We start from the raw sequence: 56,724 nt of genomic DNA, 5'->3' as shown, positions 1-56,724 counted from the left end.
AGCAAACCTGCCAAAGCTTAATTCAGCCCAATTCACATCCCAAGCAAATCATTATTGACTTTCACCAAACTACTTTTATGGATAGTAGTGGTTTAGGCGCCCTGGTTAGTAATTTTAAATACGCCCAAACTCAAGGGATTACATTAACACTGCGGAATGTAACACCTCAAATAATGGCAGTCCTAAAACTCACAGGATTGGATCAGGTTTTTCCCTTAGAACTTGTAGATGATGCGCCGCTAATCAAACAGGAAGACTTAGTAGATAATCGCAAGACAACTTCCCGTAAAGTAGAGCAGTTACCCACTACTCACCCTTCTGTGGCATCTTGGATGAAACGGTTGTTAGACATTGTGGGGTCTGTAGTCGGTTTATTAATTACTGGAGTTTTATTTATTCCGATTGCGATCGCTATTCAAATTAATGATCCCGGACCCATTTTCTTCAGTCAAATTCGTTGTGGTTGGATGGGGAAACGCTTTAAGATTTGGAAATTCCGCTCTATGTGTGTGGATGCGGAAGCGAAGAAATCCCAAATTCAAAACCAAGTGCAAGGTGCTTTTTTCAAGAATGAGAATGACCCCAGAATTACTAAAATAGGGCGCTTTTTACGGCGAACTAGTCTTGATGAATTACCCCAATTTTGGAACGTCCTCAAAGGAGAAATGAGTTTAGTAGGCACTCGACCACCTACACCCGATGAAGTGGAACGCTACGAAGTACCGGAGTGGCAACGTTTAGATGTTAAACCCGGTATGACTGGCGAATGGCAAGTGAATGGACGGTCTACAGTTCGTAGTTTTGAAGATGTAATTCGCTTAGATTTGCAGTATCAAAAAAATTGGAGTCTGGTGTACGATTTAAAGCTAATTTTCAAAACTATAGCTATTCTGTTTAATAGAAACAGTGGTGCTGTTTAGCTAACTACCCTTATTCACAATTTTTTGCTAACTCCTAATCACAATGATTGTTAGATACACCCAAGTCTACTTCAGGCTTGGGTGTATTTTAGGTTTTCCTACAGCACCAGGCAAGTGTCAGCCAATTTTTTATTTTAGATTGACCACAGGGATAATTTATCTTTCTTGAAGTAAAGATACTTATTTTTTATCTAAGATTAAAATTGAGAACTTGAAAACAAGTTTCAATTTTGGATTTTGGATCATTCAATCCAAAATCCAAAATCTAAAATTTGGTAATCCTGGTATGAGATTATCCTACTGCCTTCTGAACACCAACTATTTCTACCTGCTGCACTTCTGGCAACAAACGCTTCACGCTTTGCTTAACAAACCCTTGCAAAAAACCAATTTGCTGATTTTGCTGAAATACCTTTTGCAAGGTTTGCCGCAAATTCTCCAAATTTAAACCAGTACCAGAATCTATCGCTATTTCTTGCTGTTGGAAATATTCAACTAGACTTAACCCTGCTACTCTAGTTAGATAAGCTGCACTTACTCCCTGCACTACACCGCCAGCGACAAAGGTAACGGCATTACTTTTCAGAACAGTACTAATAGCATTCGTAGAAAGTTCAACTAAACCGAGTTTAAGCATCAAACTTCCCATCGATCCAGCTACAGTTTGTCCTTGTTCTAGAGAAAATTTCTGCTGATAAATATTACCCAAATCCATTACCATCTGAGCATTAATTGCCGCAGTTGCTAAAATATCAAGGGCTGGGACTGGGTTAGCAAAGGCAGCAGCAGCAGCTATCCATTGATATTGTTCAATAATTGGGGTAGCGCGATCACGCCTAGTTCCATTCAACCAGTTTTTCGCCTCAGCTTTTAACAACCCAGTTTTTCTCATGGTTGTTACCCAAACTAGCCGTTGTCCCTGCTGTACCAAAACTTCACCTAACTGCTGCGTCAACTGCTGGATATTTGGCGCTGGTTGTTCCATCCACTCTCGCACAGAACCATCAGCCTCATGCTTTCGGACTTTTATGCAAATGGGAGAGGCCGCAGTTGCAACTACATTTCCCTGCGTTCGCTGTTTTAATTGACTAAAGACGCTGGCGCTTTCATCAGCTAAATACTGGTCTTGTTTGTTGAAAACTAGGATTATAGGCTGATTTGCTGCTTTTAGCTGCTGTAAGGCTTGAAATTCTGAGTCTGTCAAATCACCGTTTGTCAAGAATAGAACAAAATCAGATTTTGCTACTTCTGTTAAAATAGCCGCATCTGAATTGTCAGCCGCTTCTCTAAACAAAGGTGCTGTCTCTTCTAAAGACACGAAATTTCGTGTCTCAAGATTTTGCTTTAGCACTTGAATTAAAGTGCTTTTACCTACGGATTTACCGCCAGTTACAGCAACTTTAATTTCTTGTCTGTCTAACTCCAATAACAATTGGGCAACTTGTTCTGTGAGTGTCTGTAACGCCGGATGGTTTTTTGCTTCTTGTGCTAGTTGGTTAATTACAGTTTCAGTTTTAGTGATCGCACTTTCCACAGTCGCCCGATCTACCACCATACCATCTAGCTGCTCTAAACTGTTTTTTGTGCGATTTTTTTGGAATAACCACAAACCACCGCCTATAGCTAAGGCACTCAATAAACCAAACTCACCTACCTGCACTACAGAATCGTGCCAACTGTCCAACATCCACAGAGAAAAGGACAGTCCCAATCCTCCGACTAAAATTGGTCGCTGCAACTTCACAACCATGATTCTTTGCGCCTTTTAGATGGCCATTTCTTCCAGAATAGATCAAAATAAAACAAAAAACCTGCAATCTTGACTGATTGCAGGTTTTTGTTTTATCTTTTATTTGGTGGCGGGAAGTGGATTTGAACCACTGACCTTCGGGTTATGAGCCCGACGAGCTACCAGGCTGCTCTATCCCGCGTCGCTCTTAACTTTTATAGTATAACTTATAGTCAAGAGTTTGGCAACTACAAAAATGATAATTCTCCAATTACTTCTAAACGCTTGTATTTTTCCAAGGTGACAAACTTTTCACTGAGGCTTTCGGCGGCGCTAGGACTAATCCAACCCATTTGCTGGAGTAAATGAATAGCCACAGCATATTTTGCTCGTTTTGCCCCATCCATGACTTTAATTGCCAATCCCAAGCCTTCACCGAGTCTACCAATGCACTGCACTCCTTCAGCACCAGTTTTACTAACCAGTTCTCCTGGAGTTAAGCGCATCAGTTCGGTATCAAATTCTCCATCTCCTGCTACCATAGAGGGGTGATGAGTCATCGCACGGACAATGCGCTCCATATCCAAGTTAGTACTAGAGGCTAACAGTGCATATAAAGATGCCATCTGACCGAGTTGCATCAGATAAGTTGGAGCGCCACAATCGTCATGAGCGCTGATAAATTCTTCAGCTGGCATTCGGAGCAATTCTGCTACTTTGCCCAAAATTAACTGCTGTATTGGGTGCTTGCGATCCAAGTAGTTATTTAAGGGCCAATGGCGTTGCTGACAAACAGTTAACATTCCCGCATGTTTACCAGAGCAATTGTATTCCAGAGGACTGTGCTTACCTTCAGGAATTGGACACTGGAGTACAGTCGGGTCAATATCAGCCCGCCAAAGAATGTTAAATACTTGTCGGACTTGATCTATTTTTCCTTTATGGGAACTTGTAATAATTGCTAAGTCGCGATCGCTGAGGTTATAGCGTTCGAGTGTACCTGTGGTGGTGACTGCGAGTGCCTGAAATGGTTTGAGTGCTGAACGGATAAATGCAGCAGTTTCAGAATTTCCGGCAACAGTTAGAACCCGTCCTCGTTCGTCGCATACAACAGCCTGGGCTATATGCCTGGATTCAATAATACCTTCCCGCAGCAACCGGACTTCCAGTGCTGTGGCTTGAGTTCGTTTTCCCATTGTCATGGGTTTATATTTATTACCTTTTTTAATTAATTAGTCATTAGTCATTAGTCATTAGTCCTTAGCTAATGACTAATGACCAATAACTTTTTAAAACAAATGCCAAACTATAGTACCAATAACGTAGATTCCCGCCAACCCAGCAAAGGTAAATTGTAACCGCCGCAAAATAGGTTTGATTTCGTATGCCACAATTAAGCGATCACGGTTGAGGACTTCCTGTGGTTTTGTCCAAGTTTGACCGTCGTACCAGCCGGACTCTTCATAAAATACTGTAGGGCTGGAAAGGCGATCGCACACGTAGAACCAGCCTAAGTACAACCTTACCAGTGCCAGCACTACCCCAACACTCGCTGCTGCAGCACCACAGAGCATAAAATGTGCAATATACTTGTCAGGGGGAAAACTTGCTGCTGCCACAGGTCCTGCAACCAGCCAAGATAAACCCCAAATCCAAGCTATTTTCGTGATATACTCGCGCAAATCTAAAGTGCTATCACGAAACAGCCAGGAATTTTTTAACTCTTCGTACTCATTAAGCGGTTGTTGGTCTGTAGGAACTGGGCAATTTGAAACCGAAGACCTAATCATGTTGGCTTACCCTCACCCTGATCAGATTCTGGAAGGGAAATACGCTCTGCATGAATCCAGAACGCTTCTAAATTATAAAACTCCCGTTCCTTGGGCATCATGATGTGAACGATCACATCACCATAGTCTTGTAGTATCCAACTCCCCTCAACTTTTCCTTCTGTCCTTATGGGACGCCGTTGCAACTCAGTTTCGACTTTTCCTTCAATTGCTTGAGCGATCGCCCTTACTTGTACCCTAGAATAGCCAGTCATCATCACAAAGTAATCAGCCAGGTAAGATACTTCTGCTACTTTGAGCAATATAATCTCACCTGCTTTGCGGTCTGATCCAGCTTCTGCGATCATTGCAGCTAATTTTCCGCTTGCCTCTTCGGTTTGGGCGTGGCTCTTTGCCACACTCTTCATCAGTGGGGCAGATTGTAATGGGAAATTTCCTTGGAAATAATCAGTCATTAAACCTCAGGTGCTTTTTTTTGAAACAATTGTTTACATTTACTTACAAATCACAAACAATTGATCTGAAAATGTGTCAATAGGTTTTTTTGAATACTAACAAAAAAACGGGTGTCTATGGGGGCTAGTACCGCAAGGCGGAAGTTACGCATTCAAAAGGAGCCAATGCGTTGCGCGGGTTAAGAGCGTTGTTCATTATTGTACTGATAAATTAAACATTAGCTTTTAAGCAAGAATTTCTGGTAAAAATAGTGTTTACTCCAGTGTGGATTAATTGAGTAATTAGGGTAAACTTAAGCTATTTATAGCCAAAAACATTGATTTTTAAGGTTTTATCGCTATTATCCTCGGTTTATTCGATCTGAGTTTGAGTAAACCGCAATTCCTCATCATTAGTTGTTATGGGTGCTTGTAATTCAAAAGGGTGCAGCTCTTTTAGGAAGACAAACAGCTGCACCTAAATTAATCATAATGTGGCGCGGTCGCAATTAATACTCGCAGACTGCCTAAGATAATATTTAGGGATTTCCAAAGAATAAATTGTTCCAAAGAATTAATCTCTGGCCAGTTAATCAATAATGATAATCATTATTAAAGGTGAATAAAATTAGGCTGCAATAGTCAGAGTAATTGGAGCAGAATCGTTGGGATTTTGAACTTAGCACTTTGTGTAATCTGTAAATTAAACTTCTTGTTTAGTAACTCTTGTGGACTGAATTGCTCCAGGTTCTACCATCAATGAGTAACACAACGACTCATACTGATTTAAAGCTTGCTCAAAAGCATAGTTTTCAACCGCATATTGGCGACTTTTATAACCCAAAGTTTTGACTTTTTCAGGGTTTTGGTACAAATCTAAAATTGCCATTGCTAAAGCTTGGGGATCTTCTGGAGGCACGATAACTCCGCCGCCACTTTGCTTGATAGCTTTTGCTGCCGTACCATTATCGGGGACAGAAGCAACCAAAGCTCGTCCACTGGCAAGTAGCACTTGAATTTTGGACGGCATATTAAAGGATACAACATTTTTCTTTTGCACCACTAAACCAACATTGGCAGCTGCCAACATTTGTGGCAAAGATTTGCGGGGTTGAAATGGCAGTAGCAAAACATTATCTGCGCCGCAGTCTAGACATTCCTGTTGCAATCGCTCTAACCCTTTTGCCTCTCCAACGATGACAAAAACAATATCTGGGATATGGCGTAACACAGAAGCAGCTTTAATAACGCTTTCTAAGCCTTGGGTTAGAGCAATGTTGCCAGAATAAAGTACAACAAATTTGCCATTCAGGTTATGTGCGGCGCAAAAAGGATTATTTTCTTTAGGCAAAGGGCGGATAAAATTGACATCAACCCAGTTGGGAATTTGCACAATTTTGTCAGCTTCTACGCCCTTAGCTCGCAAATTGTCCACAAACCCATCGGCGATAACGCTAATTTTACTGGCAGTGTGGTAAGCAAATTTTTCCAACTCTGTAAATAACTTTATCAGCAATTTATTTTTCAGTAGACCAACGTGGACTGCTGCTTCTGGTAATATATCTTGTAGATTTAAGATCACAGGGCAAGCACGTAACCATCCTAAAAGAGCAACTGGTACACAGCTTGGCAAGGATGGCGATGTTGAGAGAATAACATCTGGACGCCAACCGACGAGGGCGGGCACAAAACTAGTGATAACGAAACTAGCATCTAGTAACACCCGATCTAATAAATTGGGTTGAGGACGAATCCAAACGTAACTGCGTTGAATTTGAACGCCATTTTTATATTCGTTGAGATACCACTTGCCCCGATATTCCTGGTAAATTTGACGCTCAGGGTAGTTGGGCATAGCGGTGATTACGCGCACTTGATGCCCACGCTTCACTAGTCCCTCTGCTAATTCAGTCATTAGTGGGGCAATACCAATTGGCTCTGGATAGTAGTTGTAGGAGTAAATTAAAATTCGCATAAAAATTAGTCCGAAGTACTCGGGTTTTTTATTTAATGACAAATATTTGTCTTAAACATGATTTGGAGTTTGAAAACTCCTATATTTATTAATTGTGACTTCAGACTCTTTTTCTGTCAGGTGTTTTCCTTAAAGATTGAGTAAACTTTGATCTTAAACACTTAGAGAAACTGTGAATTTTTTTACTATTGAACCAATCTGAAAATTGTTCATCTTTGATTGGTACGTAAGTAAAAATCCTATGTCTTTCTATATGAATTAAGACTGTTTGACGGCAGTAGTTATTAAATGAGCGATCGCCCTTGTATTTTCTCCTTTTTTGCTGGTTCAGGTTTCCTAGATTTAGGTTTTGAAACCAGTAGTTTTAAGGTTGTTTACGTCAATGAAATCTTTCCTCCATTCATGACTGCATACCGTTATTCACGACAGGTTCTCAATCTACCGTTGCCAGAATATGGGTATCATGACGGAGAAGTAGGAGATGTAACCCAACTTCTCGAAGGTTTACAAACACAACACCTCCGGGAGTTAGTACAAGACTGCCGTAAATCTAACAATATTGTTGGCTTCATTGGCGGGCCTCCTTGCCCTGATTTTTCTATTGGCGGTAAAAATAGAGGACGTTTAGGAGATAATGGTAAGCTTTCCGCTTCTTACGTTGAATTAATTTGCCGCCATCTTCCAGATTTCTTTTTATTTGAGAACGTTAAGGGGTTGTGGAAAACGACAAAGCACCGTTTATTTTTTGAATCGCTCAAGCAACAATTAATCGAAGCAGGCTATATATTAACAGAGCGGTTAATTAATACTATTGAATATGGTGTACCTCAAGATAGAGAAAGAATTATTCTCATTGGTTTCCGAAATAATTTTCTCATAGATATAGGAATAAACGTTGGTAATAAAAAGTTACTAACTGAAGAGACTTTTCCTTGGAATAATCACATTTTATATCCTCAAACAAAGGTTTTTACTTATCCTTGGCGTCAATGCGAACCATTCCAAGAAAATTCCATAATGCCTTGTCCTGACGGCATCCCTCAAGAATTAACAGTTGAATACTGGTTTAGAAAAAATAGTGTGCTGAAGCATCCCAATGCTGAGAACTGTTTTCAACCAAGGGCAGGTATCACACGATTTGCTGTTATTGATGAAGGAGATGATTCTAAAAAATCTTTCAAGCGTCTGCATAGATGGCGTTACTCTCCGACAGCTTGCTATGGAAATAATGAAGTACATTTACATCCCTATAAAATCCGGCGAATATCTGTGGCGGAAGCTTTAGCCATACAATCTATGCCTGCAAGTTTTGTACTTCCAGAGAATATGTCACTGACGAATATATTTAAAACTATTGGTAATGGCGTCCCCTATTTGGCATCAGAAGCTTTAGCTAAAACTATTTTTGACTTCTTAGCAACTGGTGTGAAAAATGCTGTTGACATTTCTAAGCTTACTACTGCCTAATGTCAACTTAAACACTTACAATAATTCTGCAACATCTACAAAGGTGACATCATATAAAAGTCAACAGCTTGTTTTTAGGATAAACTTGTAAGAAATATGGTTTAATATATATATAAGAAAGGTTTTAATTTTTTATAAAGTTTAATAATCAATCACTGGCAGAAGACACGATGGCAGCAGACTATCCAAACATTGATATTGCGCCATTTATCGATCACGCCCTCTTAACGCCAACTGCTACACCTGAGCAGGTTAAGCAGTGGTGTGAAGAAGCATACAGATTCAACTTTGCGGCGGTTTGTCTATTTCCCGCCTATGTCAAACAAGCAGTCGAGCTCCTGCACGGCAAGAACCCGAAAGTCTGTACGGTGATTGGCTTTCCTGCTGGTGCGACGACTTCGGCAGTCAAATTGTATGAAGCTCAAGAAGCTGTGGATAATGGGGCTACTGAGTTGGATGTGGTAATAAACTTGGCCTGGTTGAAAGCTGGTAAAACTGAAGAAGTCCACCGAGAAATTGCTGAAATTTGTGAAGAGACTGGGCAAACTGTCAAGGTAATTTTGGAAACTAACCTGTTGACAGATGCAGAAAAAATAATAGCTGCTGAAATAGCTATGGAAGCGGGAGCGGCATTCTTAAAAACTAGTACAGGTTGGAATGGTGGTGCAACAGTGGCAGATGTACGACTTTTGCAGGAATTTGCCAAAGAAAAAGTAGGAATTAAAGCTTCAGGTGGTATCCGTACTATCAATCAAGCTCTAGACTTAATCGTAGCGGGTGCTACTAGATTAGGCACATCTCGCGGTATCGATTTGATCCGCCAGCGCGATAATCTGGGAAAGGGTGAATAGTCATTTGTCTTTTGTCTTTTGTCATTTGTCCAAAGCTAATGACCCTTGACTAATGACCAATAACCAATGACTAATGACTAAATAACTAATGAGTAGAACCTACAAAGCAACGGGAATTAATCTTAAAACCCAAGTGCTGGGGGAATCGGATAAAATAGTGACGATTTTGACACCAGAATTCGGTCTGATTCGAGCAGTGGCTCCAGGGGCACGCAAGCACAACTCCAGCCTGAGGGGCAGGAGTGGTATGTTTGTGGTGAATGAACTATTGATTGCAAAAGGGCGATCGCTCGATAAAATTACTCAAGCACAGACGTTAAAAACTTATCCTGGTTTAGCTAAAGATTTAGGAAAATTGGCTGCTAGCCAGTATTTAGCAGAAATCGTCTTGTGTCAAGCTTTGAGCGAACAACCCCAAGAAGAACTTTATGAGTTGTTCAATGAACATCTCCATCGGTTGGAGACGTTATCTAGTGCAAATGCATCTGGGGTTTTGGCTCATCTGGTTCATGGGGTGTTTCACCTTTTAGCGTTAGCAGGAGTAACGCCGCAAGTGCAAATCTGTTGCCTATCTGGACACCTCCTCAAGCCAAACTTTACAGATCCAAACTGGCAGGTAGGATTTAGTATTCCTGCAGGTGGAACAGTTTCCTTAGAAGCTTGGGAACATTTAAGAAGAGAGAGTGAGAAGGAAATGAGGGAAATGAGGACAGACCAATACCCAATACCCAATACTTCGGCTTCACCCAACTCTTGGAGAGGCTGTGCCAACGGCTACCAAGAGGACAAGCTCACTACAAGTGCTGCATTGCCAATGCCCAATGCCTCATCCCCCATGGCCCATGCCCAAACAGTTGTTGTGCATCGGCAAGAAATACCTGTGATTTCTAGTCGTCCGGGTGCTATGGAACTAGCTTTGCTTCAACATCTGTCACAACCAGAGATAATACAAATTGATGGTGCTAGAGATCATGACTGGTTATCTGTTGAACAGATTTTGCGCCAGTATGCTCAGTATCAATTAGGTCGCCCTATTCGCTCTGCTACCTTAATCGACTCTTATTTTGCTGCCAACCATGATGCAACCGTCTGATTTGGATAAAAAAATCCTGCCTTTGTCACCAAGCCTTGCCAAAAAACAGAATAGGGTATCAGATTCTACAGTTAGGAATCACTTGAGTGCTGCTTCTAAGTGTACACCTAGTCAAATAAATGGACAAGAAATGTCCCCAAAAGACGTTTCTAATAACGATCAAAATTGGACAGACCAAATCCCAAAAACTGATATTCCAAGTCAATCAGAAACACAATCTGAGGACGAATTAACCACTGCTCAAGGAAATAGCAACGGGCAGATGCCAGTAGTTACTATCCCAGAAAAAGAACCACTAATATTAAATGGATCTGGTTCTGGTGGAGAAGCTGTTTCGGGAAATATCAAACAGCAAGGGTTTTTGCCTGTATTAAAAAACCCTAATTTCCTGGCTCTTTGGGGCGGTCAAGTTTTCTCACAACTAGCAGATAAAGTTTATTTGGTGCTGATGATTGCTTTGATTAATACTCAGTTTCAGGCTAGTAATCAAAGTATTAGTGGTTGGGTGTCAGCCTTGATGATGGCTTTTACGATTCCAGCCGTGTTGTTTGGCTCCGTTGCTGGTGTGTTTGTTGATCGCTGGTCGAAAAAGGCTGTGCTGGTGGCAACGAATATTTGGCGCGGCATCTTGGTTTTGTCAATTCCCTTTCTGATCTGGTTGACTCATGATTGGAAAGCCATAGGAGTTTTGCCAGTTGGTTTTTTGATCATTCTGGGTGTGACTTTTTTAGTTTCTACGCTGACGCAGTTTTTTGCACCCGCAGAACAGGCGGCAATTCCCTTAATAGTAGAAGAACAGGACTTACTCTCGGCAAATTCGCTTTATACAACAACGATGATGGCATCGGTGATTGTTGGGTTTGCTGTCGGGGAACCATTGTTAGCGATCGCCGATGGACTTTGGCTGCAAATTGGTGGTAGTGGTAGTTTGGGCAAAGAATTTTTAGTAGGTGGTAGTTATGCGATCGCTGGAGTAATTTTATTCCTCCTAGCAACAAAGGAAAAACACTACCACCCCGATACAGAATTTCCTCACGTATTCTCTGATTTGCGAGATGGTTTTGCCTACCTCAAAGCAAATCATCGCGTTCGCAATGCTTTGCTTCAGCTAATTATCTTGTTTTCTGTTTTTGCAGCTTTAACTGTTCTAGCCGTTCGCATGGCAGAAATCATTCCCAATATGAAAGCCTCACAGTTCGGCTTTTTACTAGCAGCAGGTGGTGTTGGTATCGCTGCGGGAGCAACACTTCTTGGTCAATTTGGTCAACGTTTCTCCTACACCCAACTAAGTCTGTACGGTTGTATGGGTATGGCAGCATCCCTGATTGGTCTGTCAGTATTTACAACTCAACTTTGGCTAATCTTGTTACTAGTGGCGCTATTAGGTATCTTTGGGGCACTAGTGGGAATTCCCATGCAAACCGCAATTCAAACAGAAACACCTCCAGAAATGCGTGGTAAAGTTTTTGGTTTACAAAACAATGTAATTAACATTGCTCTCTCCTTACCTTTAGCATTAGCAGGTGTAGCAGAAACCTTTGTAGGATTACAGGCAGTTTTTTTGGGATTAGCTGCAATTGTCTTTTTAGGAGGTATATTAACTTGGTATAACTCACATAAATAGTTATCAGCTAACAGGAGCTATAGGACTAATATTTGATTTCTGAAAAAGCTCGGTACAACTCGAAAAGCCTAATTCACTATTCCCTACTCCCCACTCCTCGTCTATCGCGCTTGCGCTGCGCTTGGCACACCACGTAGATAATTTCAAAAATCAAATACGATTCCTATATTATTCATTAATTTTAAGTAATTAATATTTACTTAAAGCTTTTCAGTTCATGGTAAACTGTGGTCAGTGGAAATTTATCAGATACTTGCGGGATATCAATCTGAGATTAGTCAAAATAAGTTGTTTAAAAATCATAAATTAACAACTTATAAGTAAAATAAATAAAGTAATAAATTTACTGGTTTAATTAGCTTAAAATAGGCTTTTTAAACAAGATTTTATTGGAAATTTGTAATAAAAAACCAGCAAGTATAACTAGATAAAATAAAAATCACCAAGGACACACAAGTAATAGATCAAACCTGCTTTTCTTACAGCTAAATAAAGAATGCGTATAGCCTGGATTGGAAAAAAATCACCCTTTTGCGGCAATGTCACTTACAGTCGAGAAATTACAAATGCCTTGCTAGATAGGGGACATCAAGTTAGCTTTCTTCACTTCGCCCAGGAAGAGTCCGAACCTGACAATTGGCCAAATCTTCGAGAGGTTTCTCTGCCTTTTATTTACAAGTCCCAGGTTTACACAATTCCGACTTTTAAAGCGACCAAAGTTTTAACGGAGTCATTGCGGAAAATCAAGCCAGATATAGTCCATGCTTCCTTGACGCTATCTCCTCTAGACTTTTTTCTACCAGAAATTTGTGAGGAACTGAGGTTGCCCCTAATTGCCACTTTTCACACACCGTTTGCGGGAAAGGGGGCAAAGCTTATATCGGGAACACAACTTTTAGCTTATCAACTCTATGCACCTTTTTTAGTTAATTATGATCGCGTGATTGTATTTTCCCAAATCCAGCGAGAATTATTAGCAGGGATGGGTGTGAGGAAAGAAAATATAGCCGTAATTCCCAACGGTGTTGATACCGTTAAGTATTCTCCAGGATTCTCTCAAGTCAAAACAGAATTTAAAACCGAACGTTTGTTTGTCTATCAGGGTCGAATAGCGCCAGAGAAAAACGTCGAAGCCCTCCTCCGGGCTTGGAAGCAGTCAGCAATGGGACCTGGTACTAAGTTGCTAATTGTTGGCGACGGCCCTTTAAAGTCTTCCTTAGAGCCGTTTTATGGTTCAGAATACGGCATTATCTGGTTGGGATTTGTCGCTGATGAAGACCGACGCATTGAGATTTTGCGGGGCGCAGATGTATTTGTTTTGCCTTCATTGGTAGAGGGTTTATCCTTATCTTTGTTAGAAGGAATGTCATGTGGGTTGGCTTGTTTAGCAACAGACGTGGGTGCAGATGGAGAAGTATTAGAAAAAGGCGCAGGTATAGTTATTAATACTAAAACAGCGCGATCGCAATTAAGAACCCTTTTGTCAGTGTTGCAAGACCATCCAGAGTTAACAACTTTACTAGGGCAAAAAGCTAGACAGCGTGTGTTAGACCGCTATACCCTGAGTAAAAATATTACTTTGCTAGAAGAACTTTATAAAGAAGTTTTAGCACAACGACCTTTACCGCTAAGTCGTAGAGCTTAGGGAACGCTAGTTATTACAACGGATAGCGCAGCGTTAACGAGTCAGACCTACGTAAAGTCGCTAACGCTTCCCTATGAGACATTAAGCAAATGCTATCGAGTGTCGGAAACACCTATCGATCAATCAATTTTTGAATTATCCAATAAAGACCATCCTAAACTGGTTGGTTGTTCATAAACCCGCTTTAAAGTATTTACATCTCTAGAAGAAATGCGCGGCGGTTGACTAACTTGGGAAAAATATAGGGCATCAGTTTGTAGCGGACTATGACCCCAAATTCCTAGTGCATGACCAAATTCGTGGCGAGCTGCTGCAATGAGATACTCACCTGCTTGACTGGGGCTTAACAAGATGGTGAAGCGGTGGCATAAAACTTTGTTGCTGGTGTATAACTCGTAAGTAGTTTGTGCTGATCGCGCCCGGGGTATATTACTACCAGGGGAAATTTGTAGAGGTGGCGTTTTTCGCACAATCGTAATATCAGCAATTTCTGGCTGTTCGACTACTGTTAAAGGTAAATAAGTACTCCATTCCTGGACACCCTGTAAGACACTGTTAACCCATGCTTGAGCTTGTTTTTCGCTGATAGCTCTTGGTGGTTCTACATAAACTAGAACAGGAAATTGCGACCAAACTAAATAACCTACTTGAGTTGTTGTGATTTGGGAAAAGTAGTCACCACTGTTAGTGTTATCTTGCCACTGTGCGAGTGTGGGCGGTAAGGGATGGGATTTTAGGGGAGATGATGGAGGGAGAGAGATTATTAAGTCTGAATATGCATATTTTGGTGTTATTGTAAACCCATTATTCGACTGAAGATTAATAAAAACGATTAACAGCCCTGTGCCAATAAAAAAGGCAAGAGCTGTAATTAACCGTCGTGAAATTAAATTTATTAGGGTGTTAAATATCGGGTGTTGGGTTCTTTTCCCCATTTACCTATCCTTATTTAGGCAGCCAACCAGCACTTAAAACTACTGTCAAACCGAGAAAAATTACTGTCAATGCCCAAGTAATTCGGTTTAAGGTGTTTTCTGCACTTTTGGTACTGCTAAATAGCTGGGCTTGTCCGCCAATCGCCCCAACACCATCACCTTTAGGGCTATGCAGCAAAACTAAAACAATCAAACCAATGGCAGAAAATGCCCAAATGCCTTGCACGATATTAGTAACTGTCATGGTAGGAATCTCATTTATAACAAGTTTTAAAAAACAGAATTCAGAATTTAGAAGTTAGGAGTTTTAGTAAACTCCTAACTCAGTACTCAGTAATCTTTTACAGCCCTACTTGCACAGGAGTGCGAGTACGTTGTAACTCGTATTCTGCTGTTTTTAGTAGTGATCGCCCAGTCATTTCTGGTGGCTGAGGCAGGTGTAAAATCTCTAAAATTGTCGGGGCAATGTCGGATAGCTTGCCATCGCTTCGCAGTTCGACATTTGTACCGTATCCAGGGATTTTGACTTTCTCTCCTTCCACCAAGATGAAGGGGACTGGGTTAGTGGTATGAGCCGTCCAAGGATTACCCCCTTCATCTAGCATATACTCAGCGTTGCCATGATCGGCAGTAATAATTGTTGTACCGCCGGCTTTGATAACGCTTTCTAACAAGCGTCCCAAACAGCGATCAACTGTTTCAATTGCTGTAATGGTAGCGTCGATTTGACCAGTATGCCCTACCATGTCTGGGTTGGCATAGTTAATCACAACTAGAGAATATGTACCCTTTTGAATCGCAGCGATCGCTACATTTGTAACTGCTGCTGCTGACATTGCTGGGGCGTGGTCGTAAGTCGCCACCATCGGGCTACTTACTAGTTCCCGATCTTCTCCGGGAAAAGGTTCTTCTAGACCCCCATTAAAGAAATAGGTGACGTGGGCGTATTTCTCTGTTTCGGAGGTGCGGAACTGATTCAAACTATGATTGGCTATAACTTCTCCCAGAATGTTACTGAGATTCTGAGGCTCAAAGGCTACAGCCACGGGTAAGTCTGGATCATACTGCGTAAAGGTGACAAAGGACAACGGTGTGATTTGCTGTCTTTCAAAACCGTGAAATGTGGGACTGACCAAAGCCTGAGTCAGTTGTCTGGCGCGATCGGGGCGGAAGTTGAAAAATATCACCCCATCCCCTGGTTGTATTGCGCCGGGAGCAATTCGGATTGGGTTGACAAATTCATCTTTTATCCCTAGATCGTAAGATGCTTGCAAGACTTCTACAGCCTTGAGACCATTACCAACACTATCTTGTATCATCATGTCGTAGGCACATTTGACCCGATCCCAGCGGTGATCGCGATCCATCGCGTAGTAGCGACCGCTGAGGGTGACTATGCGCCCAATTCCTACACGGTCTATATAATCTTGTAGCAGCGCGATCGCTCTTATACCGTCAGTTGGGGCGGTGTCACGACCATCGGTGATAGCGTGAATACAAACTTCTGGAATTCGCTGGTTTTTGGCTAAGTCAAGTAGTCCGAATAGATGGGTAATATGCGAATGTACCCCTCCCTCAGAACAAAGCCCGACTAGATGTAGCTTGCTATTCCGAGAACGAACTTCCTGGCAAATTTTGACAAGTGCTGGGTTTGAGGCAATAGAACCGTCTTCGACTGCATCGGAGATGCGTACAAGTTCTTGCGGTACCACTCGCCCAGCACCAATGTTCAAATGACCAACTTCCGAGTTGCCCATTTGACCCTCTGGCAACCCTACGGCTTTTCCTGATGTGTGGATGAGGGTATGCGGGTAAGCTGCCCATAAACTGTCCACGATGGGAGTTTTAGCAGCAATAATAGCGTTTCCTCGCGTTTGGTCGCAGTAGCCCCATCCGTCTAAAATGACTAGCACCACAGGAGCAACAGGTGCTTTGGTCATAGTAAAATTGCCCTTTACTTTTTGTAATATCCGAATGATACCACTGCTAATCCACGCTGCAAGAAGAGATATACTTATTAAATTCTTTTATTAATTACTTTATAGTTTTCTTAGATTTTTCTTAAGCTTGTTAAATCTTGTGTATTTTATGATTTTAAATTATTGATTAGTTTATGAGTAGCAATTGCTACTCATAAACTAAGGTAAATCATTTTTGTTTTGTAGTAGCTTTAGCAGCATACAAAAATGACTAAACCAAAAAGGAACATTTAATCATCTTCTAAAAGCTCTTTAGCAGTCTCATCCAGTCTCTTGTTTGCATTATCACAGAAGTTGAAAAACAGTTTGCTCACAACTCCAGAGGTAAGTCCAACAGCCGTTGTCGCTGCTGCTGCCGATACATTTCCCAAGCAAACTGATATAGCAGTTACAACGCCAAGTATAGTAGTTGCTGTTGCTAGGCTAATAGCTAGGTTAAAACTTGCACTGGCTTGTCGGGAACGTTCTTGATACCAGTGTATTGAAATATCCTTTGGCTGCACTTCTATGTTAGTTTTAGATTGTTTGTTCATTTGATTTCTGAAAAAGTAGGTTTTTTTGAAAGTCTGCAAGGTAGCCGCGAACTACCCAGCAGCTTAAGAAAGGCTAGCCCTACAAATAGGCTGCCATCTTCTAAAGACCACTTGAAGTCAGTAGTGTTTAATAACCTGCCTGGAAGCTGGAAACTAACGGGCAGGTTTTTAACATACTGAAAACTCTCAGCTAGAGAATCCTAGCTTGAGAATAGCTGTGTTGTATTAGCACAATACAGTAAGTAGCAATACTTAAGGTAAAAATGGCTCAAAAAGCTTTCTTCTTACTTTCTCGAATAATACCACTGCTAATCCACGCTCCAAGAAGAGATTTGCTTATTAAATTCTTTTATTAATTACTTTATAGTTTTTCTAGGTTTACCTTAAGCTTGTTAAATCTTGTATATTTTATAATTTTTAAATTATTGATTAGTTTAGAAGTAGCAATTGCTACTCATAAACAAAGGTAAATCATTTTTGTTTTGCAAGCAATACTTAAGCAAAAATGGCTTAAAAAGCTTTCTTGCTTTCTGATAAGCGAATGATACCCTTGCTAATCCACGCTGCAAGTGAATTTTTGCTTATTAACTTCTTTTATGAATGACTTGCACTGTTTTAAAAGATTTTTAATTTTTAGTAATTTTTCTATAATGTTTTTGAGCGCTATTAACGAGTGATTACTTAGTAGTAGCGCTTAAGCGCTACTACTAAGCCATTTTCCAGTTTATCATTTCCTTTTCATGGAAGCTTTAGCAGCTTTAGCAGCTTTTTTCGCTGCTTTTTCGGCTTCTATTGCAGCTAACTTTGCCTGTTCTTTTTCTTCGGCAATTTTTTGGAGATAGTAATGATAATCTCCTAAATAGACGCGGAATTCTCCATCACGAATTTCGACGATTTTGTTTGCTACTTGAGAAATAAAGTAGCGGTCATGAGAGACTACAATTGCCGTGCCATCATAGTTTTGTAGCGCCTCTTCCAGCATTTCTTTAGCTGGAATATCTAGGTGGTTTGTCGGTTCATCTAAAATTAGTAAGTTTGCAGGACGTAAGAGCATTTTTGCCAACGCTAGACGAGCTTTTTCTCCTCCACTTAATGCCCCAACTGCCTTAAATACTGTGTCACCAGTAAATAAGAAGCGTCCTAAAAGTGTGCGGACTTCTTGATTATCCCAATCTGGAACTTCATCATGGATAGTTTCCATGACAGTTTTCTTTAAATCCAAGGCTTCAGCTTGATTTTGCTCAAAGTAACCGGGGATAACGTTGTGATCACCTAATTTAACAATACCTTCTGTGGGTTGTTCCATACCCATAATCACACGCAGAAGGGTAGATTTTCCAGCACCATTGGGACCAAGAAAAGCAATGCGATCGCCTCTTTCAATTAAGAGATTTGCTCCCAAAAACAAAATTTTATCACCATAAAGATGAGTTAAGTCTTTAATTTCTACTACCTCGCGTCCGCTACGGGGTGCAGGCGGAAAACGGAAGTGGAGAGTTCTTACCCCAGCAATGGGTGCTTCAATCCGCTCGATTTTTTCCAGTTGCTTTTCCCGGCTTTTTGCCTGAGTACTGCGGGTAGCACTGGCGCGAAATCTATCAACAAAGGTTTGCTGTTTCTCTAATTCTTTCTGTTGGCGTTCGTAGGCGCTAAGTTGTGCTGATTGGTTTTCGGCTTTTTGTGACAAATATGCCGAGTAGTTACCAAGGTAAGTACTGGAAACACCACGTTCAGTTTCCACAATTTGGGTGCAGAGGCGGTCAAGGAACTCCCGGTCATGGGAGACTATTACCATCGGCGTAACCAGCCCTCTGAGGTAATTTTCCAACCATTCAATGGTTTCTAAATCTAGGTGGTTAGTCGGTTCATCCAGCAGCAATAAATCGGGTTTTTGCAGGAGAATTTTACCCAAACTCATCCGCATTTGCCAACCACCACTGAAGGCACTAACGAGGCGATCGCCATCTTCTAGCCCAAACCCCATTTCTGGTAAAATTTTCCCGATGCGTGCATCTAAATTGTAGCCATCCAAGGCTTCAAATTTACGCTGCAAGCGATCCAACTTGTCGATTAATCGCTCCAGTTCCTCTGGAGTAGCCGTTTCCATCTCTCGTGGTATGTGTGCCAGAGATAATTGCACTTCATTGGCTTCTTTGAAGACAGTCCAAAATTCTTCTTTAACGGTGCGAGTAGGGTCTACTTCAAACTCTTGGTTGAGGTAAGCTATATGTAAGCTATTGGGACGGATAATTTCGCCAGCAGTGGGTTCAATTTCCCCAGAGATAATTTTGAGTTGGGTAGATTTTCCAGCACCGTTGACACCGACTAAGCCAATGCGATCGCCTGGTTTAACTTCCCAGTTGATATCTTTGAGAACTTCGCCTGTGGGATAAATTTTACTTATATGTTCTAGTCGCAGCATTAAGTTTCTCTCAGGTAGGGAGTGGGTGGTTGAGGACGAAGTACTAATACCGCCTCTAATATTAACAAAAATTAACTATAAATTTGTCGCGATCAAGTTTCAAGCCGCAAACCAAATTTGGCTTGAGCCACGGATAAAATTTACCACATCTATCTCAAGGCTGGCTTTGTGTTGCTTGTCTAACTTCTTCGACACTTAAATCTAAGGCTTCTGCTACTTGCTCTACAGTTAACCCTGCTGCCAACATTGCTGGGACTGCTTTTAGTTTACCTTTAAGCTCACCTATAACTTCACCTTGTTCAATGCCTTGTTCAATGCCTTGTTCAATGCCTTCCTGAAAAGCTTGCTGATAAAATCTGGTTTGCTTTAACTCGCTTAAGCCAAACATTTTCTCCATCTCCTCCCTACTTATGGTGGGAAACTTGTAAGCCAAAATAGTCTCTATAAATTCTAATAATTGCTGCTGTTTTAGTAGTGAGTTTATCTCTAGCTTAGTTCTGTCTACCAACTTTTTTGCTTAGACAATTGCGATATCGTTAGTTGCAATTACTAATTTAGCAGTTGCAATGCCAATTGGAAGCGATGCAGTCTCACCTAATTCATCCAAATAAATGCGCCTGACGCGCCCACTTGTGAAAAACTCATAGTAATGTTTGATATCTCCTGTATCTACATTCCTATCAGGGTATAAAACCACAGCGCCCCAGTCATTTGATGGTTGATTCTGACGAAGATATAAACATATTTCTGCAATTAGCTGTGAATAAATTTCGCCATCAGCTTGAAATTGCACTTCAATAAAGTAAATCGGGTTATCGCTTCCTTGTGTCGGTAGAAACACACCATCGATTCTGAAGGCTGTTTGTTTTATTTCAACTGATGAAAATTGATAAAGGCTAGCTGATTCTGGAGGATTACCAATAAGCTCAAAAAAGATATCAGGGAATTCTTGAAACAGCCGATAAAAGATAATATCTGTTTTTACAACTTGATATCATTTGAATATTTTGATTTGCTACTTATATATTGTTTGATTCTTCAAAACTATCTCGTATTTTCAGTAATTGTTCTTTTGCCATCCCTAATATACGTGATAGTGGCGCTAATAAGCTATCATCAAATGCTTGTCCAGCATAAATATTATTCAGTTCTGTGGGAGATAATTTAAAGGTGTCGCAGAATTTTGTAAACTCCTGGTTACTCAAGTCAAGCTCTTTTTGCCTATCATGAAGTAAAACTGCGATCGCTCTAGTTCCATGCTTCGGGCGTTCACTAGTTTTTACATATTTTTCCATTAAATAATATACTTTTCTCGTATCCCCTCCCAGTTTTTTAATTAAATCAGTACAAGCCATTTTTAGTGCTTTTTTTAAAACTTCTTCTTCATTCAGAAACTTAATAATTTCACTAGCATATTCAGGTTTAAAAAATCCTACTAAATTACCTTTATGGTAAACTGGGATATAAGGTTCATTTGATTCAAAATGCCAGTCTAATGGTTCGTTGCGTAGAGACATAGATACCCCTCTAAATCATTTAAGATTTCACTATTTTAAAACCATTTATTCTTTAACTGCCAGTGGTGATATTGAGAGCATCTCACTTTTGTAAAAATACTATAGGCAATTATAAATCGCAGCTATACAGACAAAACCCACGTTCGTGGGTTTCAATTTCCTGGAGTACGCGCAGTCGCACTTAGTTAGTGTAGCTGTTATGTATTTCTACCAGAACCTCGAACTCAACCAAAATTAGCGATCGCCTCGCTCATCGGCAAATGGCTAAAGAGTTGTCAGAGGCTTGTTTGGTAGTGTTCTGAGGCTTTTGTTAGATATTCAACCATAATGGGCATACTGTAAATATCAAGTAAGTAAGCATCAAAACAGGGTAAACAGTATGTTGACGATAACGTGGCAAGAAGAGATTGTATCCTTGAAACAAGATTTGAGGAAAGAAATTAAAAAAATCTCAAGTAATTCTAAAATTAATATACCTAATCATATTTGCATTAATAACCTGAAATCCAAGTTAGAGCGATTAGATGAAATAGAAAAAATTCTTAGTATAGAAAAATATAAGATTGCTTTTATAGGTACTATTGGTCAAGGAAAGACGACAGCTATTTGCCATCTGTTTAACTTGATAAGTGACTTCAATGTTTCCAAAACTATTGCTAATAAGTCTAGAAATGTAATCGAAACTAAAGAGTTGCTATCAACAGGAGCAGGTAGAACTACTATATGTGAAGTAATTCTCAAAGCTGCGGAAAAAACTTACATTGAAATAGAGCCTTATACAGTTGATGAGATGGAAAATCTTATTTTTGAATTCTGCGACTACATTGCAGATAAAGATAATACTCAAGCAGATAAGAAAATAATTATTTCTACAGAGATTGAAAGGGCTATTAGGAATATTACAGAAATGAAGTTACGCTATCCAACAATTAATAATGAAATAACAAAAGTTGACCTAGCTAAGGAAGAATTTGATAAGTTAGGATTAGAGAAGTTTAAAAAACTTGCTTTAAATAATGCAAATCTTGAATATAGAAATAATAATAAGATTGAATTTGATAATAGAAAAACTGAGCAAGAATGGATAAAAAATACCTTTGCTGCCATTAACAATGTTGAGTTAAAAGAGTTTGCTATTCCAAGAAAAGTATATCTTTATGTGAGCCATGATGTTTTATCTGGCTCAAACTTGTCTCAGTTTGATTCAATTGTGGATACTAAAGGACTTGATGAAAATCCAATTCGTAAAGACTTGCAGAAATATATTGAAAATCAGGATACTATCTGTCTGTTTGTAACTCCCTTTAATGCGGCTCCTGAAGCTAATATCAGTAAATTAATAAGTTATCACCTTACATCTAAATCCAAAGATTTTCATCATAGATTTGTAACTTTGGTATTACCTCACAAAAATGAACCTGAAAGAGTAAATGGATGTGATGGAGATCGAGATATAGGAATTAAAATCAGAAAAGAAGAGATTCAAGCGACATTCAAGCGTTTAAACCTAGATTTTTTCCTGGAAAACATTTTGTTCTATGATGCTTTGAGGTACTACCGTGATGATATAGTCAAGCTAAATACTGATATTTATAATGAAGAAGATGTACAGGCAGATAAAAATGATTTTCTAAATGCTGTAGCCAGTGTAGTGAAACGTAGACAGAATATTTTATTGGACGAAATAAAAAATATCCAAGAGAGCTTTACAAAAATAAAAAATGGTGATGCTTTGACAGGATCAGAAATTAAAGCAATTGAAAATGCCATTCATAATATAAAAGATTTACGCTATTTAAATAAAAGAGTACCTAGTTTTGTTTATAAAGATTTTATTGATAAATATATTGAATATTATCGTACTGTTTATCGAGCATGGAACACCAAACATGCTATACATAGAAACTTTGGTTACTATGATCCAAGGAATATAGATATATATTACGATATGAGGATTATTGCTGAGGGAAGAAATGAAGATGAAATGTTGAAAAAATTTACCAAACAAGCTAAACAGGAATTAGAAAATATCCTTAATGAGCTTACGTCTGCAAATGAATCATTAAAAACACTTATCCCTGAATTAGTCATGCAATTTAACTCATTTTATGACAACTTTATAAGTGAAGTAGGTGTAAAAATTCAAGATGAAGCTATAAGAAAATTATCACCTCAAAGTGAAGATTCTGAATTTTGGACAGCTTTAATTAAGGAAAAGGGTAAGGTACAGCTTCCAGGTGAAACCTATACAGGTAACGTATGTCAGACCTTAAAGCACGAACTTGAAACTGAGCAAAGCTTAAATATTTTTTTAGAGATTAAAGCAGGACAGTATTGGGCAGAATTAATTACTAAAATATTAAGCTTTTTTGGAGAAAAATAGACAGATAGCAATTTTCAATTGCATGGAAAATATTAAGAGATGTAAGGAGATTGCATCCCTATAACCAGTTTATAAATAAACCTAATTATCTATGAGTAGCTTAAGTGAAGAAATATCTAGAAAACTAAATATATATAAAAGAAACTATGCAGAATATACAAAGTGTTTAATTAGAGGTAATGAAATTGTTCTTGATGGACGACCAGAAGAAAAAGTTAGGCAATTGTTTATCTACTTTTTAGTAAACCAAAGTAAATTATTTCCAAATGAAATTGATATAAGAGTGGAATCTGATTATCATGATATAGAATTATGTAAAACTGTAAAAAATGACTATTTTAAACCATATTATCCTCCTCTAATGATTGTGGAAGTGAAGCGAGAAGAAGAAAACTTACGGAATCATGAGAAGCAGATTGAAAGATACCTAAAAAAATCTTCTTCAGAAATTGGAATTTTATATAATTACCATGAAATTATTGCATATACAAAAAAAGACGGTGTATTTACGAGTAATCATCTCAATAGTCTTGAAGATATACCAGCTTTAATCTTGCAAAGTTCTAATAAATTAGATGAAAATATACTAGAGTTTGATAAAGCTAGAAATGGAAGTTTTGATAGCTTTATTTATCTTGTTAATAAATATGGAAAATATAAACTTAACAGAATAGTTTTCATACTTAAACATGAGCAGTTACCCATAGTAGGATCTTTCTTCAAGTTTCAAGATAACAAGCTGTACTACAATACATATGTTCAAAATGTTCAAAAACAGCAAAGCTGTGATTTCCAAGATTTTAAAAAGCTAGTTTCTATTATTTATTAATAAATATAACGTGTCTCAAAATAAAAAATGATCCTCAGAAAAATGGTAGGAATTATCTTTCCCAGTCTTGACGAGTATCGCACAGAAAATTGTCTGCGATCACATCATCGAATAAATAGAGGCAATCCTTTGGAAAAGTTCGTAATGGTAAGTTAGTTTCTCGTAGCGCCAAATCGACTCCCGCTTCAAAGCCATCTAACAAGGCTTCATCGATTCGAGACTTTAAGCTAGGGTTCTGCCGCAAATGTCTGTGGATAGCGCGACGCTGTTCTCGAATTGTTAAAAACCAACTGCGAGAGCGTTGTTCGGGTTGATACTCCCATTTCAAGAGATGACCGAGTAATACACTCAGATGACTTACGAGTTCCCGATACTCCTGTCTACCCAAAGTTTGAATTTCCTCTTGCAGGTGTTGCCAGTCTAGTTCCATAACTAGCCTCTGCTCTAACGCTTTAGCCTGCTGCTGTGTCCAGCCATAGAAGTCTTGATCGTATAAAAAAGATTTGTCCATAGAGTTGAATCTTGACAGCAAGAAACTACGAGCTAGCTTGATCCGATTTTGTGCTAAATCGCCCTTAAAAAGGCTACCGGATTTTTGCACCTTGGCAAAAGGAAGTAGAAAAGTTAATTTATACCTGCTAAACTCTAAAGAAATGAGCGACGCTAAATTACTTTATGAAGTACGAATTTGCCTATTACCATTATCCCAGTGAAATAGAAGATGCACTCGACGCAATATTAGAAAACCACTTTTATATGTTAAAAGCAACAATACAACAAGTGGTTTTCCAGTAATATTAACAGCAAAAATTAGTTAGCAGCAGCAGTCGCTAGTTCCGCGAGACGTTCTTGCTGGTCTAGAGATATACAAGATTGGATCAGCGTCTCTAAATCACCTTCCAAAACAGGGTTAAGAGAATAATTCTGACCTAAGCGGTGATCGGTAGCGCGGTTATCTTTATAGTTATAGGTGCGAATTTTTTCTGATCGCGATCCTGTGCCAACCTGCGATCGCCGCATGGAAGTTACAGCCTCTTGTTGTTCGCTTAACTTGATTTCATACAACTTCGCCCGCAGAATTTGCATCGCCCGTTCTTTGTTTTGCAACTGGCTGCGTTCTTCTGTACAGAAAATGCGTATACCCGTTGGTTTGTGCATCAAGTCAACGGCTGTTTCTACCTTGTTGACATTTTGTCCACCAGCACCGCCAGAACGAGCTGTAGTCATTTCAATATCTTTCGGATCAATGTGAATTTCCACATCATCCACCTCTGGCATAATCGCCACCGTAGCTGTGGAAGTATGAACCCGTCCCCCGGATTCAGTTGCTGGCACGCGCTGCACACGATGCACTCCAGCTTCAAACTTTAGCTGGCTGTAAACGTCATTACCTTTAATTTCTAGAATGACCTCTTTCCAGCCACCCATTTCTCCTCGAGATTCGCTCACTAGAGAAACTTTCCAACCTTGAGTCTGGGCATAGCGGGTGTACATCTGCATCAAATCGCCAGCCCAAATACTTGCTTCATCGCCACCAGTACCAGCGCGAATTTCCAACATGATATTCTTTTCATCATTAGGATCGCGTGGTAGCAGTAAAACCTTCAAGCGAGACTCTAAATGTTCTATTTTTTCCTCAAGTTCCTTTACTTCCAGTGATGCCATTTCTTGCAACTCTAGATCACTGGCAGATTCTTTGTAAACTTCACGCGCTCCGATTAAGTCTTCTTGGGCTGCTTTCCAAATTTCATAAGTATTAACTACCTCTTCCAAAGAAGAACGAGACTTAGCAATTTCTTGATACTCATCAGGATTGCTAGCAGTATCGGGGTCGCCAAGACGACGTGTTAATTCATTAAAGGTTTGTTCAACAGATTTTAATTTGTCCAGTAAGTATGATTCAGCCATGACCAGTGCGATCGCTCCTTAAAAAATAACAAATTGGCTCGAGCATATAAATAAAAATCGACCCAGCTGATGCAGGGCCGTCGTTAACAGCAGAGCCAACCCGCTACTTTTTGTTTTGATCGTCACCAGATGTTTGAGTGCTGCTCATACCATACTTACGGAGGAAGCGTTCTACTCGACCCTCAGTGTCAATAATCTTCTGAGTACCAGTGTAAAATGGGTGATTTCCAGACCAAACATCTACGTGCAATTCTGGCTTAGTCGAGCCAATGGTCATAACAACTTGACCGTTGCAGTAAACTTTAGCATCTGGATACCACTTGGGGTGAATATCAGATTTAGCCATTGTTCTTTTTGTGATCAATCTATATCAATTATAACTTTCAGGCTTCAATTGGGGTTAGGGAGTGGGGAGATGCCCCATGCCCAATTCCCTAACGCTTAGAGTACTGAGGCGCTTTCCGAGCTTTATGTAAACCATATTTCTTCCGCTCTTTTGCTCTGGGATCGCGAGTCAAATAACCTTCGGTTTTCAAAGGTGGGCGGTTGTCTGGGTCTAATTGGCATAAAGCACGAGCAACTCCCAAACGAACAGAATCAGCCTGTCCGGTCAAGCCGCCGCCTTCTGCTTTCACCAAAATGTCATATTCGTTTTCTAATCCCAGGGTTTCCAGGGGTGCTTTGATCACTCCCAAATAGTTAGGGTTGAATTGAAAATATAAGGTTCCATCTTTACCGTTCACAATCAGTTGACCGGTGCCTGGAACCAAGCGTACCCTTGCTACTGCGTTCTTACGACGACCAGTACCCCAGTATACGGCGCGACCGCTATTAGCATCTGCTACTACCATTAATTTTCTTCTCCAGGAATTGTATTAACTTTTAATTCTTTAGGTTTTTGAGCATCATGGGGATGCGTAGGCCCTGCATAAACTTTCAGCTTGGTGAACAACTGCTTACCGAGGCTATTTTTAGGTAGCATACCTTTAACAGCTTGTTCTAGAATCCGTTCTGGTATGCGGTCTTGCAGTTTAGCGAAAGTTTCCGTTTTCATCCCACCAGGGCGACCAGAATGGCGGCGGTAAAGCTTTTGAGTGCGCTTTTTACCTGTGACTGCTACTTTCTCGGCATTGATGACGATTACGAAGTCACCTGTATCTAGATGGGGTGTATATTCGGGTTTCTTTTTGCCTCTTAATACCTGAGCGATTTCGCTAGCGAGGCGACCTAGGCGTTTATCGGTAGCATCTACTATGTACCACTCACGCTCAAGGGACGCTTGAGAAGGGAGGTATGTTTTAACTGTTGTCATTTGTCATTTATCCTTTGTCATTTTTAATTTGTCATTAGTCATTTGTTATTTGTCTTTTGTCAGCTGTCCTTTGTTATTCACCAGTGACCAATGTAGAGACGCGATTAATCGCGTCTCTACTGACCAATGACTAATGACTCTTGACTAGTGACGAACTTTGGCAAGGTGTCGTACCAAATCTCTTTTGGAAAGGGAAAATCTGGATAGCCGACTCGCAACAAGCATAAGCCTTGGGGCGGTGCGGCGTGTTTCACTTCTTCTCGACGTTGTTCTTTCCAGAGTTCGGTGAAGCTAGAAAGTGTTCGTTGTCCAGAACCTACTTGTACCAGCATCCCGACCAACAGCCGTACCATGCCATACAAAAATCCATCTGCCTGTATTTCAATATGGATAAATGGCCCACTGCGACGACACTCTGCTACTTGCACCTCTACCCACGAATGCGATCGCTTTGAGCCTGCACGATGAAAGGCAGCTAAGTGATGCTTTCCCAACAGAGGTTTTAAGGCAGCTTGGATTAAAGATTCATCCAGGGGTGCATAATAATAATGCCAACTGAAAGGTCTTATAAACAAGTTAAGCCGATCTTCAGTATATATTGTGTAGCGATACCGTCGATAAACTGCATTAAAGCGAGCGTGCCAACGGTTATCAACACTAGCTGAAGCCCTGATTAATATATCTGGTGGCAGATAGCTATTTAGGATTGTTGCCCACTTGTGAGGCGGAATTAAACCTGTAGCTTCAAAATGGGCCACTTGAGCAGCAGCGTGAACTCCTGAATCGGTTCGCCCAGCACCGTGTAATGTTACATGATGCCCAAGAATAGTAGCGATCGCAATTTCAATTTCTTCTTGGACAGTCCGATGGTTTTTTTGCCGTTGCCAGCCATGAAAATGAGTGCCCAGGTATTGGATTACCAAGGCTACTCGATGAGTTTGTGTCGACTGGTGGCTTTCTAACATACAGATTTTGTCTTTTGTCATTTGTCATTTGTCTTTTGTCATTTGTTATTAACTAATGACCAATGACTAAGGACTAATGACTAAATGACTTAAACCAATTCAATTATTGCCATTTTTGCATTATCACCCCGACGCGGTACGGTATGCAGGATGCGGGTATAACCGCCCTGGCGATCGCCATATCGAGTAGGAGCTTGCTCAAAGAGAGCGTGAACCAGTTGTTTGTCAAAGATATAGCCAAGAGCTTCCCGGCGTGCTGCCAAGGAGCCATTTTTAGCTAGAGTAATCATTTTTTCCACTTCACTTCGGAGAACTTTCGCTCTAATTAAAGTGGTGGTGATCTTACCATGACGGATCAGCTCGGTGGCGAGCGATCGCAGTAAAGCACGGCGTTGATCGGCTGGTTTACTGAGTTTTTTGACACGACAACGGTGACGCATAATTATGCACTATGAGTTATGAACGGTTTTTCTTAAGGATGTTTAGAGCCTCTTTCCATTGGCAGGGTGATGCCTAAGCGTCGCTGCAAAGCTTCTACGACCTCTTCTGCTGACTTCTGACCAAAGTTCTTAATTTCTAAGAGGTCTTCTTGCGTATAATCCAACAAATCTGCTACAGAGTTAACTTGTGCCCGTTTGAGACAGTTATATGCCCGCACAGAAAGTTGCAACTCCTCGATGGGTATCTGGGCAGTTGGGTCGTCTGGAATCTCTGAACCTGTGTCTGTTGGTTCTAGGGAGATGTCTTTCAACGGGTTGAATAAATCTACCAAGATCCCAGCAGCCGAAGATAGTGCTTCTTGGGGGGAAATACTGCCGTTTGTCCAAACTTCCAACAGCAGTCGGTCTTTTGGAATCAAGCCTTCCCCACGAGATTCTTCAACACTATAGTTGACTTTTCGCACTGGCATAAATATTGAGTCGATTTGCAGAAAGTCCAACGATGTGGCTTCCTCACGTCCTCGCTCTACAGTGCGATAGCCTTTGCCTTTTTCAATCCGAAATTCCATTTCCAGCTTTCCACCCTCAGCGATGGTGGCTACATACTGAGTCTGATCGATGACTTCGACTTCACTAGGCAAATCAAAATGCGCCGCAGTAATTGTTGCTGGCCCGCTAACGAGTAATCTACCAATTTGGGGCTGCGAGGAATAGTTTTTTAGGATAACTTCCTTCATTCTCATGAGGATTTCCAGCACATCTTCCCGCACGCCCGGAACTGTAGCAAACTCGTGTGAAACGCCTGCAATCCGCACTGCTGTAACTGCTGTACCTTCTAGGTTGGAGAGTAAAACTCGCCGCAGTGCATTGCCAACCGTTGTTCCTTGACCACGATCTAGAGGTTCCAGAACAAATTTACTGTAATGGTTCCGACTTTCTTCAGTATTAGACTCTACACATTCAATCTGAAACTGCGCCACGGATGAGCCTCCCTTTTTCTAAGGTGCTGCTAGCAGACAAATCAATTGCCTCCCGAATTGAATTTATGTCCTGTAAATTATAGGTATATCAAACTATTAGTATAAAAATACGGTATAGTTTAAAACCCAATTTTAACTTGCAGGCGCTAATAATATTTTGGGTTCCCGAAGCTTAACAGTTTTCTTTCCGGTAAATCTGACGCGCTTTCGGTCGCCCAAACTTTCACACAATGACAATTTGCAATTAAACACCCAATCTTCATTAAAAGTAATTTTACTTACTTTTATTGTAGCTTCTCTTACTCAATGCCTAAGTCTTGATGTTTAAACTCTACGGCGCTTGGGTGGACGACAACCATTGTGAGGAATCGGGGTAATATCCCGAATCAGTGTAATTTCCAGTCCTGCTCCTTGGAGTGCCCGAATAGCGGTTTCTCTACCTGCTCCTGGCCCACTGACCATTACCTCGATTTGGCGCATTCCTTGATCTATAGCTCGGCGAGCTGCACTTTCAGCTGCGGTTTGCGCTGCAAAGGGAGTCCCCTTTTTTGCTCCCTTAAAACCGCTAGAACCAGCGCTAGCCCAGGAGATAACATCTCCATTTTGATCGGTAATGGTGACAATGCTATTGTTGAAAGTAGACTGGATGTAGGCCATTCCACTGGGTACATTCCGTTTCTGTTTCTTGCTCCCGGTTTTTTTAGTTGGTTGTCTCGCCATACTTGTTTAGTTGATTTAAAGTAAAACTTGCTCGGATTAGCAAGCGTTGCAAAATTATTTCCCTGGAGCCTTCTTCTTCCCAGCCACTGTCTGCCTTCTGCCTCGACGGGTTCTGGCATTAGTACGAGTTCTTTGGCCTCTGACTGGTAAGCCCATGCGATGACGACGACCTCTGTAGGTACCGATGTCAACTAAGCGTTTGATGTTCATAGACTCCAAACGCCGCAAGTCGCCTTCAACTTGATAGTTGGTTTCTATTTCCCCTCGTAGGGCTGTCACATCAGCATCACTTAAGTCCTTAACGCGGGTATCTGGGTTCACACCAGTTGCCGCTATAATTTCTTGAGAGCGTGATAATCCAATTCCGTAGATGTAAGTCAGACCGATTTCGACGCGCTTATCGCGTGGAAGGTCTACTCCGGCAATACGTGCCACAATGAACTCTCCCTATTGTTTTCTTTTCGTTTTAATCATGATATGCGTGTTACAACTGACCCTGTTAGTAAGAATGTTATCCTTGACGTTGTTTATGCTTAGGGTTCACGCAAATCACCATGACGCGACCACGACGTTTGATCACGTTACACTTTTCACAAATTTTCTTGACTGAGGCTCTAACTTTCATGCCTTTTATTTTTTGACTCCAAATATAAAATTATAGCATTTATAGGGAAATTAATCCAGTTAAATGACTAGTAAATAGCCAAAAAAATGGTTTTATGGTAAAATTCTCTACATATACTTACTTCTTTCGTAGTCGATAAGTAATTCTGCCTTTGGTCAAGTCGTAAGGAGTTAACTCTACCTTGACGCGATCGCCGGGCAAAATCTTGATATAGTTTCGGCGAATCTTGCCGGAAATGTGAGCTAGCACGTTAAAGCCATTGTCCAAGTCAACGCGAAACATCGCATTGGGCAGGGACTCTGTAACCGTGCCTTCCATTTCAATCAAATCTTGCTTAGACAATTTGTTTTTTCCTCAACTCAACAATTTCGTGTTCAGTTGCAGCACTTTATCTGCAAGAAAACACACTTTAAGAAATATATCAACAGTTTATTAATATATCTTAGCTAAAATTGATCTTTTTCTTGGCATGGGGAGTGGTAAGAGACGCGATTAATCGCGTCTGTAGTAGAGAATAGTAAGTGATAAGTAGTAAATTCGCTATTCCCTACTTTCCCTTCCCCTTTTAGGAAGCAATTACCTTTTGTAGTTCACCAGTGACATCATCTTGGGACTGATTGCCATTGACTGTTAGGAGTTTTTTGCGATCGCCGTAATAATTAATTAAAGGTGCAGTTTCAGCGCGGTAGACTTCTAAACGCCGACGAATCACCTCTTCGGTATCATCTTTTCGTCCTCTAGCTAGCAAACGTGCAATCACAACTTCATCTGGTGCATCTAGATTAACTACCTTTTCGCCACTCTGATGTATTTCTTCCAGCAACTTCTCCAGAAAACCTGCTTGGGTCACTTTGCGGGGAAAACCATCAAGAATCCAACCATTTTTGGCATCTAATTGACTGAGGCGCTCCTGTACCAAGTCTTGCACTAGCTGATCAGGTACTAACTCGCCGCTATCAACATAAGCTTGAGCCTTGATTCCCAAATGAGTTTGCTCTTTCATGGCTTGTCTTAAAATTTCACCAGTAGAAATATGGGGAATATTCAAGTGTTCAGCCAAAGTTTGAGCTTGTGTTCCTTTACCCGCTCCAGGTGGCCCCAAGAAGATTAATCGCGTCACTATTATTTCACCATTCCTTCATAGCGCTGAGAGATGACATAAGTTTGGACTTGTTTGGCTGTCTCAATTGCTACACCAACTAAAATTAACAAAGAGGTAGCACCTATTCCTCGGAAAGTTTTCACATTTAAAGCACTTTCCACGGCGGTGGGGATAATAGCAACCAAGCCCAAAAAGATCGCACCCAATAAAGTTAGTCGATTGGACACGCGTTCGATATACTCGCTAGTTGCCTTGCCAGGACGAATTCCAGGAATACTAGAACCCATTTTTTTCAAGTTTTGCGCCACATCTACTGGGTTGAGAATCAATGAAGAATAAAAGTAGCTGAAGAAAACGATAGAAATCATGTAGACCAAGGCATAGACCCAGGAGCTAGAACCGCTTGGACTCAAATAAGTGTTAACTATATTCGCCAAATCGGCATTTTTAGTAAAATTGGCGATCAGCAGTGGCAAACTGAGGATGGCAGCAGCAAAAATAATTGGCATGACGCCGCCTTGATTCAGCCGTAGGGGCAGATAGCTACGCTGTTCCGCTAACACTCTCCGACCTACTTGGCGACGAGCCGAAATAATTGGGATGCGGCGCATTCCTTCTTGCACAATCACAATACCAACAATTGTTGCTAGGAAAACTAAGACCAGTACTATTACACGACCCACTGTTTCCCGACCGCCAACTTGTACCAAGTCGATGGTATCGCCTAAAGCTTTTGGTAATGATGCGACAATGTTGACAAAAATCAGCAATGATGCTCCATTCCCAATACCCCGTTCTGTAATCAGTTCTGATGCCCACATGACGAACATAGAACCAGCAGTTAGAGCGATCGCAGTTTCAGCTACGAAAATTGGTCCTGGCTTTAAGGCAAATTGCTGGAGGAATAATGCCGAAAAAGCTGTACTTTGTAGAATTGCCCAAACTACAGTGACATAGCGCGTAATTTGCGATATTTTGCGCCGACCTGCTTCGCCTTCATTTTTCTGTAAATTTTCTAAAGACGGAATCGCTGCGGTGAGCAATTGAATGATAATAGACGCATTAATGAAGGGCAAAATCCCTAAAGCAAAGACTCCCAAAGTCGAAAGTCCTCGCCCGGAAAATATATCCAATAAGCCGAATATAGAATTACTGCCAGATATGGCTTCGGCAAATCTCGGTCTATCAATCCCTGGTACGGGTAAAAAGATACCTAGGCGAACCAAAATTAAAATACCGACAGTGACAAGCAGCCTACCTCTGAGGCCAGCTGCTTGCGCCATCTGCATAAAAGTTTCTTGAGCCGTTGGGGCTTTGTCTCGACTGATCATAGAGTGCTACCTTTATAGTGAACCAGGCGCTGACAGCGAGTTGGCTTCCATTTAAGTGCGCTGTTCCGGCTCACTCATAAGACTTCACAACTACCACCAGCTGCCTCAATTTTGCTACGAGCTGAACCTGTGAAAGCTGCCGCTTGTACCTTGAGCGGAATGCTCAATTCTCCATTACCTAAAATTTTCAATGGCCCCTTGACAGCAGTCAGGATACCTGCGGCTTTCAATGAGGTCAAAGTCACTTCCGTATTCGCGGGAAGAGAGGCTAGCTTCTCTACATTAATCGTAGTGTAAATCTTCTGATTAATAACCGGAAAGCCCTTCAGCTTAGGTAAACGGCGGTACAATGGCTGTTGACCACCTTCAAAACCTGGACGAGTGCTACTACCAGAACGAGATTTTTGACCTCGCATACCTAGACCAGCACTAGCACCTTGACCCGCAGAAATACCTCTAGCTACACGGCGCTTGCGTTTCTTTGAGCCTTTTTGCGGCTTAACATCATTGATTCTCATAAGTAATCAAATTCTCATTTGTCGTTTGTCATTTGTGAGCCAGTGCGGTCTTGGGAGTCTCCCCCATGAGTAACTGGCGTTAGCGAGCCTGCGAGCGTCACCCAGAGGGGCGTTTGTCATTTGTCATTTGTCGTTTGTTATTTACTAATGACTAATGACGAATAACTAATGACTGAATTTAGATGTAGAGACTTTCAATAGGAATACCCCGATCTTCTGCGACTTCAGAAAGAGTCCGCAGTGTAGATAAGGCATTGACTGCGGCTCTAGCATTATTGAGCGGATTGTTAGAGCCAAGTTGCTTGGCTAAGACGTTACGAACTCCTGCTAATTCCAGCACAGTCCGCACAGCACCACCAGCAATTACCCCAGTCCCAGGTGAGGCTGGACGCATCATCACTTTCGCACCGCCACCGACACCATCAATAGGATGGGGGATGGAGTTAGATTTGGTGATTGGGATATCAATGAGGTGTTTTTTGCCGTCAGCTACGCCTTTTTTGACGGCGCCAATTACATCTGAGGCTTTGCCTACTCCGACACCAACTTGACCACGTTCGTTACCAACAACAACAATCGCTCGGAAGCTGAGTTTTTTACCACCTTTGACCACTTTACTTACGCGTCGGATTTGGATAACCCGCTCTTGCCAAGTAGTTTCTTCTTTTTTATTGGCACGCTTTGTTCTACTTTTACGCTCTGTTGCCATAATTTCTGCTCTTTTAATGTCAGTTGTCTTTTGTCATTTGTCATTTGTCCAATGACTAATACTTCGGCTTACCTCGGCTTACTTCGACTATGCTCAGTACAAGTCGCTACCTCGGCTTACTTCGACTACGCTCAGTACAAGTCGCTCGGTAAAAGTCGGCACAATTCGCTCAGTACAAGTGACTAATGACCAATGACTTTAGAAATCTAAACCAGCTTCGCGTGCTGCATCAGCTAATGCTTTGACACGACCATGATATAAGTTACCACCGCGATCAAAGACTACTTTGGTGATGCCTTTTTCTAGCGATCGCACTGCGATCAACTTACCAACTTGCACTGATGCATCGCGGTTTGCACCTGACGCTAAACTAGATTTCAGTTCTGGTTCTACAGTTGATGCTGCCACGATGGTTTGATGTTGAGTATCATCAATTACCTGGGCATAAATATGCTCATTAGAACGAAATACCGCTAAACGCGGACGTTCTGGGGAGCCAACAACTTTGCCACGAACGCGTCGATGACGACGGTTTTTTGATTCTCTACGAGTAAGTTTCATTTTTACTTCTTACCACCCTTACCAGTCTTACCAGCTTTCCGTCTGACCACTTCACCGCCATAGCGAATGCCTTTACCTTTGTAAGGTTCTGGTGGACGAACAGCACGAATTTTGGCGGCTGTATTACCTACAATTTCTTTGTCATAGCCGCTAACAATGACGTTAGTGGTACCTTCTACTGCAAACTGAATTCCATCTGGTGGTTCAATTTGCACTTGATGGCTATAACCCATATTTAAAACTAGGTTACGCCCTTGAACTTGTGCCCGATAACCAACACCTTGAATTTCCAAACGGCGCTGAAAACCTTGGGAAACTCCCTCCACCATGTTGGCAACTAAAGTGCGGCTCAAGCCATGCAGTTGCTTTGAGGTACGAGTTTCATCCCGACGATTTACCTGTAATATATCTCCTTCTTGAGAGAGTGAGACATTCGCTGCTAGAGTGCGAGAAAGTTCTCCTTTGGGTCCTTTCACCACAATATTCGTACCATCGATCACCACTTGAACTTTGGCGGGAATAGTAATTGGACGTTTACCAATACGAGACATGACTTTTTGTCCTTTGTTATTTGTCCGTTGTCCTTTGTCCTTCACTAATGACAAATGACTAATGACCAATGACTACCAAACGTAACAAAGTACTTCGCCACCCAAGTTCTGACGTCGCGCTTCGCGGTCAGTCATAATCCCACTGGATGTAGAAATAATGGCAATGCCAATGCCGCCTAGTACCCTTGGTAATTCTTTTCGATTTGAATAAACGCGCAAGCCAGGCTTACTCACTCGCTTTAAGGCGGTGATCAGAGGCTGACGGTTTTTTCCCTTGTATTTCAGGGAAATCACCAGATTGCGTTTTACCCCTTCTTCTGCTTCTTCGATTTCAGCAATAAAGCCTTCCTCCCGTAGTACTTTGGCAATACTCCGGGTCATTTTTGTCGCTGGCACTTGTGTAGTTTGATGCCGTGCCAGGTTGGCATTGCGGATGCGCGTCAGCATATCTGCAATTGTGTCGTTAGCCGCCATCGTTCCCTCTATAGATGAACTTATTGATCGCGAAAGGGCATTCCTAATTCTTTAAGTAAGGCGCGTCCCTCTTCGTCGTTTTTTGCTGTAGTGATGATGGAAATATCCAGACCACGGACTTGATCGATGCTGTCGTATTCGACTTCTGGAAAAATTAGCTGTTCTCTGACACCTAGAGTATAGTTACCGCGTCCGTCAAAGCTTTTAGGGCTAACGCCGCGAAAATCTCGAATTCTAGGTAATGACAAACTAACTAGTCTGTCGAAAAAGGCATACATCCGTTCTGATCTGAGAGTAACCATGATCCCCACAGGCATTCCTTGACGAATCTTAAAGCCAGCGATCGCCTTTTTCGCCCGTGTCACTACTGGTTTTTGACCAGTGATCACTGAAATTTCGTTTATGGATGCTTCCAGCGCCTTTGCATTTTGAGCTGCTTCACCCAAACCTCGGTTAATAGTAACTTTTACCAACTTCGGTACTTGATGAACGTTGGTATATTGAAACTGATTGAGCAGTTTGGGGACGATTGTCTCTTGATATAAGGTTTTAAGTCTTGTTGTCGCCATAGTTTTTTGTGCTAATATCCCTGGGCTTGGTCAGGGAACAAAGTTATCAGTTGTAAGTTATGAGTTAAATTTAATTCCTAACTCTTAATTCTTAACTTTTAACTATTTATCCAAAATCTCGCCAGTTTTCTTGAGCTTTCTGACTTTCTTGCCTTCTGAGGTAAAGGTATAACAAACACGACTGGCAACGTTTTGCTTAGTGGAATAAAGCATTACGTTGGAGCTATGAATCGGGAATTCTTGGGTGACAATCCGTCCTGATTCCCCTTCTTGCTGGGGTTTGACGTGCTTGGTTTTAATATTGACACCTTTGACAATAACTTTACTCAGTTGGGGAAGTGCCTGGATAATTTCACCAACTTTTCCTTTGTCTTTACCAGCAATCACTTGTACGGTGTCGCCAGTTTTGACGTGCATTTTATGGAATACTTTGGGCGTACCCTGTTTGGTTGCCATTAAAGCACCTCCGGAGCCAGAGAAACAATTTTGGTAAAGTTTTTATCGCGTAGTTCCCGTGCAACTGGGCCAAAAACCCGTGTACCTCTGGGATTACCGTCTTTGTTGATGATTACAGCAGCATTATCATCAAAGCGAATACTCATGCCACTGTCACGATTTACAGCTTTCCGAGTCCGGACAATTACTGCTTCCACAACATCAGACTTTTTGACAGCCATGTTGGGTGTAGCATCTTTGACAACGGCAATAATTTTATCACCGATAAAACCATAACGACGGTTGCCTCCGCCTAAAACGCGGATGCACATTAGTTTGCGGGCACCGCTATTATCTGCGACGTTCAGGTAAGTCTGGGGTTGAATCACAATTATTCTCCCTTGTGATGTTGTTAGTTTCTAACAACGATGAGGTTTAAGTAGGCTTGACGTTCAGGACTTCTGTGATTTTCCAGCGCTTGGTTTTGCTCAGGGGTCTAGTTTCCTGAATGCGAACGCGATCGCCTACTTTACACTGATTTTCTTCGTCGTGAACTTTATATCGTTGGGTATTAACTACAATCTTGCCGTACTTGGGGTGAGGAGCACGGTTTTCTATGGCCACTACCACAGTTTTTTGCATTTTATCGCTCACTACCAAGCCAACTCGTTCTTTAACTGCCATAATCTCCTACTTTTCTTTTTTAGCCGATTGACTTGCTGCCCGTTTGCGTTCTGTTTCTACCGTCAGCAACTGTGCTAGGCGGTGTCGGGCTTGTTTGAACTGGTGGGGCTTTTCTAATTGTCTTGTAGCTTTTTGCAAGCGCAACTGAAATAGTTGTCTTTTGATTGCAACAATTTCTTCAGAAAGTTTATCGTCACTTAATTCTCTAGCTTCTGAAATCTTGGGAAGAGGCATAAGCTACTCCTGCTCCTGTGGTTGAGAACGCACAATAAACTTAGTTTTTATGGGCAGTTTAAATGAAGCCAAGCGCATAGCTTCACGGGCGATTTCTTCAGAAACCCCACCGATTTCAAACAAAATACGTCCTGGCTTGACTACAGCTACCCAAAATTCTGGCGAACCTTTACCCGAACCCATCCGGGTTTCAGCAGGACGCATGGTTACAGGTTTATCAGGGAAAATCCGAATCCAGATTTGTCCACCCCGACGAATATAACGAGTCATTGCCCGACGGGAAGCCTCGATTTGCCGAGAGGTAATCCAAGCAGGTTCTTGCGCTTGGAGTGCAAAATCACCAAAGTTAAGGGTGCTACCACGGCTGGCTAGTCCCTCCATCCGTCCGCGCTGTTGTTTACGGAATTTAGTTCTTCTAGGGCTTAACATGATTGGCTACTGGGTACTGGGCATTGGGCATTGGGCATTGGGCATTGGGCATTGTCAATTCTCTATGCCCCATTCCCATTTATCCTTCATTTGAGCGGTCTTCAAATTGCTGGCGACGACGTTGTTGTTGACGACGACGGGGTTCACGGTCGCGATCGCCACGATCGCGCGGATCACGTTCGCGGCTTGTGGGTGGTGGCGGAGTTTCTTCCTGTCCAGGAATAATTTCTCCTTTAAATACCCATACTTTGATGCCCAAAATACCGTAAACAGTTTTTGCTGTGCAATAAGAGTAGTCAATGTCAGCCCGTAAGGTATGTAAAGGTACTCTACCTTCACGAGTCCACTCTGTCCGGGCAATTTCTGCACCGTTGAGACGACCGCTAACTTGGATTTTAATACCTTGGACACCAGCGCGTTGGGCACGTTGAATCGATTGCCGCACTACCCGTCGAAAGGAAACCCGACGTTCCAATTGTTGAGCAATGTATTCCGCAATTAGGTAGGCATCAGCATCAACTCGTTGAACTTCAACTACGTTGATGCGAATTTGGCGATTACTACCCAACAATCCTTGGAGTCCGGTACGTAAGGATTCAATACCTTGTCCACCGCGGCCCACTACTACTCCAGGTCTAGCTGTGCGTACTTCTAAGTCGATTTGGTCAGCTTTGCGCTCAATCCGCACTTCGGAAATTCCAGCGTTGTTTTGAGCCTGTCTACCCAGCTTTTGGTCTATGTATTGACGGAGTTTGTGATCTTCTTGGAGAAGTTCTGGATAGCGATCAGGAACCGCAAACCAACGGGATTGATGTTCTTGTGTAATACCCAGGCGAAAACCAACTGGATGAATCTTCTGTCCCACGAATGCTTCCTCTAAAATTTCTTACTTTACGCAATTTATTTCGTGTAAAAAAAGCTTATTTTTCTGGGGCAGCTGCTACAGCCACAGTAATATGACACGTTGGCTTGCGAATTTGGTAAGCTCGACCTTGCGCTCTTGGTTGGAAGCGCTTCAGCGATGGCCCTTGATCAGCATAAGCCTGAGTAATCACTAGTTGAGTCCGATCTAACCCAGCGTTGTGTTCGGCATTAGCAGCAGCGCTTCTGAGAACCTTCAATATGGGTTCAGTGGCGCGATAGGGCATGAATTCCAGGATGATTAACGCTTCCCGGTACGAGCGCCCGCGAATTTGATCGAGTACCCGACGCACTTTGTAGGCCGAGATGCGGATAAAACGAGCGATCGCTTTTACTTCAGTAGTATTAGTAGCCATAAATTTCTCCAATTTTGTCATTTGTCGTTTGTGAGCCAGTGCGGTCTTGGGGATTTCCCCCATGAGTAACTGGCGTTAGCAAAGCGATAGCGACGTAGGAGCGTCACCCAAAGGGTCATTTGTCATTTGTCTTTCAGCTAATGACTAATGACTTGTGACTAATGACTACCTACCTGCTTTTTTATCGCTTTTTCCATGACCTCTGTAGGTGCGTGTCGGGGCAAATTCACCCAACTTGTGTCCTACCATCTGTTCATTTACAAAAACTGGAACATGTTGGCGTCCGTTGTGAACAGCTATGGTATGACCTACCATTAGAGGCAAAATTGTCGAAGCTCTTGACCAAGTTTTAATAACTTCTTTTCTGTTGTTGTCGTTGAGCTTTTCAATTTTCTTTAGGAGATGATCCGCAACGAAAGGACCTTTTTTTAAAGAACGACCCATAGTTCAATTTTGGATTTAGGATTTAGGATTTAGGAATTAGAATTTCGGATTTTGGATAATTAGGTGTCCGATTAGGTTTCACAAATTTTCAGTGTTCATAAGTAGACCCCAATCTAAAATCCAAAATCTAAAATCTAGAATTCTATGATTCACGACCACCGCGACCGCGTTTGGAAGACTTACGGCGACGACGCACAATCAATTTGCTGCTAAGTTTCTTGCGATTGCGGGTCTTCGCGCCCAATGTAGGTTTACCCCAAGGTGTAACAGGTCCCGATCTCCCGATAGGTGCCCGACCCTCACCACCACCATGTGGGTGATCCACTGGGTTCATGACGCTACCTCTAACCTTAGGACGGCGACCTTTCCAACGATTTCGCCCTGCTTTACCTGCACTTAGGTTTCTCGCATCGGTGTTGCCTACTTGCCCAATGGTGGCGTAGCATTCGCGCCGAATCAAGCGGACTTCTCCTGAAGGCAACTTGAGAGTTACATAATTACCTTCTTTTGCCACAACTTGAGCGCTAGCACCAGCAGCACGCACAATTTGACCACCTTTGCCAGGAGTCAGTTCTACGTTGTGAACACTAGTACCCAAGGGAATCTTTGAGAGAGGTAAGGCATTACCATCTTCAAAGGGAGCTTCAGACCCAGAAATAATTATTGTTCCAACTTTCAAGCCGTTGGGATGGAGGATGTACCGTTTTTCGCCATCTTGGTAATACAAAAGGGCAATTCGGGCATTGCGGTTAGGATCGTATTCAATTGCTGCAACTTTAGCAGGAATATTATGTTTATCCCTTTTAAAATCAATGATCCGGTAAAGTTGTTTGTGTCCGCCACCTCGGCGACGACTAGTAATCCGCCCGGTATTATTCCGACCTTTGGCACGATGCTTTGAGGTAGTTAGGGATTTTTCCGGCTCGGTTTTTGTGATCTCCGCAAAGTCAGAAACTGTAACTTGGCGAGTGCTGGGGGTATAAGGGCGATAAGAACGAGTACCCATAATCTATTTTGGATTTTGGATTTTGGATTTACTTAATTTTGGATTTTGAATTTTGGATTTTGGATTTAATGAGTGTTTAACTAATTGCGACCATCTTGGGACTTTTTGAGTAAACTCCTCAATCTAAAATCTAAAATCTAAAATCTAAAACTCCTAGACTTCTGGGAATAGAACTTGTCTAATCTTGTCTTCATCCCCAGGTGCGACGGTAACAATAGCTCGCTTATATTGGGGCTTATAACCAATAAATTTACCAACGCGCCGCTTTTTACGCGGTGGTAGGGTGGTGTTGACTTTTACAACTTTGACCTTAAATAAGTCTTCGATCGCAGCCTTGATTTCTGGCTTAGATGCCTTTGGAATTACTTCAAAGGTGTATTTATTCTGCTCCATCAAGATAGTCGCTTTTTCGGTGACGATTGGGCGACGCACTAAGTCGGCAAGGTCACGGGGGTCAAAGCTAGGCACTGTAGACCTCCTGAATTTTTTCTAGGGCTGATGCCGTAACTACAATTTTGTCAGCGTGTAGTAAATCAAAAACATTTAGCTGGTCGGCTGCAATTAGTTTTAAATTTTCAATGTTGCGGGCTGACAAATAAACATTATCTGTATCAGTAATTTCAGACAAAATTAAGAGTGATTTGCTTTCTGGTGCTACTCCCCAACGGGTAAGGGCTGCCACTAATTCTTTAGTTTTCGGGCGAGATAGCTCGGTGCTAAATTCTTCTACTACAATCAAATCGTCAATGCGGCTGACAAATGCTGTCCGCAGTGCTAAACGTCGCTCTTTGCGGTTCAACTTAAGGTTAAAGTCTCTAGGCTTTGGCCCAAAGATTACACCACCACCACGCCACAATGGGGAACGAATAGACCCTGCACGAGCGCGACCAGTACCTTTTTGTCGCCAAGGTTTACGGCCACCACCTCTAACTTCTGAACGAGTTTTTGTACTAGCATTTCCTTGACGAGCATTAGTCAATTGCCGTACTAAAGCGCGGTGTACAATATGAGATGCTGTTTCTTCTTTGGCAGTGCGCAACTCGAAGCTCGTCTCGCCGACCTGTTCTCCTTGCCAATTTTTAACTACGCTTTCAACCATCTTTGTTATTTGTCCTTTGTCATTTGTCTTTATGCCATTTGTCTTTAGCCAATGACCATTGTACAGACGCGATTAATCGCGTCTCTACTGACTAATGACTTTTGACTATCCCACTGTTTTTGCAGGCACAATACTTACTAAAGCACCCGGTTTACCAGGAATTGCTCCCTTAATAAGCAATAAGTTGCGTTCTGCATCAACTCGCACTATTGTCAGCTTACGGATTGTGATCCGTTTGCCACCTAAACGACCTGCCATCCGCTTACCTGGATAGACACGACCTGGTGTTGTACCAGCACCAATAGAACCGGGCGCTCTGTGGTTTTTGGAACCGTGTGACATAGGCCCCCGACCAAAGTTGTTGCGCTTCTGGTTACCCGCAAAGCCGCGACCGATGCTTGTGCCGACTACATCGACAATTTGACCCGCACTAAAAATATCTGCTTTAATTTGTTGACCTAAAGCATAATCATCAGAACTTTCGATGTGATATTCATTTAAGTGACGCAATGCTGGGGCAGATGATTTAGCTAAATGACCAAGTAGTGGTCTGTTTAGTGCCTTTGGTTTGACTTCGCCATAACCAACTTGAATGGCAAAGTAACCGTCGGTTTGTTTCGTTTTAACTTGTGTAACGGTGCATGGCCCTGCTTGAATGACGGTTACAGGAATAGATACTCCTGCTTCGTCAAATATTTGGGTCATGCCCAGCTTGGTGCCGAGAATACCTACAGACACAGTAACTGGTTCTCCTTTCTACTTGCTGACCTTGGAATTGGACTCTAGAGGACACGCTTTGTACGCATCAGTTTAGGCTGGGTTAGCCTGAGAAATTTGAATGGTTTAAGTAAACCGCTCCAAATGCTTTGGGACACAACAAACCGTGTCCGTACTGCTTGGTGAATCTGTTTAGCTTCACTGACTAGATCACCAGAACAGCCACAAGTCCCTTCCCTTTGGGAAGGAGTAACTTTTGGAATCAATGCAAGGCGCTACAGCTTTAAGCTGTGTGCAGCAATGCTTTCGTCCAAGCAATTGCTCTGGCACTTTCTGGAGGCAGCGCTGTCGGCGGGGTTTTCCGATTTCCGCCCATTAAGACGGCTTCTTGGAGGTTGGCTACTGCCGTGTTGCAGTTGGACTTAAGCGGTTTTTTCCACCCAGTATCCGTTAACTGAGACTGATGTAATGCCATGAAACCAACATTGCTGCTCAGTTATTACTTCCTTAAACACCTTAAACTATTGTTTAAGATTTTACCTGCTTTTTCACAGGCACAGAAGTAAATCGTACTCTGAAGCTTTGGATTGACTTTGATTCTTCGTCCATAAGCTCCAATGTTGACCCAAAAGCTTTCTTAGTTTACCAGTCTACAATCAATCTAAGTTAGATTATCCAATTTGGATTGAATCATCAGCTTTTGATGCTAACACTATCTCAAAGTGACAGTAAGAAAAGAGTCTAATTTACGTTTTTGGTCACAATCTAATAATATAAATTATTTATTTATGTTTGTCTAGGAAGTTATAGAGTTATTTTTGGTGAGTGGGGAGTAAAGAAGGGAATAGGTTACAGGTTACAGGTTACAGATTAATCCCTATAATCTCTTATCTGTCACCTTTCCCCTAAGTCCCAATGCCCAATGCCCAAAAAAATGCTTTTAATCTATCGGTTCAGGGTAAATAATAGAGATATCTAAGTGGGATAAGACGAAAATCTATGGCACTAATTACCACTGGCAACGGTTTAATGCGTGATCTGGAAAAGTTTGGCGCTCTTGGGGTGTATGTACCTCTGGAAGGGGGTTATGAAGGTCGATATCAGCGCCGACTACGGGCAGCTGGCTATACTACCCTCCACATTACTGCTAAAGGACTGGGTGATGTAGCTGCGTATATCACAAGAATTCATGGAGTCAGACCTCCTCATCTTGGTAAAAAAAGTACTGGTAGCGGTGCGGCAGTAGGTCAAGTGTACTATCTTCCACCAATTCTCAATTCTCATTTAGAACAGCTACCACCAAAGTCTAAGGGGCTGGTCTTGTGGATTATTGAAGGGCATATTCTTTCAAATCAGGAAGTTGAGTATTTAACGAATTTGCCTCAGTTAGAACCACGAGTGAGAGTAATTATTGAGAGGGGTGGCGATCGCGCCTTCCGTTGGACTTCTCTAGAAAAAACTCTGTTAGTTAGCTAACACTTACAAAAGTGATGAGTGAAAAGTGAGGAGTTAAAAATTTAAAACTTCTAACTCCTAACTCATGTAGAGACGCGATTAATCGCGTCTCTACTCATAACTCTTTTAGCATTTCAATAATGCTGAGTCGAAAACCACAAGATGCAAATAACCGCCGTGAAGCCTCGTTAGCAACTGCTGTATCTAGACGAATTTGCTTCACGCCCATCTGATGAAAGCGTTCAACACTTAGCATCACCATCTGCCGTGCAATTCCTTTTTGGCGATATTCCGGCTCGACCCAGATATCATGAATAAAAGCAAATTCCTGTAATCGATAAATTGGTATTTCTCGCTCAACTGTTGCCACCAGAAAAGCTACAATTTGCCCTTCATTTTCGGATATTAAAAATACACTGCGCTCGCTATTTGCTAAACGTATCAACCATTGTTCATAACGCTGTTCTGGATGGGTTAGAAAACCATACTTGGCAAAATCCCAAGATTCATGCAAAGCGCAAATTTTGGCAACCATTGGTAAAATTGCAGGTATGTCAGTTGTTGTAGCGGGGCGAATCAGCATAAGTTCTGGAATTTGTTGCAGAAACAGTTAAAGCACAGGCTGTAATGAAAGCTTTAGTCTTGTTGGTGAGCGAATTTATAACCACCCCACAAAGAAAGAGCGATCGCAACCACCAACAAAATCGGTATGCTGTACCAAGGAAACTGAGACAAGGGTAGATGGGCAACTGCACGCAATCCAATACTGGCGTAGGTTAGTGGCAACAGGTAAACTAAAACTTTCAGAGTCGCTGGTAATGTCGCAGGGTCAAAGAAAGTCGCTCCTAAGAAGGACATGGGGATAATGATAAAATTATTGTAGAGTCCGACTGATTCAAGCGATCGCACACTTAAACCAACAATCACACCTAACCCAGCAAATACTGAACAATTCAGCACTACCAACAATATAAATAGTGGGTTGAGAAAATTCCAGTTTCCAGTCAACAGTACCGCTACCAAAATCACCGAAGCCGATGTCATCAACCCCCGGACTATTCCCGCCAGCATTTTTCCGATATGTAATGCTAAGGGATGTATAGGAGTTAACAACAATTCCTCGAAGGTTTTGGTAAATAGTCTGTCTCCACAAATCGAAAATGTCGTTCCAGCAAAGCTAACCGTCATCGACGATAGCGCCACCATTCCCGGTAATATGAATTCTAAATAGTTGTTATAGTTACCACTAATCCCTGAGCCGGGTTTGATGGAACTACCCAAACCCAAGCCAAAAGCTAAAATATATATGAGTGGGGATATTAAGCCTGATGCAGCAACTGGTACGATTCTGATACGTAAATCTAACCAATCTCCCCAAAAAATAGTCAGACTATCAGCTAGAAGGATTTGAAGTTGCGAAGTTTTGAACTTATTGCCTGAGAATAACGCTCTTTGAGATGCCACTTGCTTCTAATTAGTTATTAAAACTTTCTTAAATTTTAATTTACATCGTTTGACATATCAATTACTAAAGGTAACAAAAATATTTAATAAAAAATTCGTCTGGAAAATTTTTAAGCACAACGCGACAAATAAAAAGCTAGATAATTCAATTATTATCACTGCATGATTTATGCAAATTGAATCAAGACTATGTGATATAGCAGTCCTAAATCATTTGTGAAAATTATATCTTTTCCTTCTTTCTTCCCTTTGCATCTTTACTCTAACGAGACGCTACGCGATGGTACTTTTCTCTAACGAGACGCTACACCATCGTGTAGTGTTCTGAAAGAAAGGCGGTTCGTTTCCTTATCTATATTTTTTACAACTCCTGCAAGGATTGCTATAAATATCAAGAACATGTTATAATGATATTTTAAATAAAATATAAAACTTAAAGACAGTTAATCTGTAATTTGTGTGTGAAGCAGCACAAAGGTAATAACAATTTCTTAACCGAAAAATAAATAAAATACTCACCAATTGTTCAAGATGTAAAGAATAACCGATAAGGTTGAAATTCTGTCCAGATATCTAGGTAAGTTACTATTTTTATCATTTAAGAAGAATACTGGCTAAAAAGTCGCAGACAATTACAGTTAAGAATAGGCATACTGAAAGAGGGAGAAAACTTTAGACTACTCCCTTCCAAATCGCGTGAAGGTGATTAAGCAACAATGAGACGTAAACCTACAGGTAAATCAGCTACTACTTCTAAACCCTCTATTTTCCAATCCCCTATGTTTAACCTCTTCACTATCGCAATTATGGGAGGGGTGTTAATTTTGGGAATTGGGATTGGAATTGCTTTTAGTTCTACAACTACGTTAGCCCCATCAAATGTGGCTTCTCGTGAATTTATTGACACCAAAGCACCAAACCCTGAAATTTGTGTGCAGTACGGAGCCAGCGCGATGGTGATGGACGCTAGACTGTTCGTCACTCTCAATCCCTTCAATGTCTATGTTGCCCAGCCGAGTATGCGTCCTGGATGCGTGCTTCGACAAAATAACTGGGCGCTTTTAGAGAACCGCAAGTTGGTGACATCTGAGCAGGTAAATGAGTGCAAAAATCGCCTGAACACCTTTGGCTTTACAGGTAATTTGGACAGTGATAAACCTGATATTAGGTGTATATATCAGAATGAAGCTGCTCAAAACTTCTTTACGGCTCAACCAGGAGCAGTTGGAACACCTCAAGAAACGGACAGATTTTAGATTTGGGCATTGGGGTTAGGGAAGAGGTGACAGGTAACAGGGAATAATCTGTACCCTATTACCTTGTTTAATCCCTAGTCCCTAGCGATCGCATCTGCCTTCATCAGATCACTCGTACTCATCACGGATAATTGTCAAACCTAAAGCTTTGTAGGCACTCAGCATATTATTAGATACTGTCGGTGCAGTTACTAAGTAAGTCAGGGCATGAATGGACTCCACTAGATAAGGAGCAGCCGTATCTAATTTTTCTGCTGTTACTAATCCTACTACCTCAGCTGATCCAGCAATCATGGCTCGTTTGACGTGGGCTTCGTCTAGGTTCGGTACACTAATCCCAACTTCTGGATGCAAACTGCAAACCCCCAACATGCACAAATCTGCACGAATCATCCGTAATGTCTCAATTGTGACAGTACCAACGTTCACTAAGGCTTTTTTATAGAGTTGTCCACCTAACATCACAACCTCTATATAAGGATGTTCTGCTAAAGCAACGGCAATTGGCGGACTATTTGTGATTACTGTTGCGTGTAAATCTAAAGGTAAATGACGGGTTACTTGGAGAGTTGTTGTACCTCCATCTAAAATCACCACCTGTCCTGTACTAACTAATTTGGCTGCTGTGCGAGCGATCGCTTCTTTTTCTTTTGGGGCTTGCTTTTGGCGATCGGCATAACTGGCGGTGGCTGGAGATTTCAGGAGCGCTCCCCCATGAACGCGTTGCAATAGTCCGGTTTCTGCCAGTTCTCGCAAATCCCGGCGAATCGTATCCTCAGAAACTTTGAGAACAGCACTAAGTTCTGTCGAAAGTACCTTTTTATCACGACGCAGAATTTCTAAGATGAATTGTCGTCGTTCAGCAGTTAGCATAATTAATTTTCCTGAAATTGCGTTTTTGAACTTGAAATTGCACGTTTGTGAGTTTATACTTATTAATATGCAAGTTCTTGTACGGTAATCCGTAACTTCAATTGAATTCAAGCACATTCATGCACAATTGCATGTATTGATTTTGGCATTTGATGATATCACACGGTTCCACAATGGTTCTGAGTGGTTGGCTTCAGCTTGGATAATTGTTGCCCATCGGGGTTTTAACAATTTTTCTTGTAATGCGATCACGCGTTCCGTCTGTCCAAATTGTTTTTTATTCAATCAAGAAACCATGACTATTACGAACACCCAATTTGCAATTGATCTCGGTGCTTACAAACCTTTAGCGCTCAATCCCGCAAATTCTAGCCTCACTGCTGAACAACGAGATACTCTCAAAGCGAATATTCAACTTTGCCGAGATGCGATCGTCTTTTTTACAGCGACTGGCGCTGCTAGCGGAGTCGCCGGTCATACTGGCGGGCCATACGATACAGTGCCAGAGGTGATGATTCTCGATGCCTTTTTCCGGGGAGCATCGGAGCAATTTGTACCGATTTTCTTTGATGAAGCAGGACATCGAGTCGCCACCCAATATCTAATGGCAACATTGCATGGTGATTTACCTGCCGAGCAACTTTTACATTATCGGCAAGCACATTCCAACTTACCGGGACACCCGGAACTAAAACTAACTCCCGGTGTGAAATTTAGTTCTGGGCGCTTGGGCCATATTTGGCCTTACGTCAATGGTGTCGCAATGGCGAATCCAGGCAAGGTTGTTTTCTGTCTCGGTTCTGATGGATCGCAGCAAGAAGGCAACGATGCCGAAGCTGCTCGCTTGGCTGTTGCTCAACATCTCAATGTCAAGCTGCTCATTGATGACAATGATGTAACGATCGCCGGACATCCTTCTAAATATTTACCTGGTTTCAGTGTCGCCAAAACCTTAGAAGGTCACGGTTTGAAAGTACTTCAGGGAGACGGAGAAGATTTAGACGATTTATATCGTCGCCTGAGCGAAGCTGTGAATACTCCCGGAGCGATCGCTCTAATCAATAAACGCCCGATGTGTCCTGGTATTGAAGGTTTAGAAGGTTCCATTCATGGTCATGATGTAATTCCTCTAGATTTAGCAGTTAAGTATCTAGAATCTCGCGGACAAACTGCGGCTGTTGAATACCTTAAAAGTATTGAGAAATCTAAACAACCATATACGTTTCTGGGTTCCAGTGACAAATGGGGCGCTAACCGCAGTGTGTTTGGTGAAGCCGTGGTAGGTGTCCTCAGTCGCATGAGTGAAGCGGAGCGTAAAGAAAAAGTTATGGTCATTGATAGCGATCTAGAAGGCTCCTGCGGTTTGAAGAAAATTCATGAAACATACCCAGAAATATTTATTTCCTCCGGCATCATGGAACGGAGCAACTTCTCTGCTGCGGCTGGATTCGGGATGGACGAAGGCAAGCAAGGTATTTTTGCGACCTTCAGCGCCTTCTTAGAAATGTGTATCTCAGAAATCACGATGGCACGGTTGAACTATTCCAATGTTCTGTGTCATTTTTCCCATGCGGGTATAGATGACATGGCAGATAACAGCTGCCACTTTGGTATAAATAATATGTTTGCCGACAATGGCTTGGATGATGGCTACCCAACACAGTTGTTCTTCCCGGCAGATAATAATCAAATGACAGCTTGTGTAGAAGCTGTGTTCTTCGAGCCGGGACTACGGTTTATTTTCTCCACCCGTTCCAAAGTGCCCAATATTCAGGACAGCAATGGTAATGACTTCTTTGGAAGTGGCTACAAATTTGTTCCTGGTAAAGATGAGGTTATACGAGAAGGGACGCAAGGCTACATTATCAGTTTTGGCGATGCTCTCTACCGTGCTGTTGATGCTGTAGAGCGTCTGAAGCAAGAAGGGTTAGACGTTGGTTTAATTAACAAACCAACTTTAAACACCATTGATGAAGAAATAATTACCAAAGTTGGTAATGCTCCTTTTGTGCTTGTAGTAGAACCCTTCAACCGTCGCACTGGCTTAGGCAGCCGTTTCGGCTCTTGGCTGCTAGAGCGGGGGTTGACTCCCAAATATGCCCATCTTGGAACTTATAAAGAAGGTTGCGGCGGTTTGTGGGAACAGTACCCATATCAAGGTATCGATCCAGTCGGCATCATCAACAAGGTAAAGGAGTTAGTTGGAAAAAAATAATTCATTTATTAGAGCATAGCGCATAGCAAATGGGGCATTGGTTCGATTTACCATGCCCCATGCCTAATGCCCTATTTTTATTTAGTTTTGGGTAAAGGTTGACCAAACTCAATGATCTGGGGATTCGCAGCATTGGGGATTATTGGAACTGGAAATTCCGATATTCCCAAAGGAGGAATGTTATTTAAATTATCGGGTTGATTTGGGAAAGAAGGAGGGGGAAGAATCGAAGCAGGTTGTTGAGAGGATGTATTTGGATTTAAAGGAGGTACACTGACAAAAGGCTGTCCTGAGTTAGTAGTAGTTGTTGAGGGCAGTTCATTGGATAGAGGTGGAGCTGTGAGTAAAGATGATTGTGGATTAGTAGTTATGGGTAGGTTACTAGGCGGCTTTTGGAGTGTTTGAGGTTGTTTCTTGGCTGAAGGTGTAGACTTTCCTGGTTTCACGGCAGTAGTTTTACCAGAAATAACCGGACGTAACACCCAGCGAGTGGAGTTTTTTCCAGAAACGGGTTGCAGTTGTACCTGTTTGGGATTAAAAACAGTTCCTGCTGCTAAATCTAGGACAATGCGTGTATCGTTTGCGTTCAGTTGAGAAATGCGAATACTTTTGATTACTCCAGAATAATTTTGTTGCGTGGTAACTTTGCCCAACTTAGTATTCGGTAAATCTACAACTAAACGAGAGGGTTGTGCCAAGTAGAAATAACGAGGGGTTGTGCCTGCTGAGAGGGTGATTTCAAGTTGCTGTGTCTTGGGGGAAAAACGCCAATTATCTAGCTTTGCCACTGGTGTAGCAGCAGTAGTGCAAGTTTCTAAGGCGATCGCTGCCCAAAAGCCTAATATACTGATGCTAAATAGCTGCTTGCCCGATTGATAAAATGGCTTAGTCTTTAGTCCTTGATCCATTCTGTTTATTTGCTCCATAAAACCCATACAATGCGCTCCCAATTCTGTAGACGCGATAAATCGTGTCTCTACCCACTCCCTAATTCAATTAACTTTTTGGGGCACAGCAGTAAATGGAAGAGGTTGCGGAATACCATTTACGGTTAATTGACCTGTGATATTACTTTTATCCACAAGTTGCATTTGAATTGTGACTGAATTCAGAGGATCATTTTGGGGGCGAGAAATATTACAAAGGATTGATTTACCAACTTTTCCAGATAAATTTAACTGTTGATTTCGGAAGATGCCTGCCAGAGAGTGCTTTTCGTCAGTATCAGCGTTAGCATTTGCCGATAATATAGAGGCATTTAAGTAAATACCCGATTGCTGAATGTTTAACGTCAGAGTACTTGATTTTTCACAGTTAGGCAAATTCTCCGCTAGGGTTAGACGATACCGACCGCTAACGGTCGGAGGAGCCTTAAGATTGTTTTCTCCGTATGCACTGACAATTTTAAACAACAATAGTACTGAAATTATTGCTACTCCGTAAAAAGTTAAAGATTTGAAGTTAAAATGATTCATGAATTTCAACTCCTCAATGTTGGCTCTTGACTACTAACTTCAGGAAGCATAGAGGCAAGGTGAGCGGTGACTTGGCTGTAGCGGCGGGTAATCAGCAGGGAGGAACGACATTGAATGGCTAGTTGATCTGTATATCTTCCCAAGGTTTGGCGCTCGATACCCCAAGCGCGGCTGGTGCCAGCAATAGTTAGATCAACACCTTCTGAGGCTTGAATTACAGCTTGGATTGGTTCTGGGGCTTCGATAATTTTGATTTCAATGCGATCGCGTACACTGGTGGGCAATTGTTCCATCATTGTGTTTAGCTCGTAACTCAATTCTTCCTTAGCTTGATTTGCTACTATCTGTAATATCTGCAAGATACAAGTCTCACGATTAATTAGCAGTCTTAGAGCTAGTATTAGTGCTAAATCATCATGGATATTGGCTGAATAAGGTACCAATAAACTTTCTAATTGCTCTTTACCTTTATCTACAAACACTGCTACATCCACTGGTGCAGTGGTAAGCATTTGTCCGACTCGTCCACCTAAACGATTACTACTAAAAGCTGGTCGATGCCAGCCGACAAGAATTAAATCAGATTGTTCTAATGTGGCAATTTGTGCTGTTTCGCGGGCAACGTTGCTGGATATGCGAACGATAGGATGCACACAAGAACGAGTTTCTGGCGGTTCGAGAGTATTAATTAATTCTTCTAGCTGCTGGCGGCGCTGGGCGATTAATCGATCTGCTTCAACTGGGGTACTTTCAAAGGCATAATCTTCTTGATATTCAATCAGGCTAAGAGGGTTAACAATGGCAGGATATTGGTAATTGAGAGCGATACCTACAGTGGTTACTGAGCTTTGTCGTTCGCGCAGCGTCTCGTAGGGAAGTGCGGGCTGCGCCAATGCTACTGCCAACTGTACTAAACCTTTTTGGGTACTTGGATTTGCTACTGGCACCAAAATTCGGAAAGGATGAGGGGAAGTTCCACTTCCAGTAGAGGTGCCTATACCTGTTTCTGCTTCTGTCTCTGGTTGCACGACATCTAACTTAATCAGCTTTTTCGGATATGTCCATTCCAGGAGTGGCGAGGTCATGAATGTAGTTACCAATGCCATAATTACCAGCATGGTAAATATTAAGGGGGAAATTACCCCTAACTCTAAACCAATGTTTAGCACTATCAGTTCGGTCAAGCCGCGAGTATTCATTAACCAACTCAGTGCCGAGGCTTCGCGTTTATTAATGCCACTGACACGAGCTGCAACATAAGTGCCAACATATTTACCTGCGATCGCCACTCCTAAAACCAACGCACACAAAAGCCACAATTCGGGACGGTTGAGCAAGCCAATCTGTGTTTTTAAACCACTGTAGGCAAAAAATATAGGCAGCAAGAAAATTAAGACAAAATCTTCCGTTTTTACTGCCAATTCCCGCACTAAACCTTCATTTTTGGGCATGGCTGCTCCCAGCAAAAATGCTCCAAAAATTAAGTGAATCCCAATTAGTTCGGTGATTAGTGCTGACGCAACCACAGCCATATAAATCCCAGCTAGCAGCACTTGGCTGAGTCGTCCCGCACGCAGGTAATGTTTGGCAAGGCGTTGCAGGAACCAACGACCTGCTGTCAATATCAAACCGATGTAGACGATGCTGGCGATAATTGTGGGTATAGCACCACCAAAATCACCAGTCCGAGCAACTGCGATCGCTACTGCCAAGAGACACCAAGCTGTGACATCATCTACGGCTGCACAAGTTAAGGCCAACGTTCCTAAACGCGTTCCTTGTAAATTGTTTTCAGTAATGATTCGCGCCAACACTGGGAAGGCAGTAATCGACATCGCCGCTCCTAAAAACAAGGCAAAGGCGGTGAATGATACGCTAGCGTTAGAAACTAGGGGATAAAGTAGCACCGCTAGCAATGTTCCTAGAGAAAACGGCATCAAAATGCTGACATGAGAAGTTAAAACTGCTACTTCTAATTGACCGCCGAGGTATTTGGGATTTAGTTCTAGCCCAATCAGAAACATGAAAAATATTAGTCCCACCTGAGACAAAACATTCAGAAAAGGAAAAGTTTCTGGTGGAAACAAGGTAACTGCTAAATGGGGAGCAACTAAACCAAATAAAGATGGGCCAAGCATAATTCCGGCGACAATCTCACCAATTACTAGCGGTTGCTTAATAGAACGAAATACTAGCCCTACAAGCCGTGAAAGCCCAATAACAATCAGCACCTCAACCAGAACGAGAATAACTATGTGCATGGTTTCCTTAAAATTAACTATCTGGTTTCCCTAAGATAATTCTTTAAAAGAGTGGGAAATGTCAAGCTTGTTAAATATAACCAAGAGTAATTTCTCCTTCGTTGTCATATGAATTATTGTTAAGATGCAATTGCAGCCATGAAACATCAATTCTGATGAGTTTAGGATATACATCTCGAATAACTTCCGAATTAACAATAGGAAGAAAACTAGTTGATTGGTAGTGAGTTTGTAATAGTGCTTAAACACTGCTACAAACAAATTAGCGGTTATATAACAATCTTATTTGATTTGCTTTCTACTAATTGGCTTAGATTCCTGACTTTTTCAATAAGTCAATAATATTTTTATTCATAAATTATTTAGGATTGCTCTAACCGGAGTGAAAACAGAGATGTTTAAGCAATTACTAAGTAATTAATTTATATTTAACCTTACTTAATTAGAATATTTATCATAGCTTGTACCGTGCAATAAAAAGGCAATCAGTGGTGATGCCATCAGGGTAGTAATGACTGCCATAATAACCATGATAGTGAATAAAGTTGGGGTAATGATACCTTGTTCTAAACCAATGTTGAGGATGATTAACTCCATCAAGCCACGAGCATTCATCAAAGCACCGATAGTTGCAGATTCGCGCCAATTTTCCCCGGCTAATTTTGCAGCTAATATACAAGCGACACCTTTACCGAGAATTGCGATCGCAATAATTAACAGTGTCACTCCCCACAAAGTAGGTGTGTTTACCAAGCCAATTTGAGTGTTTAATCCAGAGAAAACAAAAAATATTGGTAACAAAAAAGAAGTAGTTAAAAACTCCGTATATTGGCGAATTTGTTGCGCGAATTCTCCACGTGGTGTCACTGCTCCTAGCACAAAAGCACCGAATATTGCATAGATGCCTGTAACATCGGTAAACCATGCACAAAACATCAAAATTATCAATATCAAAGTTAGGGTTTGTCTATTCACACCTGCATCGCGTTTTGTCATGCGTGTGAATGCTTTCAGTAGAGGTTGTCCGAGAAAAATTGCAAATAGCACATAGCAAATGCCACCACCAATTGCTAATATGGCAATGCTCAAAGAATTTTTCACGCTAGCAAGTACAATCGCCAGCAAACACCAAGCAACTGCATCATCTACTGATGCTGCACCTAAAGCCAAAGTACCAAAGCGAGTTTGTGCAAGACCGCGTTCGTAAAGAATACGAGCTAACATCGGGAAAGCCGTAATTGTCATCGACGCACCGAGATACAAAGCGGCTGACCAAGGCATGACTTTTGGTTCAAAGAAATCGCCATTGTGATAGAACCAAAAAGATGCGATCGCTCCTAAAATAAAGGGAGTGATAATCCCGGCAGCAGATAGCAAACTTGCACTTTTGATATGATGTTTTAAGAGTTTGGTATTGAACTCCAAACCAATCAAAAACATATAAATTACCAACCCAATCTGGCTGATAGCATATAAAATAGACATTGATGGGTTGGGTATCTTCAGTCCTACGGCAGTAATAATGGGAAGCTTAGGAAACAACCATTGCTGAAAATCTGGTGCAATCAATCCTAAAAGTGATGGGCCTAGCATCACACCTGCAATCATTTCGCAAACAACATCGGTTTGACCTAGATAGCGGCGTCCTAAAATCGTGACGATGCGACATGTGGCTAGAATAACTGTGAGTTGCAAAAATAGCTGAATAACCAGATCAAAATTCGACATTGCGCTTCCTTAATTTGCGTCTGTGCATTGAATAATCTCCCCAAACTCCAAAGCCTGTCCTGTTTTTTCCATAAATGACTACATCAGCACAAATGCCAATTTTGGAAACATAAGGTAGCTATTTTTAATTTGATCAGATAGGGCAGTTGCTAAAACTGTCCTATTGTTCGTAAAAATGCATACAACTGTACGTCAATACAACATATTGCATCCAAACTGAAACCGCCATCTGTGAGTTAATTTTTACAAACCGATGTATTAGCTTAACAAGCTGATACATTGATGTAATACCTCAACAGGCTTGTGTCTAGACCATAAACCAATACGCTTATTTGAATTTTCCCCCTTCCTACTTCGGGAAGGGCAGGGTAGTTTCATACAACTCGAGAAAAATAATCAGGACTTACGCATAGATAACGAAAAATCAAACCACAGAGCACGCAGAGGGCACGGAGAAATAAGAGTTTCAGAGAGTTTTTGCGTAAGTCCTAATAATAATGATTTGTATAGGGTGGAGAAAAAGCGTCAATTCTATATCTTTAGTCAATATCTCGAAGCTCAACAGTAACTTGCCGACATCAAGGGCATTGGGGCATTGATGCAGCGACTCCATTGGGTAAGAGATGTCACATTCATAGAAGACTTTTCATTACGCCGTGATAGCAATGCCCCTGTGAATTGGGCACTATTACCCCTCTTTTGTTACTTTGGGGAGAGTATAATCAGGAAGGAAACCGGAAATAGTAATTAGTAGGGATGGTTACGCCACGCAGAGAAGCAG

62 protein-coding genes, 1 tRNA gene and 1 pseudogene (1 of these 64 only partly in view) are annotated in these 56,724 nt (G+C 41.7%); 11 read left to right on the top strand and 53 right to left on the bottom strand.

The features are described 5' to 3' along the window. Window positions 1-920, top strand: partial view of an anti-sigma factor antagonist gene (locus V7L20_RS05365; RefSeq protein WP_334743058.1) — the 3' portion only. It extends 130 nt beyond the left edge of the window; the window shows 920 of its 1,050 coding nt (coding positions 131-1,050); its start codon lies off the left edge, out of view; its stop codon occupies window positions 918-920. A gap of 292 nt (window positions 921-1,212) precedes the next feature. On the opposite strand, the gene V7L20_RS05360 is transcribed toward V7L20_RS05365, so the two are convergent. The 6 genes from V7L20_RS05360 to V7L20_RS05335 form a co-directional block, all read right to left on the bottom strand. Next, window positions 1,213-2,670 carry a YcjF family protein gene (locus V7L20_RS05360; RefSeq protein WP_334743057.1) on the bottom strand — a complete coding sequence of 486 codons (1,458 nt, stop codon included), beginning with the start codon at window positions 2,668-2,670 and terminating at the stop codon, window positions 1,213-1,215. A gap of 104 nt (window positions 2,671-2,774) precedes the next feature. Next, a tRNA-Met gene (locus tag V7L20_RS05355) sits at window positions 2,775-2,851 on the bottom strand. 46 nt (window positions 2,852-2,897) lie between these two features. Continuing rightward, window positions 2,898-3,851, bottom strand: coding sequence for an asparaginase (locus V7L20_RS05350; RefSeq protein ID WP_334743056.1), 954 nt, complete (start codon window positions 3,849-3,851; stop codon window positions 2,898-2,900). Between the two features lie 87 nt (window positions 3,852-3,938). Beyond that, on the bottom strand, window positions 3,939-4,439 hold the full coding sequence (locus V7L20_RS05345) for a CGLD27 family protein (protein ID WP_334743055.1): 501 nt from the start codon (window positions 4,437-4,439) through the stop codon (window positions 3,939-3,941). Further along, window positions 4,436-4,894, bottom strand: coding sequence for a ribosome silencing factor (rsfS, locus tag V7L20_RS05340; protein ID WP_334743054.1), 459 nt, complete (start codon window positions 4,892-4,894; stop codon window positions 4,436-4,438). The genes V7L20_RS05345 and rsfS overlap by 4 nt, the downstream gene beginning before the upstream one ends. 682 nt (window positions 4,895-5,576) lie before the next feature. Further along, window positions 5,577-6,848, bottom strand: a complete 1,272-nt coding sequence (locus V7L20_RS05335) for a glycosyltransferase family 4 protein (RefSeq protein ID WP_334743053.1) — start codon at window positions 6,846-6,848, stop codon at window positions 5,577-5,579. Between the two features lie 288 nt (window positions 6,849-7,136). Between V7L20_RS05335 and V7L20_RS05330 the strand changes: the two genes are divergently transcribed. The 5 genes from V7L20_RS05330 to V7L20_RS05310 all read left to right on the top strand — a co-directional run bounded on the left by V7L20_RS05330 (window position 7,137) and on the right by V7L20_RS05310 (window position 13,528). Beyond that, window positions 7,137-8,315, top strand: coding sequence for a DNA cytosine methyltransferase (locus V7L20_RS05330; RefSeq protein WP_334743052.1), 1,179 nt, complete (start codon window positions 7,137-7,139; stop codon window positions 8,313-8,315). 170 nt (window positions 8,316-8,485) lie between these two features. Continuing rightward, window positions 8,486-9,166 carry a deoxyribose-phosphate aldolase gene (gene deoC / locus V7L20_RS05325; RefSeq protein ID WP_334743051.1) on the top strand — a complete coding sequence of 227 codons (681 nt, stop codon included), beginning with the start codon at window positions 8,486-8,488 and terminating at the stop codon, window positions 9,164-9,166. A gap of 88 nt (window positions 9,167-9,254) precedes the next feature. Continuing rightward, entirely contained in the window at window positions 9,255-10,259 is a 1,005-nt protein-coding gene (gene recO, locus V7L20_RS05320; protein ID WP_334743050.1) for a DNA repair protein RecO, read from the top strand. Continuing rightward, window positions 10,246-11,883, top strand: coding sequence for an MFS transporter (locus tag V7L20_RS05315; RefSeq protein ID WP_334743069.1), 1,638 nt, complete (start codon window positions 10,246-10,248; stop codon window positions 11,881-11,883). Before recO ends, V7L20_RS05315 begins: the two co-directional genes overlap by 14 nt. 496 nt (window positions 11,884-12,379) lie before the next feature. Further along, window positions 12,380-13,528: a glycosyltransferase family 4 protein gene (locus V7L20_RS05310; protein ID WP_334743049.1), complete on the top strand. Its 1,149-nt coding sequence runs from the start codon at window positions 12,380-12,382 to the stop codon at window positions 13,526-13,528. A 119-nt stretch (window positions 13,529-13,647) separates the two neighbouring features. Here V7L20_RS05310 and V7L20_RS05305 read toward each other — a convergent pair whose 3' ends face one another. The 7 genes and pseudogenes from V7L20_RS05305 to V7L20_RS05275 all read right to left on the bottom strand — a co-directional run bounded on the left by V7L20_RS05305 (window position 13,648) and on the right by V7L20_RS05275 (window position 20,914). Continuing rightward, window positions 13,648-14,463, bottom strand: coding sequence for a peptidase (locus tag V7L20_RS05305; protein WP_334743048.1), 816 nt, complete (start codon window positions 14,461-14,463; stop codon window positions 13,648-13,650). 10 nt (window positions 14,464-14,473) lie between these two features. Next, window positions 14,474-14,707: a preprotein translocase subunit SecG gene (secG, locus tag V7L20_RS05300; protein WP_334743047.1), complete on the bottom strand. Its 234-nt coding sequence runs from the start codon at window positions 14,705-14,707 to the stop codon at window positions 14,474-14,476. A gap of 97 nt (window positions 14,708-14,804) precedes the next feature. Then, window positions 14,805-16,403, bottom strand: coding sequence for a 2,3-bisphosphoglycerate-independent phosphoglycerate mutase (gene gpmI, locus V7L20_RS05295; RefSeq protein ID WP_334743046.1), 1,599 nt, complete (start codon window positions 16,401-16,403; stop codon window positions 14,805-14,807). A gap of 269 nt (window positions 16,404-16,672) precedes the next feature. Then, window positions 16,673-16,975 (bottom strand): TRADD-N-associated membrane domain-containing protein, encoded by a 303-nt coding sequence (locus V7L20_RS05290; protein WP_334743045.1) that lies wholly within the window; start codon window positions 16,973-16,975, stop codon window positions 16,673-16,675. 727 nt (window positions 16,976-17,702) lie between these two features. Then, entirely contained in the window at window positions 17,703-19,397 is a 1,695-nt protein-coding gene (locus V7L20_RS05285) for an ABC-F family ATP-binding cassette domain-containing protein (protein WP_334743044.1), read from the bottom strand. Between the two features lie 154 nt (window positions 19,398-19,551). Continuing rightward, window positions 19,552-20,370, bottom strand: a pseudogene (locus tag V7L20_RS05280) (Rpn family recombination-promoting nuclease/putative transposase). 46 nt (window positions 20,371-20,416) lie between these two features. Continuing rightward, on the bottom strand, window positions 20,417-20,914 hold the full coding sequence (locus V7L20_RS05275) for a hypothetical protein (protein ID WP_334743043.1): 498 nt from the start codon (window positions 20,912-20,914) through the stop codon (window positions 20,417-20,419). A gap of 415 nt (window positions 20,915-21,329) precedes the next feature. Between V7L20_RS05275 and V7L20_RS05270 the strand changes: the two genes are divergently transcribed. Together V7L20_RS05270 and V7L20_RS05265 are read left to right on the top strand one after the other, a co-directional pair. Further along, window positions 21,330-23,297, top strand: coding sequence for a hypothetical protein (locus tag V7L20_RS05270; protein ID WP_334743042.1), 1,968 nt, complete (start codon window positions 21,330-21,332; stop codon window positions 23,295-23,297). Window positions 23,298-23,388: 91 nt separating this feature from the next. Next, the gene (locus V7L20_RS05265) at window positions 23,389-24,126 is read left to right on the top strand and encodes a type I restriction enzyme HsdR N-terminal domain-containing protein (RefSeq protein ID WP_334743041.1); all 738 of its coding nucleotides are present in this window, start codon (window positions 23,389-23,391) and stop codon (window positions 24,124-24,126) included. A gap of 52 nt (window positions 24,127-24,178) precedes the next feature. On the opposite strand, the gene V7L20_RS05260 is transcribed toward V7L20_RS05265, so the two are convergent. The 33 genes from V7L20_RS05260 to V7L20_RS05100 form a co-directional block, all read right to left on the bottom strand. Continuing rightward, window positions 24,179-24,637, bottom strand: coding sequence for a DUF29 domain-containing protein (locus tag V7L20_RS05260; RefSeq protein WP_334743040.1), 459 nt, complete (start codon window positions 24,635-24,637; stop codon window positions 24,179-24,181). Window positions 24,638-24,936: 299 nt separating this feature from the next. Beyond that, the gene (gene prfA, locus V7L20_RS05255) at window positions 24,937-26,034 is read right to left on the bottom strand and encodes a peptide chain release factor 1 (RefSeq protein WP_334743039.1); all 1,098 of its coding nucleotides are present in this window, start codon (window positions 26,032-26,034) and stop codon (window positions 24,937-24,939) included. A gap of 103 nt (window positions 26,035-26,137) precedes the next feature. Then, entirely contained in the window at window positions 26,138-26,380 is a 243-nt protein-coding gene (gene rpmE, locus V7L20_RS05250; RefSeq protein ID WP_292759704.1) for a 50S ribosomal protein L31, read from the bottom strand. A gap of 88 nt (window positions 26,381-26,468) precedes the next feature. After that, window positions 26,469-26,885, bottom strand: a complete 417-nt coding sequence (gene rpsI / locus V7L20_RS05245; RefSeq protein WP_104906415.1) for a 30S ribosomal protein S9 — start codon at window positions 26,883-26,885, stop codon at window positions 26,469-26,471. Continuing rightward, entirely contained in the window at window positions 26,885-27,346 is a 462-nt protein-coding gene (gene rplM, locus V7L20_RS05240) for a 50S ribosomal protein L13 (protein WP_334743038.1), read from the bottom strand. The genes rpsI and rplM overlap by 1 nt, the downstream gene beginning before the upstream one ends. A 116-nt stretch (window positions 27,347-27,462) precedes the next feature. Beyond that, window positions 27,463-28,311, bottom strand: coding sequence for a tRNA pseudouridine(38-40) synthase TruA (gene truA, locus V7L20_RS05235; RefSeq protein ID WP_334743068.1), 849 nt, complete (start codon window positions 28,309-28,311; stop codon window positions 27,463-27,465). Window positions 28,312-28,400: 89 nt separating this feature from the next. Continuing rightward, the gene (rplQ, locus tag V7L20_RS05230; RefSeq protein WP_100901254.1) at window positions 28,401-28,751 is read right to left on the bottom strand and encodes a 50S ribosomal protein L17; all 351 of its coding nucleotides are present in this window, start codon (window positions 28,749-28,751) and stop codon (window positions 28,401-28,403) included. A gap of 32 nt (window positions 28,752-28,783) precedes the next feature. Further along, window positions 28,784-29,731: a DNA-directed RNA polymerase subunit alpha gene (locus V7L20_RS05225; protein WP_229450946.1), complete on the bottom strand. Its 948-nt coding sequence runs from the start codon at window positions 29,729-29,731 to the stop codon at window positions 28,784-28,786. A 324-nt stretch (window positions 29,732-30,055) separates the two neighbouring features. Further along, window positions 30,056-30,451 (bottom strand): 30S ribosomal protein S11, encoded by a 396-nt coding sequence (gene rpsK, locus V7L20_RS05220; protein WP_069070761.1) that lies wholly within the window; start codon window positions 30,449-30,451, stop codon window positions 30,056-30,058. A 54-nt stretch (window positions 30,452-30,505) separates the two neighbouring features. Further along, complete coding sequence (gene rpsM / locus V7L20_RS05215; RefSeq protein ID WP_334743037.1) at window positions 30,506-30,886, bottom strand: 30S ribosomal protein S13; 381 nt, start codon at window positions 30,884-30,886, stop codon at window positions 30,506-30,508. A gap of 76 nt (window positions 30,887-30,962) precedes the next feature. Further along, complete coding sequence (rpmJ, locus tag V7L20_RS05210; RefSeq protein WP_015129703.1) at window positions 30,963-31,076, bottom strand: 50S ribosomal protein L36; 114 nt, start codon at window positions 31,074-31,076, stop codon at window positions 30,963-30,965. A 117-nt stretch (window positions 31,077-31,193) separates the two neighbouring features. After that, on the bottom strand, window positions 31,194-31,418 hold the full coding sequence (gene infA, locus V7L20_RS05205) for a translation initiation factor IF-1 (RefSeq protein WP_006276978.1): 225 nt from the start codon (window positions 31,416-31,418) through the stop codon (window positions 31,194-31,196). A gap of 223 nt (window positions 31,419-31,641) precedes the next feature. Beyond that, on the bottom strand, window positions 31,642-32,196 hold the full coding sequence (locus V7L20_RS05200) for an adenylate kinase (protein ID WP_334743036.1): 555 nt from the start codon (window positions 32,194-32,196) through the stop codon (window positions 31,642-31,644). A 2-nt stretch (window positions 32,197-32,198) separates the two neighbouring features. Next, window positions 32,199-33,509, bottom strand: a complete 1,311-nt coding sequence (gene secY / locus V7L20_RS05195; RefSeq protein ID WP_334743035.1) for a preprotein translocase subunit SecY — start codon at window positions 33,507-33,509, stop codon at window positions 32,199-32,201. 74 nt (window positions 33,510-33,583) lie between these two features. After that, entirely contained in the window at window positions 33,584-34,027 is a 444-nt protein-coding gene (rplO, locus tag V7L20_RS05190; RefSeq protein WP_334743034.1) for a 50S ribosomal protein L15, read from the bottom strand. 178 nt (window positions 34,028-34,205) lie between these two features. Continuing rightward, window positions 34,206-34,736 carry a 30S ribosomal protein S5 gene (rpsE, locus tag V7L20_RS05185; protein ID WP_334743033.1) on the bottom strand — a complete coding sequence of 177 codons (531 nt, stop codon included), beginning with the start codon at window positions 34,734-34,736 and terminating at the stop codon, window positions 34,206-34,208. 198 nt (window positions 34,737-34,934) lie between these two features. Next, a complete protein-coding gene (rplR, locus tag V7L20_RS05180; protein WP_229450950.1) occupies window positions 34,935-35,297 on the bottom strand; it encodes a 50S ribosomal protein L18 in 363 nt (120 codons plus the stop codon). 2 nt (window positions 35,298-35,299) lie between these two features. Further along, window positions 35,300-35,848 (bottom strand): 50S ribosomal protein L6, encoded by a 549-nt coding sequence (rplF, locus tag V7L20_RS05175; RefSeq protein ID WP_334743032.1) that lies wholly within the window; start codon window positions 35,846-35,848, stop codon window positions 35,300-35,302. Between the two features lie 72 nt (window positions 35,849-35,920). Further along, window positions 35,921-36,322: a 30S ribosomal protein S8 gene (gene rpsH, locus V7L20_RS05170; protein WP_109011927.1), complete on the bottom strand. Its 402-nt coding sequence runs from the start codon at window positions 36,320-36,322 to the stop codon at window positions 35,921-35,923. A 20-nt stretch (window positions 36,323-36,342) separates the two neighbouring features. Beyond that, entirely contained in the window at window positions 36,343-36,891 is a 549-nt protein-coding gene (rplE, locus tag V7L20_RS05165; RefSeq protein ID WP_334743031.1) for a 50S ribosomal protein L5, read from the bottom strand. Window positions 36,892-36,993: 102 nt separating this feature from the next. Then, entirely contained in the window at window positions 36,994-37,347 is a 354-nt protein-coding gene (gene rplX / locus V7L20_RS05160; RefSeq protein ID WP_109011925.1) for a 50S ribosomal protein L24, read from the bottom strand. Further along, window positions 37,347-37,715 carry a 50S ribosomal protein L14 gene (gene rplN / locus V7L20_RS05155; protein WP_073641953.1) on the bottom strand — a complete coding sequence of 123 codons (369 nt, stop codon included), beginning with the start codon at window positions 37,713-37,715 and terminating at the stop codon, window positions 37,347-37,349. The genes rplX and rplN overlap by 1 nt, the downstream gene beginning before the upstream one ends. Before the next feature lie 46 nt (window positions 37,716-37,761). Further along, on the bottom strand, window positions 37,762-38,010 hold the full coding sequence (rpsQ, locus tag V7L20_RS05150) for a 30S ribosomal protein S17 (protein ID WP_094349093.1): 249 nt from the start codon (window positions 38,008-38,010) through the stop codon (window positions 37,762-37,764). 6 nt (window positions 38,011-38,016) lie between these two features. Then, window positions 38,017-38,244 carry a 50S ribosomal protein L29 gene (gene rpmC, locus V7L20_RS05145; RefSeq protein ID WP_334743030.1) on the bottom strand — a complete coding sequence of 76 codons (228 nt, stop codon included), beginning with the start codon at window positions 38,242-38,244 and terminating at the stop codon, window positions 38,017-38,019. 3 nt (window positions 38,245-38,247) lie between these two features. Continuing rightward, the gene (gene rplP, locus V7L20_RS05140; RefSeq protein WP_229450956.1) at window positions 38,248-38,673 is read right to left on the bottom strand and encodes a 50S ribosomal protein L16; all 426 of its coding nucleotides are present in this window, start codon (window positions 38,671-38,673) and stop codon (window positions 38,248-38,250) included. A gap of 79 nt (window positions 38,674-38,752) precedes the next feature. Further along, a complete protein-coding gene (gene rpsC / locus V7L20_RS05135; RefSeq protein ID WP_334743029.1) occupies window positions 38,753-39,538 on the bottom strand; it encodes a 30S ribosomal protein S3 in 786 nt (261 codons plus the stop codon). Window positions 39,539-39,593: 55 nt separating this feature from the next. Next, window positions 39,594-39,950, bottom strand: coding sequence for a 50S ribosomal protein L22 (gene rplV / locus V7L20_RS05130; protein ID WP_190727944.1), 357 nt, complete (start codon window positions 39,948-39,950; stop codon window positions 39,594-39,596). Window positions 39,951-40,115: 165 nt separating this feature from the next. Then, complete coding sequence (rpsS, locus tag V7L20_RS05125) at window positions 40,116-40,394, bottom strand: 30S ribosomal protein S19 (protein ID WP_012410721.1); 279 nt, start codon at window positions 40,392-40,394, stop codon at window positions 40,116-40,118. A 142-nt stretch (window positions 40,395-40,536) separates the two neighbouring features. After that, window positions 40,537-41,400 (bottom strand): 50S ribosomal protein L2, encoded by an 864-nt coding sequence (gene rplB / locus V7L20_RS05120; protein WP_334743028.1) that lies wholly within the window; start codon window positions 41,398-41,400, stop codon window positions 40,537-40,539. A gap of 153 nt (window positions 41,401-41,553) precedes the next feature. Further along, entirely contained in the window at window positions 41,554-41,868 is a 315-nt protein-coding gene (locus V7L20_RS05115; protein WP_334743027.1) for a 50S ribosomal protein L23, read from the bottom strand. Continuing rightward, entirely contained in the window at window positions 41,861-42,499 is a 639-nt protein-coding gene (gene rplD, locus V7L20_RS05110) for a 50S ribosomal protein L4 (RefSeq protein ID WP_334743026.1), read from the bottom strand. The genes V7L20_RS05115 and rplD overlap by 8 nt, the downstream gene beginning before the upstream one ends. A 105-nt stretch (window positions 42,500-42,604) precedes the next feature. Beyond that, complete coding sequence (gene rplC / locus V7L20_RS05105; protein WP_334743025.1) at window positions 42,605-43,237, bottom strand: 50S ribosomal protein L3; 633 nt, start codon at window positions 43,235-43,237, stop codon at window positions 42,605-42,607. A gap of 262 nt (window positions 43,238-43,499) precedes the next feature. Beyond that, window positions 43,500-43,691: a hypothetical protein gene (locus tag V7L20_RS05100; protein ID WP_334743024.1), complete on the bottom strand. Its 192-nt coding sequence runs from the start codon at window positions 43,689-43,691 to the stop codon at window positions 43,500-43,502. A 524-nt stretch (window positions 43,692-44,215) separates the two neighbouring features. Here V7L20_RS05100 and V7L20_RS05095 point away from each other — a divergent pair. After that, a complete protein-coding gene (locus tag V7L20_RS05095; RefSeq protein WP_334743023.1) occupies window positions 44,216-44,692 on the top strand; it encodes an NAD(P)H-quinone oxidoreductase subunit N in 477 nt (158 codons plus the stop codon). Window positions 44,693-44,786: 94 nt separating this feature from the next. Here V7L20_RS05095 and V7L20_RS05090 read toward each other — a convergent pair whose 3' ends face one another. Together V7L20_RS05090 and V7L20_RS05085 are read right to left on the bottom strand one after the other, a co-directional pair. Continuing rightward, entirely contained in the window at window positions 44,787-45,254 is a 468-nt protein-coding gene (locus V7L20_RS05090; protein ID WP_334743022.1) for a GNAT family N-acetyltransferase, read from the bottom strand. 53 nt (window positions 45,255-45,307) lie between these two features. Next, on the bottom strand, window positions 45,308-46,135 hold the full coding sequence (locus tag V7L20_RS05085; protein ID WP_334743021.1) for an ABC transporter permease: 828 nt from the start codon (window positions 46,133-46,135) through the stop codon (window positions 45,308-45,310). 716 nt (window positions 46,136-46,851) lie between these two features. Here V7L20_RS05085 and V7L20_RS05080 point away from each other — a divergent pair. Beyond that, on the top strand, window positions 46,852-47,391 hold the full coding sequence (locus tag V7L20_RS05080) for a DUF3172 domain-containing protein (RefSeq protein ID WP_334743020.1): 540 nt from the start codon (window positions 46,852-46,854) through the stop codon (window positions 47,389-47,391). 108 nt (window positions 47,392-47,499) lie between these two features. Here V7L20_RS05080 and V7L20_RS05075 read toward each other — a convergent pair whose 3' ends face one another. Then, the gene (locus tag V7L20_RS05075) at window positions 47,500-48,264 is read right to left on the bottom strand and encodes a DeoR/GlpR family DNA-binding transcription regulator (protein ID WP_334743019.1); all 765 of its coding nucleotides are present in this window, start codon (window positions 48,262-48,264) and stop codon (window positions 47,500-47,502) included. A 295-nt stretch (window positions 48,265-48,559) separates the two neighbouring features. Between V7L20_RS05075 and V7L20_RS05070 the strand changes: the two genes are divergently transcribed. After that, window positions 48,560-50,479: a transketolase C-terminal domain-containing protein gene (locus tag V7L20_RS05070; RefSeq protein WP_334743067.1), complete on the top strand. Its 1,920-nt coding sequence runs from the start codon at window positions 48,560-48,562 to the stop codon at window positions 50,477-50,479. Window positions 50,480-50,556: 77 nt separating this feature from the next. Here the strand turns inward: V7L20_RS05070 and V7L20_RS05065 are convergent, their stop codons facing one another. From V7L20_RS05065 to V7L20_RS05050, 4 genes are all read right to left on the bottom strand, one after another. After that, complete coding sequence (locus tag V7L20_RS05065) at window positions 50,557-51,387, bottom strand: AMIN domain-containing protein (protein WP_334743018.1); 831 nt, start codon at window positions 51,385-51,387, stop codon at window positions 50,557-50,559. An 84-nt stretch (window positions 51,388-51,471) separates the two neighbouring features. Then, a complete protein-coding gene (locus tag V7L20_RS05060) occupies window positions 51,472-51,954 on the bottom strand; it encodes a hypothetical protein (protein WP_334743017.1) in 483 nt (160 codons plus the stop codon). Between the two features lie 5 nt (window positions 51,955-51,959). Beyond that, window positions 51,960-54,215 carry a cation:proton antiporter gene (locus tag V7L20_RS05055; protein ID WP_334743016.1) on the bottom strand — a complete coding sequence of 752 codons (2,256 nt, stop codon included), beginning with the start codon at window positions 54,213-54,215 and terminating at the stop codon, window positions 51,960-51,962. 438 nt (window positions 54,216-54,653) lie between these two features. Then, a complete protein-coding gene (locus tag V7L20_RS05050; protein WP_334743015.1) occupies window positions 54,654-55,943 on the bottom strand; it encodes a cation:proton antiporter in 1,290 nt (429 codons plus the stop codon). Window positions 55,944-56,724 lie beyond the last annotated feature (781 nt).

The sequence above is a fragment of the Nostoc sp. genome (assembly GCF_036916735.1).
Lineage (GTDB): Bacteria > Cyanobacteriota > Cyanobacteriia > Cyanobacteriales > Nostocaceae > Nostoc.
This window is presented reverse-complemented; position numbering and strand designations above follow the sequence as displayed.

What these genes read in the sequence shown, in the direction of transcription:
- V7L20_RS05360 (WP_334743057.1), bottom strand. Translation starts at nt 2,670, where the DNA reads ATGGTTGTGAAGTTGCAGCGACCAATTTTAGTCGGAGGATTGGGACTG.
- V7L20_RS05350 (WP_334743056.1), bottom strand. Translation starts at nt 3,851, where the DNA reads ATGACAATGGGAAAACGAACTCAAGCCACAGCACTGGAAGTCCGGTTG.
- V7L20_RS05345 (WP_334743055.1), bottom strand. Translation starts at nt 4,439, where the DNA reads ATGATTAGGTCTTCGGTTTCAAATTGCCCAGTTCCTACAGACCAACAA.
- rsfS (WP_334743054.1), bottom strand. Translation starts at nt 4,894, where the DNA reads ATGACTGATTATTTCCAAGGAAATTTCCCATTACAATCTGCCCCACTG.
- V7L20_RS05335 (WP_334743053.1), bottom strand. Translation starts at nt 6,848, where the DNA reads ATGCGAATTTTAATTTACTCCTACAACTACTATCCAGAGCCAATTGGT.
- V7L20_RS05330 (WP_334743052.1), top strand. Translation starts at nt 7,137, where the DNA reads ATGAGCGATCGCCCTTGTATTTTCTCCTTTTTTGCTGGTTCAGGTTTC.
- deoC (WP_334743051.1), top strand. Translation starts at nt 8,486, where the DNA reads ATGGCAGCAGACTATCCAAACATTGATATTGCGCCATTTATCGATCAC.
- recO (WP_334743050.1), top strand. Translation starts at nt 9,255, where the DNA reads ATGAGTAGAACCTACAAAGCAACGGGAATTAATCTTAAAACCCAAGTG.
- V7L20_RS05315 (WP_334743069.1), top strand. Translation starts at nt 10,246, where the DNA reads ATGCAACCGTCTGATTTGGATAAAAAAATCCTGCCTTTGTCACCAAGC.
- V7L20_RS05310 (WP_334743049.1), top strand. Translation starts at nt 12,380, where the DNA reads ATGCGTATAGCCTGGATTGGAAAAAAATCACCCTTTTGCGGCAATGTC.
- V7L20_RS05305 (WP_334743048.1), bottom strand. Translation starts at nt 14,463, where the DNA reads ATGGGGAAAAGAACCCAACACCCGATATTTAACACCCTAATAAATTTA.
- secG (WP_334743047.1), bottom strand. Translation starts at nt 14,707, where the DNA reads ATGACAGTTACTAATATCGTGCAAGGCATTTGGGCATTTTCTGCCATT.
- gpmI (WP_334743046.1), bottom strand. Translation starts at nt 16,403, where the DNA reads ATGACCAAAGCACCTGTTGCTCCTGTGGTGCTAGTCATTTTAGACGGA.
- V7L20_RS05290 (WP_334743045.1), bottom strand. Translation starts at nt 16,975, where the DNA reads ATGAACAAACAATCTAAAACTAACATAGAAGTGCAGCCAAAGGATATT.
- V7L20_RS05285 (WP_334743044.1), bottom strand. Translation starts at nt 19,397, where the DNA reads ATGCTGCGACTAGAACATATAAGTAAAATTTATCCCACAGGCGAAGTT.
- V7L20_RS05275 (WP_334743043.1), bottom strand. Translation starts at nt 20,914, where the DNA reads ATGTCTCTACGCAACGAACCATTAGACTGGCATTTTGAATCAAATGAA.
- V7L20_RS05265 (WP_334743041.1), top strand. Translation starts at nt 23,389, where the DNA reads ATGAGTAGCTTAAGTGAAGAAATATCTAGAAAACTAAATATATATAAA.
- V7L20_RS05260 (WP_334743040.1), bottom strand. Translation starts at nt 24,637, where the DNA reads ATGGACAAATCTTTTTTATACGATCAAGACTTCTATGGCTGGACACAG.
- prfA (WP_334743039.1), bottom strand. Translation starts at nt 26,034, where the DNA reads ATGGCTGAATCATACTTACTGGACAAATTAAAATCTGTTGAACAAACC.
- rpmE (WP_292759704.1), bottom strand. Translation starts at nt 26,380, where the DNA reads ATGGCTAAATCTGATATTCACCCCAAGTGGTATCCAGATGCTAAAGTT.
- rpsI (WP_104906415.1), bottom strand. Translation starts at nt 26,885, where the DNA reads ATGGTAGTAGCAGATGCTAATAGCGGTCGCGCCGTATACTGGGGTACT.
- rplM (WP_334743038.1), bottom strand. Translation starts at nt 27,346, where the DNA reads ATGACAACAGTTAAAACATACCTCCCTTCTCAAGCGTCCCTTGAGCGT.
- truA (WP_334743068.1), bottom strand. Translation starts at nt 28,311, where the DNA reads ATGTTAGAAAGCCACCAGTCGACACAAACTCATCGAGTAGCCTTGGTA.
- rplQ (WP_100901254.1), bottom strand. Translation starts at nt 28,751, where the DNA reads ATGCGTCACCGTTGTCGTGTCAAAAAACTCAGTAAACCAGCCGATCAA.
- rpsK (WP_069070761.1), bottom strand. Translation starts at nt 30,451, where the DNA reads ATGGCGAGACAACCAACTAAAAAAACCGGGAGCAAGAAACAGAAACGG.
- rpmJ (WP_015129703.1), bottom strand. Translation starts at nt 31,076, where the DNA reads ATGAAAGTTAGAGCCTCAGTCAAGAAAATTTGTGAAAAGTGTAACGTG.
- secY (WP_334743035.1), bottom strand. Translation starts at nt 33,509, where the DNA reads ATGATCAGTCGAGACAAAGCCCCAACGGCTCAAGAAACTTTTATGCAG.
- rplO (WP_334743034.1), bottom strand. Translation starts at nt 34,027, where the DNA reads ATGAGAATCAATGATGTTAAGCCGCAAAAAGGCTCAAAGAAACGCAAG.
- rpsE (WP_334743033.1), bottom strand. Translation starts at nt 34,736, where the DNA reads ATGGCAACAGAGCGTAAAAGTAGAACAAAGCGTGCCAATAAAAAAGAA.
- rplR (WP_229450950.1), bottom strand. Translation starts at nt 35,297, where the DNA reads ATGAAACTTACTCGTAGAGAATCAAAAAACCGTCGTCATCGACGCGTT.
- rplF (WP_334743032.1), bottom strand. Translation starts at nt 35,848, where the DNA reads ATGTCTCGTATTGGTAAACGTCCAATTACTATTCCCGCCAAAGTTCAA.
- rpsH (WP_109011927.1), bottom strand. Translation starts at nt 36,322, where the DNA reads ATGGCGGCTAACGACACAATTGCAGATATGCTGACGCGCATCCGCAAT.
- rplE (WP_334743031.1), bottom strand. Translation starts at nt 36,891, where the DNA reads ATGGCGACAACAAGACTTAAAACCTTATATCAAGAGACAATCGTCCCC.
- rplX (WP_109011925.1), bottom strand. Translation starts at nt 37,347, where the DNA reads ATGGCAACCAAACAGGGTACGCCCAAAGTATTCCATAAAATGCACGTC.
- rpsQ (WP_094349093.1), bottom strand. Translation starts at nt 38,010, where the DNA reads ATGGCAGTTAAAGAACGAGTTGGCTTGGTAGTGAGCGATAAAATGCAA.
- rpmC (WP_334743030.1), bottom strand. Translation starts at nt 38,244, where the DNA reads ATGCCTCTTCCCAAGATTTCAGAAGCTAGAGAATTAAGTGACGATAAA.
- rplP (WP_229450956.1), bottom strand. Translation starts at nt 38,673, where the DNA reads ATGTTAAGCCCTAGAAGAACTAAATTCCGTAAACAACAGCGCGGACGG.
- rplV (WP_190727944.1), bottom strand. Translation starts at nt 39,950, where the DNA reads ATGGCTACTAATACTACTGAAGTAAAAGCGATCGCTCGTTTTATCCGC.
- rpsS (WP_012410721.1), bottom strand. Translation starts at nt 40,394, where the DNA reads ATGGGTCGTTCTTTAAAAAAAGGTCCTTTCGTTGCGGATCATCTCCTA.
- rplB (WP_334743028.1), bottom strand. Translation starts at nt 41,400, where the DNA reads ATGGGTACTCGTTCTTATCGCCCTTATACCCCCAGCACTCGCCAAGTT.
- rplD (WP_334743026.1), bottom strand. Translation starts at nt 42,499, where the DNA reads ATGGTTGAAAGCGTAGTTAAAAATTGGCAAGGAGAACAGGTCGGCGAG.
- V7L20_RS05100 (WP_334743024.1), bottom strand. Translation starts at nt 43,691, where the DNA reads ATGGCATTACATCAGTCTCAGTTAACGGATACTGGGTGGAAAAAACCG.
- V7L20_RS05095 (WP_334743023.1), top strand. Translation starts at nt 44,216, where the DNA reads ATGGCACTAATTACCACTGGCAACGGTTTAATGCGTGATCTGGAAAAG.
- V7L20_RS05090 (WP_334743022.1), bottom strand. Translation starts at nt 45,254, where the DNA reads ATGCTGATTCGCCCCGCTACAACAACTGACATACCTGCAATTTTACCA.
- V7L20_RS05080 (WP_334743020.1), top strand. Translation starts at nt 46,852, where the DNA reads ATGAGACGTAAACCTACAGGTAAATCAGCTACTACTTCTAAACCCTCT.
- V7L20_RS05075 (WP_334743019.1), bottom strand. Translation starts at nt 48,264, where the DNA reads ATGCTAACTGCTGAACGACGACAATTCATCTTAGAAATTCTGCGTCGT.
- V7L20_RS05070 (WP_334743067.1), top strand. Translation starts at nt 48,560, where the DNA reads ATGACTATTACGAACACCCAATTTGCAATTGATCTCGGTGCTTACAAA.
- V7L20_RS05065 (WP_334743018.1), bottom strand. Translation starts at nt 51,387, where the DNA reads ATGGATCAAGGACTAAAGACTAAGCCATTTTATCAATCGGGCAAGCAG.
- V7L20_RS05060 (WP_334743017.1), bottom strand. Translation starts at nt 51,954, where the DNA reads ATGAATCATTTTAACTTCAAATCTTTAACTTTTTACGGAGTAGCAATA.
- V7L20_RS05055 (WP_334743016.1), bottom strand. Translation starts at nt 54,215, where the DNA reads ATGCACATAGTTATTCTCGTTCTGGTTGAGGTGCTGATTGTTATTGGG.
- V7L20_RS05050 (WP_334743015.1), bottom strand. Translation starts at nt 55,943, where the DNA reads ATGTCGAATTTTGATCTGGTTATTCAGCTATTTTTGCAACTCACAGTT.